The organism is Pseudomonas sp. NY15372 (genome assembly GCF_048068215.1).
Taxonomy (GTDB): domain Bacteria; phylum Pseudomonadota; class Gammaproteobacteria; order Pseudomonadales; family Pseudomonadaceae; genus Aquipseudomonas; species Aquipseudomonas guariconensis_A.
In genome coordinates this window covers 1-44627 of record NZ_JBLUPY010000036.1, presented here as the reverse complement: position 1 = coordinate 44627, position 44627 = coordinate 1, and the positions used below count along the sequence as shown (strand labels likewise).

The following is a 44627-nucleotide window of genomic DNA, read 5'->3' as shown; positions in this document are numbered from 1 at the left end:
GGATCAAGTCACTGTGCTGTTGTGATCAGAATCTTGGCTGCCTTTGCCTTAATGATTGGGGCCGCTACGCGCCCCATCGCGGCACAAGGCCGCTCCTACAGGATCACGCAAGGCTTGCCAATGGCGGGTTGCGTGGGAGCGGGCTTGTCCCGCGATGGGCTTCGCTCGGTCCGTCAGCAATTACACGTGCAAGTGCCTGGTTCGCCGAGATACTCACACATAGCGTTCCCCACAGGCCTCGAACGAAGCCGCCAGATGGTCGATCCACACACGCACAGCCGGCAGCAAGCCACGTCGGTGTGGGTACACCGCCTGCAACCAACCACCAGGCAACGACCAGTCCGGCAGCAGGCGCACCAGCTCACCGCGCTCCAGTTCCTCCTCGCAGTACATGCTCGGCAGTGCGGTGAAGCCCAGCCCCGCACGCACGGCGGCCTTTCGCACCACGAAATCATCAATGGCCAGGCGCGGTTCAAGGGCGACCTCTTGTTGTTCGCCACCCGGCCCGATCAGGCGAAAATGCACCAGTCGATCCGCCTCCGTGGCGCCCAGCACCGGCAGGTCGGTAAGTTGTGATGGGTGGCGCAGATGGTCGGCGAAGCCTGGTGCCGCCACCAGTTGCATCTGCGCCTGGCGCAGGCGGCGGGTGACCAGGGCCGGGTCTTCGTCGCCCAGGTCACGTACGCGCAAGGCCACGTCGATACCTTCGGAAATCAGGTCGACCCGTCGGTTGAGCAGCACCATGTCCAATTGCACCAAGGGATAGTGCTCGAGAAAACGGCTGACCACCCCTGGCAGGAATGCGTGGGCCAAGGCCACGGGACACGACACCCGCAAACGCCCCCGCGGCTCGCTGCTCATGCTCGCCACTGCTTCGTCAGCAGCCTCCGCCTCCAGCAGCATGGCCTGGCAATGGTGCAGGTAGCGCTCGCCTACGGCAGTCAGTTTGAGTTGCCGGGTGGTGCGCTGCAGCAAGCGCGTGCCCAGGCGTTCCTCCAGCTCGGCGATACGCCGGGAAAGCCGCGACTTAGGGATGCCGAGCTGGCGACCGGCGGCGGCGAAACCACCGGCCTCGACCACGCGGGCGAAGTAGAAGAGGTCGTTGAGGTCCTGCATGGGGTTGTTCCATTGTTCTACTGATGGGACAAACTAACGCATTTTTGCCGACTTATCAGCTATTAGCTGGCTCTGTAGGATTCTCCCCAACGTGATCGCCCACCGCCGCGGTCTTCATTCACAGGAGAGTCCCATGAAACTGTTGCATATCGATTCGAGCATCCTGGGCGACAATTCCGCCTCCCGCCAGCTGAGCCGCGAAGTCGTCGAAGCCTGGAAAGCCGCCGATCCGAGCATCGAGGTGGTCTACCGTGACCTGGCGGCCGACGCCATCAGCCACTTCTCCGCCGCCACCCTGGTTGCCGCAGGTACCCCTGAAGAGATGCGCGACGCCGCCCAAGCCCATGAAGCCAAGCTGAGCGCCGAGACCCTGGAAGAATTCCTTGCTGCCGACGCCGTGGTGATCGGTGCGCCGATGTACAACTTCAGCGTGCCGACCCAGCTCAAGGCCTGGATCGATCGCGTCGCCGTCGCCGGCAAGACCTTCCGCTACACCGAAGCCGGCCCGGAAGGCCTGTGCGGTGACAAGAAAGTGATCCTGGTGTCCACCGCCGGTGGCCTGCACCACGGCCAGCCGACTGGCGTCGGCCATGAGGACTTCCTCAAGGTCTTCCTCGGCTTCATCGGTATCACCGACCTCGAGATCGTTCGCGCCCACGGCCTGGCCTACGGCCCGGAACACCGCAGCCAGGCCATCGACTCCGCCCAGGCACAGATCGCCAACGAGCTGTTCGCAGCTGCCTGATCGCGCTGAATGGAAAAACCGCCTGCAGCCTCATGCTTGTCAGTTAAGGACGCCGGGCGCCCCACCCCCAGCGCCGGCACGCCGGCTCCCACCGGGACTGTGCTGCCCACACGGGTGGCGGGTTAGTTGGGGGCGCGGGCTTGCCGGCGATGGGCTGCGTAGCAGCCCCAAGTGCATCAGCTGCGCTGACCGCGACGGGCCAGCAGCATCACCAGGCCCACGCCCGCCAAGGCGAGCAGGGCCGCCACGGCAAAGATCGCGGTATACCCCTGGCGCACGGCCACCGCGCCCATGACCGGGCCGGCTATGGCCAACGCCAGGTCGAAGAACACCGCGTAGGCACCCAGCCCCGCTCCTCGGCTACTGCTGGGGACCTGCTTGATGGCCTCCACGCCAAGTGCTGGATACACCAGCGACAGCCCGAACCCTGTCAACCCCGCGCCCACCAGGGCCAGGGCTGGGGAGGGCGCCAGCCACAGCAGCGTCAGCCCCACGACTTCGGTGGCCATGCAGGCCATGGCCACGTTGTAGCCGCCGAAGCGGTTGACCGCATTGACGAACAGCAGCCGCGAGACGATGAAACACAGGCCGAATGCGCTCAGGCACCAGGCCGCGCCGACCCAGCCGCGCTCCAGGTAGTACAGGGTGACGAAGGTGGTCAGGGTGCCATAGCCGATCGACGCCAAGGTGAGCCCCAGGCCAAAGGGCGCCACCCGGCCGAAGGCCGACCAGAACGGCAGCCGTTCGCCGCGCACCACCACCGCATCCGGGCGCGTGCGCAACACCAGCAGGGTCATCACGGCCAATACCAGCAGGGCGGCGCCGAGCACGCTGAAGCCTAGCGCGTCCACCAGCAGCACACCGGCCGGTGCGCCGATGGCGATGGCGCCGTAGGAAGCGATGCCGTTCCAAGAAATCACCCGAGCCGTGTGTTCGTTGCCCACCTGACCGATCCCCCAGCTCAAGGTGGCGACACCGATCAAGCCCTGGGCGATACCAAGGCATAAGCGCCCGGCCAGCAATAACAGCAGGCTCAGCCAGGGCAGGGCGATCATCCAGGCCGACAGCAAGGTCAGCACGCCGCAACCGGCGATGCCGTACAGGCCGTAGCGAATCGCCCGCTTGCCGCCCAGGCCATCAGCTACCCGCCCGGCAAAGGGGCGGCTGAGCAAGGTGGCGAGGTATTGCAGGCCGATGGTCAGCCCCGCGACCACCGCGCCGAAGCCAAGCTGGTCATGGACATAGCTGGGCAGCACTGCGATCGGCAGGCCGATGCACAGGAAGGCGATGAACGTATAGAAAACGATCGAGAGGATCTGCAGGGTGATGCCGGAAGCAGGTTGTTGCGCGGTCATGGAGGCGTTCGCGGGTCGGCGGTGGGGCGTGGCCCATCATCGCTGGAGCGCGGCGAAAAAGAAAGCAGGCTAACGAAATATCGACTGGGGCTGCGTTGCAGCCCTTTCGCGGCGCAAGGCCGCTCCTACAAAGGTCAATGATTGCGCTGTAGGAGCGGCCGGCCTCGTGCCGCGAAAGGGCCGCATGGCGGTCCCAGGGTCTCAGACCACCACGCCCTGACTGCGCAGGTAATCGTCGTAGGTGCCGCTGAAGTCCACCACACCGTCGGGCGTCAGCTCGATGATGCGGGTGGCCAGCGACGACACGAACTCGCGGTCATGGCTGACGAATACCAGGGTCCCAGGGTAGTTCTCCAGGGCCAGGTTCAGCGCCTCGATCGATTCCATATCCAGGTGGTTGGTCGGCTCGTCCATCACCAGCACGTTGGGCTTTTGCAGGATCAGCTTGCCGAACAGCATGCGGCCCTGCTCACCACCGGAGATCACCTTCACCGACTTTAGGATCTCATCGTTGGAGAACAGCATGCGGCCCAAGGTGCCGCGGATCAGTTGCTCGCCCTGGGTCCATTGGCCCATCCAGTCGAACAGGCTGACATCGTCTTCGAAGTCGTGGGCATGGTCCTGAGCGTAGTAGCCCACCTCCGCGCTGTCGGTCCACTTCACCGCGCCGGCATCGGGTTTCATCTCACCGACCAGGGTACGCAGCAGGGTGGTCTTGCCGATACCGTTGGGGCCGATGATCGCCACGCGCTCGCCGGCCTCGACGGTGAAGCTGAAGTCCTTGAACAGTACCTTACCGTCGAAGCCCTTGGAGACTTTCTCCACGGTCACCGCCTGGCGGTGCAGCTTCTTGGTCTGCTCGAAACGGATGAACGGGCTGACCCGGCTCGACGGCTTGACCTCGGCCAGCTGGATCTTGTCGATCTGCTTGGCGCGCGAGGTGGCCTGCTTGGCCTTGGAGGCGTTGGCCGAGAAGCGGCTGACGAAGGTCTGCAGCTCGGCGATCTGGGCTTTTTTCTTGGCGTTGTCGGCCAGCAACTGCTCGCGCGCTTGGGTGGCGGCGGTCATGTACTCGTCGTAGTTGCCCGGGAACAGGCGCAGCTCGCCATAGTCCAGGTCGGCCATGTGGGTGCAGACGCTGTTGAGGAAGTGCCGGTCGTGGGAAATGATCACCATGGTGCTGTTACGCGCCGTGAGGATGGTTTCCAGCCAACGGATGGTGTTGATGTCCAGGTGGTTGGTCGGTTCGTCCAGCAGCAGCACGTCCGGGTCCGAGAACAACGCCTGGGCCAGCAGCACACGCAGCTTCCAGCCCGGCGCCACTTCGCTCATCGGGCCGAAGTGCTGCTCCAGCGGAATGCCCAGGCCCAGCAGCAGTTCGCCGGCACGGGACTCGGCGGTGTAGCCGTCCATCTCGGCGAACTCGGTCTCCAGCTCGGCGACGGCCATGCCGTCTTCCTCGGTCATTTCCGGCAACGAATAGATGCGGTCACGCTCGGCCTTGACCTTCCACAGCTGCTCGTGGCCCATGATCACCGTGTCGATGACGGTGAATTCTTCATAGGCGAACTGGTCCTGGCGCAGCTTGCCCAGGCGGGTGTTCTGCTCGAGCATCACCTGGCCTGCGGACGGCTCCAGGTCGCCGCCGAGGATCTTCATGAAGGTCGACTTGCCGCAGCCGTTGGCGCCGATCAGGCCGTAGCGGTTGCCGTTGTTGAATTTGACCGAGACGTTTTCGAAGAGCGGCTTGGCGCCGAATTGCATGGTGATATTGGCGGTGGAGATCAAAGCGCTTACCTATCAGTAACTTATGCGGCTGGAGGGTCAGCGATCCTGAGCGTTTCCAGCGCGCTCCAGTCGGAGCTTGAGTTGAGCCAACGGGCGTGCGTCGACAGCAGCACATGCATGCTGTGACCCAGCTGTTGGGCGATAAATGCGGGGGTTGAGGCCGGACATTGCGCGTATTGTCGCATAGGTGCGAGGGCAGTTGTACGGGGACGCGAAATCCGATGCCGAGGCCCCTGATGAGTGGGGCCGGCATTCAGCACCGCGAGCTGCCACGGTGCTGAGTTCGGGCTGGTGAGCGGTTCTAGCCGCGAAGGTGCTCCAGCCGAGCACGTCCAGCCTCTGTGATCGAATGTTCCCCCTGGTCGCTGATCCGATAACGTCCAGACGGCATCTGCGTTATCGAGAACCTTACCAGTCCGCTTTGGGACAGGGCTTGGCCAACTTCGAAGCTCATCGCGCGCTCCAGGTCGAATACCTTGATCTCACCGATCTTGAAGCGGTAGAACGCAATCAAAGCCAGGTCAAGAGCTTCTTGGCTTGTTGCTTGAACACGTTGCATTTGACCTCCCAGGTCTTTAAATGGCCGGGTCCATGGGCTTGCGGGCAAGTCACCAGGTAGTACATTCGAGGCGCACCGTACTATGGCCTTGCGGGAATCGGTACTGGCTTTGCATCCAAGCTGGATGGGTGGACAGGGATAAAGAGCGGTCTGCAGGGCGATGACGTCATGGCCTGTGGTAGATTCCGCCCATCAACAAGGAGAACAGGCATGAAGCGTTTGGCAGTGTTGGCCCTGGCGACAACGATGATCTACGGCTGCTCCGACGAGGGACCGTGGGAAGGTCCCGCAGGCACTAAGATGGGCCTCAAGCGCGAGCAGATCGAGCGGCATGCCATTCTGCAGAAGGTGGGCACCAACAATGTAGGCGCCTTGGTCTACACATCCAAGCAGGCGCCGAAGCTCGACGCCCAGGCTGATGGCTACAACTACGTGTTCAGCAAGGATGACGAGCTTTGCTTGGTACAGATGCGCTTCGATCGGTCGAACCGTTCCAGTGAGGCATTGATGGACGAATTGAAAGCCAGGTACGGCATGCCGGACCAGGATGACCGCGTCGCGCGAGGCGTGGTCTGGTCTTCCCGTGCATTCAAGTTGAGCGACGACCTTGCCGAGATCAGCAGCGAGTTCACCGGAAGAGAGCCGCGTGCCGCCCTGGTCAGTTTCTGGTTTGCCAACTTCGATACCTGCAAGGCCACCGAGTGACCCATCGCCCGTGCCGATGACGTCGGTAATGGGCGCTTTCTGAGAACTCGTTTCAACTTTTACAACGGATCTTTTCAGGCTGCAGATAACCAGGCCAAGGCAGGGAACTTTTCCCATGGCCATCGTCTACAGTGCAGGGGATCCACCCTCACGGAAGGAAGCAGTTATGGCCAAGTCTCGCGCTATCGTGATTGCAGTGACTTCATTTGCTTTGGCTATCGGCCCTTGCCTCGGCTTTGCCGATCCCGGCAACGGGAAGGGGCAAGGCCAAGGCCAAGGGCACAACAAGAATCAGGTCCAGCACTCCCAGGGCAACAGCCACCCTGGCGGTGGCAACAAGGGGAGCGGCAACGCGGGCGGCGGCCACAAAGGTGGTGGCTACGACAACGATTATCGTGGCGATCGTTACCGCGGCCCCTCCATCGACCGTGGCGACGTGTTGGGCATATTGAGCGGCTACCGGAACTACTGGAGCCCTGGGCCAGCCCTGCCGCCGGGCATCCAGAAGAACCTGGCGCGCGGCAAGCCGCTCCCTCCTGGCATCGCCAAGAAGCTCGATGGCAGGTTGCTCGGCCATCTCCCTCACTACGATGGCTACGAATGGATGCAGGCCGGCGCGGACCTGCTCCTGGTCGCGGTGGCGACCGGCATCATCTACGAGGTGCTCGACGGCGCATTCGACTGAGCCAATTGACGCAATCTCCAGAGGCGATGGACCTTTTGCAGCGCTCGCAGGTCCAGAAGCTGGAAGCCCAAAACCATGAACCGAAAAGGCTTCCTGCTGCCCTTGTTGTGCAACATTGGAAGACAAGCCAATGCCTGAAAGAGAAAAGCGTTACCGTGCCTACCGCCTGTTGAGGGAGCTCGACGCCTTGACCTCCTCGACCATGAACCAGATCGCCTATGGCCGCGTTGGCGGCCCCGAATGGAAAGGCATGTGCCAAGCCCATCGCAAGGCATTCGAAGAGTGGATGACCTTCGCCGAATCGCTACTTGAGCCGGGCTGCGAGAAAACGCCCGACTCCTGATTCCCCATAGCCGGGTCAAGCCGGCTGTCCGATTGTGCCCGCCATTGCGCGCAATGCGGTTGCGTGCCCGTGTGCTTCCGCTATGGTGCCTCTACCAACACATATAAGACCAAAGTCGTAGGAGGCGGCATGAGAATTCGTGGAGACGTGTTCTGGTCGTGGGTAGACCCCACCCTTCATCATCGCGGGCACGACGAGACCCTCGATGGTGGTACCTGCATCGACGTGCAGGTCAGGTTGTCCCGTACTGGTGCCACGCAAATGTTCATTGGCATCTACGCGCCCTCGGGCATGGCCTTGCATGAAGAAGCGTTCGACTCCCGCCCTGGCGAGTCGATGACCAGGGCATTGGCCTGGGGCGTCGGGCGGGCCAGGAAGGTGGCCGGCGAACCGGCCCTGCAATCGTGTAGGCGTGCTGCCAAGCCCAGCGTCGTGGCGGCGTGCGCGGGGCGTTGAGCGTCGACAGCTTCGCGGGTGAGAAAGCGGATGCGCGAGACGGCTGCCGGGCGTAGAGTGCCGGCAGCCGTTTTCTCGTTCGGAGTTCATCGATGTCCAGCGCCTTCACCCTCATGCAATCTCCCGTCGGCACCCTGACACTGGTGGCGCGGGGCAACAGCCTGGCGGCGGTGCTGTGGGAGCAGGAGCGGGAAAACCGCGTGCGCCTCGGTGCGCTGCACCGCAACGACACCCACCCCACCTTGAAGGAAACGGCTCGCCAGCTGGGTGAGTATTTCGCCGGACAACGCCAGCGTTTCGAGTTGCCACTGGATTTTCTCGGCACCGATTTCCAGCGTCAGGTCTGGGCAGCACTGCTGACCATTCCCTTCGGTGAAACCCGTAGCTACAGCGAGATCGCCCGGCAGATCGGCAACCCCAGCGCCGTGCGGGCGGTGGGTGCCGCCAATGGGCGCAACCCGATATCGATCATTGCCCCCTGTCACCGGGTCATCGGTGCCTCGGGCAGCCTGACCGGCTTTGCCGGTGGCTTACAGGCCAAGCAGTATCTGCTCGCTCTGGAAGGGCGGCAGAGCCTGGCGCTGAATTTTTGACCCTAGCGTCAACCCAGCCAATACAGCAACAGGCAACCCACCATCGCCAGCACCGAGCCCACCGCCAGGCTGTATTGGCGGTGTGAGCGGCGGGCGTATCGCTCTACCTTGCGCAGGTATTCCCCCGGCCTCGGGGCATCAGGCCGGTGCCGCAGGCCTTCGGCGAGGTCCGCCAGGCGCCCCTGGATCAACAGGCCGGTGAGGTAATAAGTGCAGGCGTAGCTGACCAAGGCGGTGAGCAAGTACTTCATTGCCTCAGGCCTTGCAATTGCAGGATGCAGGGTGTCATGTCGTCCATCCATGGAAAGCGAAAGCCCGAGCATACCCTGCGGGAGTGGCCTTGTGTCGCAAAAGGGCGCGCAACGGCCCCAGGGCTCAGGCAAGCAATCGCGGTTCAGGACGCCGGCCCATGCGCGAACCGCTGGCGGAACCAGTCGCCGAGCATGACCTTCTCGGCATAGAGCCTGTCGCTGCTACTTGCCTGGCGGCCGGGGCGGCTGAGGTACATCTTGTCGCTGACCCGCTCCTGGGCCTGTCGTTCGGGTTGCCCCGGCTGGCTCAGGGTGTAGTTCAGGTCGATGCTCGGCCAGGTGATTTCGCGCATGAAACGCACATCGTAGGCGCCGCCGTGCCAAGGTTCGAAACGGCCTGCCAGGTCAATGTCGCGGATCACGATGCGCAGCTGCTGGCCCGCCTGCAGGTAGCGCTGCCCAAGCGTTTGCAAATGCTGGGTGAGCGTCTTCATGACGTATTCATCGGCGCCGCGCTCGTAGCCGGGGCTGTCGAGGCTGGCATCGCGGAATTTTTCAGGATGGTCGAAGCGTACCTCGACCTGCGTGGCCGGGGCGGCTTGTGCCATGCTGTCGAAAGCCAGCACCATCATGACGGCACAGGCGAGGGCGGTACGCATGATGCACCTCCAGGTGCGCGAGCGGCTTGCCCCTTCATTCTACGCCTGCCGTGGGCGCCGCAGCAGAGGACCGATGCAATGAGCCGTTTTCGGCGGGTAGCCGCCAATACCCGGGGGCGTGACCTGGCCGTGGGCGATATCCACGGGCATTTCGCTCGCCTGCAGCAGTGCCTGGACACCGTGGGGTTCGACCCGTCGGTCGACCGGCTGTTCAGTGTCGGCGACCTTGTCGATCGCGGCCCGGAGAGCGCCCAGGCGCTGGAATGGCTGGCCCAGCCTTGGTTTCACGCCGTGCAGGGCAACCACGAAGCCCTGGCTATTGCGCATCTGCGCGGTGGCCGGGTCGAACTGGACATGTACCGTGCCGCGGGAGGGGCCTGGTTTCTCGACTTGCCCGAGGCTGATCAGCAGCGCTATGTAGAAGGGTTCGCCCAGATGCCGCTGGGCATGGAAGTGCAGACCCCCGGCGGTCTGGTCGGGTTGCTGCATGCCGACAGCCCGTTCCCTGACTGGCCGACCCTGCGGGCCAGGTTGGAAGCCGTGGACGACCCGCACGTACGCGAGGTCTGCCAATGGTCGCGGCGTCGCTTGCGCGAAGGCGACACGGAGCCGGTCGCCGGTCTGCGGGCCTTGCTGGTGGGGCATACACCGGTGGTGCAGGCCAAGCGGTTGGGCAACGTCTGGCACCTGGATACCGGCGGCTGGGCCAGGGGCTTTTTCAGCGTGATGGACCTGCATTCGCTGGCATTGGTCAGCCCCATGCCAGGTGCATGAGCACAACGCTGGCCAGGAGCATCAGCATGGCGCCCGAGGCGCGCTCCAGCCAGGGCAGGGCGCGGGCGAACCGGCGCAGCACGCGGCGGTTGCCGATGGCCATGGCCACCAGCAGGTCCCAGGCTCCCACGACGGTGAACATCCACGCACCATAGGCGATCTTCCAGGCACTGCTGGTGGCGGCGACCATGCTTGCCAAGCTGGCATAGAACAAAGCGTTCTTTGGGTTGAGAATGCCGGAGACGAAGCCTTGGACGAGGCTGTGCAGCCAACCGCGAGCGGGTTGGGCGAGGCCGCTGTCAGTGGGCGCGAGGCTGCTGTGCCCGGCGTGGCGCAAGAACAGTCCGCCGATGTACAGCAGATAGGCACAGCCGGCCAGTTGCAGGGTGACGAACAGCGTGCTGCCTTCGTGCAGGATCGAGACGCCAGCGAAGGCGGCGACGATGAAGAGACCATTGGCCAAGGCGATGCCCAGGCAAGCGCCGCTCGCTACACGCCAACCGGCGTTGGCCGAGGTGCGGGCCACCAGGAAGAAGTCGGGGCCTGGGGAGAGCAGGGCGAGGAAGTGGGCGGCGGCGACGATCAAAAATTGCTCCATGGGGCTAGGCTTCTGCAGTGGGGAAAGCCGCAGTCTGCTCGTCAGGTGTTCGTATGTATTGAAGATAATTGCAGGCTACCCGGCCCAATCGCGGGGCAGCCCGCTCTCATAGGGCAACGCATAACTATTTGATTTTCAGGGCCTTGTGGGAGCGGGCTGGTCCCGCGATTAGGCCGGGCCTGGTATCACCGTCGCGTGGCAAGGGCTTCGCCCTTGATCGCGGGGCCCGCCCGCTCCCACAGAGGGACAGTGTTGCCGGCCCCACCTCGATAGCGTCCCGGTGTCATGCCTGCATGGGCCTTGAACACGCGCTGGAAATGGGCCTGGTCGGCGAACCCCAGTTCATAGGCTACCTCCGCCAACGGCCTGCCTTGGCTGAGCAGGCGCCGGGCGCGATTGACCCGGGCATTGAGCAGGTAGGCATGGGGTGTGAGCCCGGTGGCGGCGCGCAGGGCTCGGATCAACTGGTAACGGCCAAGGCCCACGTGGGCGGCCAGATGGCTCAGGCTCAACTGAGCCGAATCTTGCGCTTCGATCATGTCGAGCGCCTCACGCAAGGCCGGTGCGCTCAAGGTCGGAGCCGGCGCCGCATCGAGGGTGTCATGGGCGGCAAAATCGAGGTCGCCGATGAATGCCACCAGTGCCGCTTCCTTTTCCGCTGCCCCCGCTTTGGAAAACAACAGTGCATTGAGCTGGCAGAACTGGCGGTACACCGATGCTGACCGGCTGATTCGTGCCGGTGCGCCGGGTTCGCCGGCCGCGACCCCGGCCTCCAACCGCAGTTGCTGCAACCATTGCGCATCCAGGTGCAGCATCTGGTAGCTCCAGGCTTGGCCCGGCTGCGGGTTACAGGCATGCACCCGCTGCGCCGGAACCAGCACCAGGGAGCCAGGCGTCAACCGCTCACGGCCTTCGCCGGCACCGGTGAAATGGCTCAGGCCCGCATCTACCGTCCCGATGGAAAACGTTGGGTGGCTGTGCGCCTTGTAGCAGGCCCGACTATGGCAGGCGCGGCGGCTTTCCACGAACGGCAGCGCCGGGTCGCGCCAGATTTCGCTGTGTGAGCGGGTCATGCAAAGCCTGCCTTGCCGAAGTCCAAGGTCCGAAGTGTAAACGCTGGCCACTGTTACGGCCATTTGCCCAGTGACTGTGCTTGACGCCGTACGACGCCAGCGCGACGCTTCTGGCGTCCTGATGGAGAAGAATAATGGACCTGTCGAGCCTGCTGCTGTTCATCCCCGCCTGTTTCGCCCTGAACATGGCGCCGGGCCCCAACAACCTGCTGTCGCTGCACAACGCCAGCCGTTATGGCCTGCGCACCGCCTGCATGGCCGGCGGCGGGCGTATCCTGGCCTTCAGCGGCATGATCGCCCTGGCCGCCATGGGCCTGGCGGTGGTGCTGCACACCAGCGAATACTTGTTCCTGGCAATCAAGGTGCTGGGGGCTGCGTACCTGTTCTATATCGCCTGGCAGCTGTGGCGCGCACCGGTGGGCGAAGCCGTGGTGAGCGGCGATCACCCCCGGGGTACCTGGCGGTTGGCGCGGCAGGAGTTCTGGGTCGCTGCAGGCAACCCCAAGGCGATCCTGATCTTCACCGCCTTCCTGCCGCAGTTCGTCTCGGTGGGCAGCCCTACGCCTGTGGCTGAGCAGTTCCTCTGGCTGGGCGTGTTGTTCCTGCTGTTGGAGTGGGCGGCCATCGCCATCTATGCGGGCCTTGGCGCCTACATGCAGCGCTGGTTCAGCCGCCCGGGGCCGCGCCGCCTGTTCAACCGCGTCAGCGCCTCGCTGCTCGGTTGCGCCGGGCTGGGCCTGCTGGCGGCGCGGCGATAGGCCCTGCCTGAAAAGTCTTGAGACGCCGGTCAGGCAAGGCGAAAACAGCCGAGGAAGCGGAGTTTACGGGTTGTAAATAAGCATTCCGAGGCTGTTTTCAACGCAGCATGACCAAGTATCAAGGCTTTCAGACAGAGCCTAAGGGTCAGTCGCGGTAGAAGGTCTGCACCAAGTGGTAGCCGAATTTGCTCTTGATCGGCCCATGTACCACGCGCAAGGCCTTCTTGAAGATCACTTGGTCGATGGCGCCGACCAACTGGCCTGGGCGGATCTCGCCCAGGTCACCGCCGCGCTTGCCCGAGGGGCAGGTTGAGAATTTCTTTGCCAGCACGTCGAAGGCTTCGCCCTTGGCGAGCCGTTGCTTGAGCTGTTCGGCTTCGGCAGCGGTCTTGACCAGGATGTGACGGGCTTGGGCTTTCATGGGAACACCTGTGCTTGGGGCGAAAAAGGGCGCCATTATGCCTGATCGCGCAGCTCCGCGCGGTCGCGGAATTGCGCCAGTGCTTCAGGGTTGGCCAGGGCGTCGGTGTTCTTCACCGGCAGGCCGTGCACCACGTTGCGGATGGCCAGCTCCACCAGCTTGCCGCTGATGGTGCGTGGAATGTCCGTGACCTGGGCGATGACGGCGGGCACGTGGCGAGGTGTCGTGTATTGGCGAATCACCTGGCGGATGCGTTGGCGCAGCGCGTCGTCCAGCTGCAGGCCCTCGCGCAGGCGCACGAACAGCACCACCCGTACGTCGTTGTGCCAGTCCTGGCCGATGGCGACGCTTTCGAGCACTTCCTCGACCTTTTCCACTTGGCGGTAGATCTCGGCTGTGCCGATGCGTACCCCGCCGGGGTTGAGTACCGCATCGGAGCGGCCGTGAATGACCAGGCCGCCTTCGGCATGCTCCTCGGCGTAGTCACCCTGTGCCCAGACGCCGGGGTACTGGCTGAAATAGGCGTCGTGGTAGCGGCTGCCATCATCGTTCCAGAAGCCCACGGGCATGCAGGGGAAGTTGCGGGTACACACCAGTTCGCCTTTTTCGCCCGTGACCGGTTGGCCGGCCTCGTTCCAGACTTCCACGGCCATGCCCAGGCCCTTGCACTGGATCTGGCCGCGGCGTACCGGCAATACCGGGTTGCCGAGCACGAAGCAGGAGACGATATCGGTGCCGCCTGACATCGAGGCCAGGCACAGGTCCGGCTTGATCTTGCGGTAGACGTAGTCGTAGCTATGGGGCGAGAGCGGTGACCCGGTGGACATGATCAGGCGCAGGCTGCCCAGGTGATGGCTGTCGCTCGGCACGATGCCTTCCTGCTCCAAGGCCGCCAGGTACTTGGCGCTGGTGCCGAAGGCGTGGATGCCTTCGGCGTCGATCAAGTCGAGCAGGCGCTCGGGCCCAGGGTGGAACGGCGAACCATCGTACAGCACCAGGGTGGCGCCGACGGCCAGGCCGCTGGCGAGCCAGTTCCACATCATCCAGCCGCAGGTGGTGTAGTAGAACAGGACGTCGTTGGCCTTCAGGTCGTTGTGCAGGCCGTGTTCCTTCATGTGCTGCAGCAGTACGCCACCTGTGCGGTGGACGATGCACTTAGGCACGCCCGTGGTGCCGCTGGAATAGAGGATGTACAGAGGATGGTCGAAGGGCAGCGGTGCGAAGCGCGGCTCACCGCCCGGTTGGTAGAAGTCATTCCACAGGCTGACCCGTGGTGCGGCGAATTCGTCGGCGCGGGTCTGCGGACGGGTGTAGGGCACGATCAACAGGTGCTCCAGGTCGGTCAGTTGGGCCGTGACCTGGTTGATCTTCTCCACCTGATCGATGGCCTTGCCGGCGTATTGGTAACCTGCGCAGGCGATCAGCAGCTTGGGCGTGATCTGGCCGAAACGATCGATGATGCCATGCAGGCCGAACTCGGGCGACGAACTGGACCAGATCGCGCCGAGGCTGGCGCAGGCCAGCATGGTCACCAGGGTTTCCCAGGTGTTGGGCATGACCGAGGCGACCCGGTCGCCCGCCTGGATGCCGATACCCTGCAGGGCCCTTTGCATGCCGGCGACATGGGCCGCCAGTTGCGCATGGGTCAGGGCCTGACGCTGGCCATCCTCGCGTATGGCGATCACGGCCGGGCGATCATCGCGGCGCTGCAGCAGGTGTTCGGCGTAGTTCAGGGTGGCACCGGGGAACCAGTGCGCGTCGGGCATGAGCGGGCCTTCGTCGAGCACCTGGGAAGGCGGCGTGTGCCACTGGATCTGGAAATATTCGGCAAGGGCCTGCCAGAAGGCAGGGCGTTGTTCGACGCTCCAGCGGTGCAGGGCGGTGTAGTCGTCAAGCTGGAGGTTGAACCGCAGATTGACCCGGCGGCGGAAGGCGTCCATCCGGCTGGCCTGGATCTGCGCCGTGGAAGGGCGCCAGAGCACGTCGTTCATGCCGAAACCTCCCATTGCCGTTCAAGGCCCCCTGTGTGAGCGTGCTTGCCCCGCGATTGTCGTCGTCTGACCGGGCGCAATCGCGGGGCAAGCCCGTTCCCACAGGAGGGCGTCGCTAAACCACTGCGGGGTGGCCTTTACTCCACTTTAGCCTTTTGTACGTCTTCGGAGGCCGACCAGACGCGATAGCGCACTTCGATGCCTTCCGGCACGTACACCACCACCGGCAGCTTGCTGTTGTAGCGCAGCATGAAGCCTTCGCCGACCACCGGCACGAAGGCCTCGGCCTTCTTGCCGTCCGGGCAGGCCATCAGCGTGCTCATGGGCCCGGCGACTTTCTCCAGGCGGTAGTAGCTGTAGCCCCAGCCTTCGAGATTGTGCTCTTCGAGCTTGCCGCTCAGGCGCTGCTTGTTGCAGTCGACCGTGAGGGTCTTGCCGGCAAGGATCTCCAGCTGATGGGCCGACTCGTCGGTTTGCGAGGGCAGGTGGATGACCTGCCGCGTGAAGCCTTTTTCCGCCTCGGGGTAGGGCGCGACATCCTTGAGCCCGGCAGCTATAGCGGGTGCTGCGCAGGCCAGGGTCAGGGAAAGGATCGCGGTCAATGGGAATGGGCGCATGAGGCCTCCTTGCTAATTAAAGACAAACGGGAAGTCGCGCCAGATCCCGGCAGGCCCTCACTGGGCCAGCCAACCGCCATCGACGTTCCAGGCGGCACCGCGGACCTGGCTACCGGCTTCGCTGCACAGGAACAATACCAGCTCTCCGAGGTGCTGGGGTGTTACAAAGGCCACGGAAGGCTGCTTTTCGGCCAACAGATCGTGTTGCGCCTGCTGTGGGTCAACACCAGAGGCGGCGCGGTCGTCGATCTGTTTCTGCACCAGTGGCGTAAGCACCCACCCGGGACAGATGGCGTTGCAGGTGACATTACTGGTGGCGGTTTCCAAGCCTACGACCTTGGTCAGCCCCACCACGCCATGCTTGGCTGCCACATAGGCCGCCTTGCCAGTGGAGCCCACCAGGCCATGCACCGAGGCGATATTGACGATCCGCCCCCAGTTGCGCGTGCGCATGCCGGGCAGCGCCAGGCGGGTGCCATGGAACACGGCGCTAAGGTTAAGGGCGATGATCTTGTCCCAGGTCTCGATGGGAAACTGCTCCACCGGCGCCACGTGCTGAATGCCCGCATTATTGACCAGGATATCAACGCCCCCGAATTCGCGTTCGGCCAGGGCGAACAGCGCCTCGATCTGGGCTACATCGGACAGGTCGGCCGGGTGATGAATGACCCGCACGCCCAACCGGGCGATCTCGGCGAGCGCCGGTGCCGGGTCGCCGAAGCCATTCAACACGATGTTCACACCCGCGCCGGCCAACACCTGGGCTATCCCCAGGCCGATGCCGCTGGTGGAACCTGTGACCAGTGCGGTCTTGCCGTTGAGTGTCATGCCAGTCTCCTTAGACGATGCCCGTGGCGTAGAACGTGGCGATGACCACGAAAACCGCCAGGGTCTTGATCAGGGTAATACCGAAAATGTCCTTGTAGGCTTCGCGATGGGTCAGCCCGGTGACGGCCAGCAAGGTGATCACCGCGCCGTTGTGCGGCAGGGTATCCATGCCGCCGCTGGCCATGGCGGCCACTCGGTGCAGCACGTCGAGGGGAATATTGGCGGCATGGGCGGCTGCGATGAAGCTCTCGCTCATGGCCGCAAGCGCAATGCTCATGCCACCGGATGCCGAGCCGGTGATACCTGCCAGCAGCGTGACGGTGATCGCTTCGTTGACCAGCGGGTTGGGGATGGCACGCAAAGCGTCGGCCAGTACCAGAAAACCGGGCAACGAGGCGATCACCGCGCCGAAGCCATACTCCGAAGCGGTGTTCATGGCCGCCAGCAGGGCGCCGCCGACTGCGCTCTTGGTGCCCTCGGCCAGGCGCTGGCGGATGGCGCCGAAGGCACATACCAGCACCATCAGAATCCCCACCAGCAAGGCCGCCTGCACCGCCCAAATGGCGGTCAGCTTGGCCACATCGCTTTGTACCGGCGCGCCCATGCCCGGCAGTTGCAAGGTATGGCTGGCGCCGTACCACTGGGGGATCCAGTGGGTGAATAGCAGGTTCATCACGCCTACCAGCACCAGCGGCGAGAGGGCCAGCCATGGGTTGGGCAAGGCCAGGTCGTCTGCGGTTTCCGGTTCGTTACGCAAGTCGTTGCCGTAGCCTTCGCCCGCGCGCTGGGCCTTGTTGCGCTGTCGACGCAGGTAGAGCATGCCGGCGCTGAACACGAACAGGGTGCCGATCAGCCCGAGCCAGGGTGCTGCCCAGGCGGTGGTGTTGAAGAACGTGCTGGGGATGATGTTCTGGATCTGCGGCGTACCGGGCAGGGCGTCCATGGTGAAGGAGAACGCGCCCAGGGCGATGGTGGCCGGGATCAGCCGCTTGGGGATGTCGCTCTGGCGGAACATCTCGGCGGCGAACGGGTAGACCGCGAACACCACGACAAACAGCGACACCCCGCCATAGGTGAGCAGGGCGCATACCAGTACGATCACCAGCATGGCCTGGCGCGTGCCGAGCAAGCCGATGGCAGCGGCGACGATCGAGCGCGAGAAGCCTGACAGCTCGATGAGCTTGCCGAATACGGCACCGAGCAGGAACACCGGGAAATACAGCTTGATGAAGCCGACCATTTTCTCCATGAACACGCCTGTGAAGGCGGGCGCCACGGCGGCGGGGTCGGTGAGCAGGACGGCGCCGAGGGCGGCGATGGGGGCGAAGAGGATCACGCTGTAGCCACGGTAGGCGGCGAGCATCAGCAGTGCCAAGGCGGCGAGGGCGATGAGCACGGTCATCGGGGTGTCTCCAGGTCTTTGTTTTTATGATGGACAGGGAGATAGCGGGAATCGTGCCAAAATTGTAAGTGATTGATTTATAAGGATTTTATGCGCGAAGAGGTCAGTTTTGTCTCTACATGGAGACCGAGGTGCCTGCATCCCGGGCCAAGCCCGTTCCCACAAAGGAGGTTCTGAAGTAGCGTAGCTCCCTGTAGGAGCGGCCTTGTGCCGCGATCGGGCGCAGCCCTCGCGCTGTCTACAACTGTAGACTCAAGTCTCAAGTGGTGGACGAAATGCCCAGTGCGATCATCTTCTTGTACAACGTCGACCGCCCCAACCCCAGCGCTTTCGCGGCCTGCGGCACGTTCCCCGCACTGTCGGCCAGCGCATCGACAATCAACGTCCGCTCGAACGCCTCGCAGGCCTCCCGATACCCCTGGCGAGTCGCTCCGGTCGACGCCACCGGGCTCAAAGGCCCGAGTGCTTCGCGCACGTCCTCTACGCCCAAGCGTGAGCGGTCGGCCAACAAGGACGCCCGCTCCAGCACATTGCGCAGTTCGCGGATATTCCCCGGCCAGGCATGCCGTGCCAACAGCGCCTGGGCGTCGGGCTCGAGCTCGTACTGGCTGCCCAGCTCGGCGAGAATCGCCTCGCACAGCGCCGGCAGATCCTCCAGCCGTTCACGCAGCGCCGGCACCTGGATCGGCAATACATTGAGTCGGTAATACAGATCGGCACGGAAGGTGCCGCGCGCCATGGCCGCCTGCAGATCGATCGAGGTGGCCGCGATGATGCGTACATCGCTGCGCAGCATCTGGTTGGAGCCGACCGGCTCATACTCCTTTTCCTGCAATACCCGCAGCAATTTGCTTTGCAGGGCCAGCGGCATGTCGCCGATCTCATCGAGGAACAGGGTGCCTCCTTCAGCCAGTTGCAACTTGCCGCTGCGCCCCTTGCGATCGGCGCCGGTGAACGCGCCCGGCGCGGTACCGAAGAATTCGGCCTCCAGCAGCGTCTCTGGAATGGCGGCGCTGTTGATGCTGACGAAGGCTTTGTGCGCCCGTGGCGAGGCGGCATGGATGGCGTGGGCCAGCAGTTCCTTGCCGGTGCCGGTCTCGCCCAGCAGCAATACCGGCGAGTCGCTGCCCGCGCCACGGCGGGCGCGGCGCTTGGTCTCCAGGCTAGCGGCACTGGTGCCGACGAATTGGGCGAAGCTGTACTTGGCCTGGCGTGCCTTTAGCTGCGAACGTGTCGAAGCCAGCTCCTGCTGCATGTTCGAATAGCGCTTGAGCAAAGGCGAGAGGCTGCGCAATTCATCGAACAGGGCAAAACCGATGGCCCCGATCAGCTCGCCGCGCTCATCGTGGATCGGCAGGCGCATTACCACCAACGGCTCGTTGGGCGTGTCGAGCATGTCCAGCAGGATCGGCCGCCCGTTGGTGACCACATCGCGCATCAGGCTACCTGGGATCACCGCCTCGCAGGGCTGGCCGATGGCACTGGCCGCATCGGCCAGGCCAAAGCGCCGGGCATAGCGCTCGTTCATCCAGACGATGCGCGCCTGGCGATCGACGATCACCGTGCCTTCGCTGGATTGCTCGATGATCTCGAACAGCGAGCGGATCGCCAGTTGGCGAACCTTGGGGTAGTCCTTGAGGCTGTCGCTTTCTTGCATGGGGCCGGGCCTTTGGAATGCGGTGGCAGGGATTATGGCTATAAGCGCTGCCTTTGTGAGAGCAGGCTATGCCCGCGGGTCGAACGCCTCGCGCAACGCATCGCCGATGAACACCAGCAGCGAAAGAATCAGCGCCAGGGCAAAGAACGCCGTGAACCCCAGCCAAGGGGCCTCAAGGTGCTGCTTGCCCTGGGTCACCAACTCGCCCAGGGAGGCACTGCCTGCCGGCATGCCGAAACCGAGGAAGTCCAGGGCTGTCAGGGTGGTGATGGCCCCGGTGAGCATGAAGGGCACATAGGTCAGGGTGGCATTCATGGCGTTGGGCAGGATGTGCCGCAGCATCACCTGCCCATCCGACAACCCCAGGGCCCGCGCAGCTTTCACGTACTCCAGGTTGCGCCCACGGAGAAACTCGGCCCGCACCACATCCACCAGGGTCAACCAGGAAAACAGTGCCATGATCCCCAGCAACCACCAGAAATCCGGCTCGACGAAACCACTGAGGATGATCAGCAGGTAAAGCACCGGTAGCCCCGACCAGACTTCCAGCAAACGCTGGCCGAGCAGGTCCACCCAACCGCCGTGGTAGCCCTGCAGGGCTCCGGCAGTTACGCCGATCAACACGCTGACCACGGTCAAGGCGAAGGCGAACAGCAGCGACACCCGCGTGCCATACAACACCCGCGCCAGTACATCGCGACCCTGGTCGTCGGTGCCCAGCCAATTGTGGGCGCTCGGTGGGCTGGGCGTGGGCACCTGCAGGTCGTAGTTGGGCGTGTCGGCGCTGAACGGAATCGGCGCGAACAGCATCCAGCCACCCTGGCCTTCGATCAACTGGCGGACATAGGCGCTGCGGTAGTCCGGCTGGAAGGGCAGTTGGCCGCCGAACTGCTGCTCGGTGTAGCGCTTGAGTGCCGGGGTATACAGCTCGCCTTTGTACGAGAGCAGCAGCGGCTTGTCGTTGGCCACCAGCTCCGCGCCCAGGCTCAGCAGCACAATGCCGGTGAACAGCCACAGCGAGACCCAACCCAGGCGGTTGCGCCGGAAACACTGCAAGCGACGTCGAGCGACCGGGGAGAGCATCAGTGTGCCCTCGCGTCGAAATCGATGCGTGGGTCGAGCAGGGTGTAGCCGAGGTCGCCGATCAGGCGGATCAACAAGCCGGCCAGGGTAAAGATGAACAGGGTGCCGAACACCACCGGGTAGTCCCGCGACACGGCCGCTTCATAGCTCATGCGCCCCAGGCCGTCGAGGGAGAAGATCACCTCGATCAGCAGCGAGCCTGCGAAGAATACCGTGATCAGTGCCTGGGGCAGCCCGGCCAGGACCAACAGCATGGCATTGCGCAGCACATGACCGTAGAGCACCCGACGTTCGCTCAGGCCCTTGGCACGGGCGGTGACCACATACTGGCGGGATATCTCGTCGAGGAAGGCGTTCTTGGTCAGCAGCGTCAGGGTGGCGAAGCCGCCGATCACCAGGGCGCCGACCGGCAGTACCAGGTGCCAGAAATAGTCGGTCACCTTGCCCAGCACGCTGAGCTGGTCGAAGTCCTCCGAGACCAGGCCGCGCACCGGGAACCAGTTCAGCGAAGTGCCCCCGGCGAACAGCACGATTAACAGCAGGGCGAACAGGAACGACGGCAGGGCGTAGCCGACGACGATCAGGGCGCTGCTCCAGGCATCGAAGCGGCTGCCATGGCGCACGGCCTTGCGGATGCCTAGGGGGATCGACACCAGGTAAGTGATCAGCGTGGCCCAGAAGCCCAGCGACAGGGTCACCGGGAGTTTTTCCAGGATCAGGTCGGTGACCTTCGCGCCACGAAAGAAGCTCTGGCCGAAGTCCAGGCGGGCATATTGGCCGAGCATCAACCACAGGCGCTCAGGGGCAGACTTGTCGAAGCCATACTGGCGCTTGATTTCCTCGATCAACTTGGGGTCCAACCCCCGGCTCGCGCGGGACTCGCCATGCACCGTTTCGGCCCGCGCACCCGGCGCGCCACCACCGAGGCCCTGCAAGCGCGCCACGGCTTGTTCTACCGGCCCGCCCGGGGCCGCCTGGACGATGGCGAAGTTGACCAGCAGGATCGCCAGCAAGGTGGGGATGATCAGCAGCAAGCGGCGCAGGATGTATGCCGTCATGGGGTGGCCTTCAGGCGCTCGGCCATCTGCTCATTGGTCAGCGGTGTCGGGCTGATTTCCCACCAGGTGTCCAGACCCTCGTCGTAGGCAGCTTGCACCTTGGGCAAGCCGAAGCGGTTCCACCAGACCGTGGAGCTGCCCGGTGGGTAGTAATTGGGGATCCAGTAGTAGTTCCACTGCAGCACTCGGTCCAGGGCATGGGCGTGGTGCAGCATGTCGGCCTGGGTTTCGGCGCGTACCAGCCCATCGAGCAAGGTGTCCACGGCCGGGTCGCGCAGCACCATGAGGTTGTTCGAGCCAGGGTCCTTGGCGGCGGCCGAGCCGAAGTAGTTGTACAGCTCGGCGCCAGGCGAGAGGGTCACCGGGTAGCCGGTGACGATCATGTCGTAGTCGCGCGCCATCAGGCGGTTGACGTACTGGGCCGAGTCGACGTTGCGGATGTTCAGGGTAATGCCGATTTGCGCCAGGTTGCGCTTCCACGGCAGCAGCAGGCGCTCCAGGCCCGCCTGGCCATTGAGGAAGGTAAAACTCAGAGGTTCGCCCGCGGCATTCACCAGGCGGTCGTCCTGTGGATGCCAGCCGGCCGCTTGCAGCAGGGCCAGGGCCTGCAACTGCTGGGGACGGATGATGCCCGAACCATCGGTCACCGGCGCCTGGTAGACCTGGGTGAAGACTTCGTCCGGCACCTGGCCGCGCAGCGGCTCGAGCAGCTTAAGCTCGGCGGCATCAGGCAACTGGCGCGCTGCCAGCGGGGTATTGGAAAACACGCTCTGCTGGCGGATGTACAGGTTGCGCATCATCTGCCGGTTGCTCCATTCGAAGTCCCAAAGCATGGCCAGGGCCTGGCGCACGCGGCGGTCGTGGAACACTGGCCGCTCCAGGTTGAATACGAAGCCCTGGGCGGTCTGGGGCTTGGCCGGGCCCAGGTGCGCCCGTTGCAGGCGGCCGTCATCCAGGGCGTCGCCGTTGTAGCCGAGCGTGAATGCAGTGGCGGAGAATTCACGGTTGTAGTCATAGCCACCGCCACGCAGCACCTGACGGGCCACCTCGGTGTCGCCGAAGTATTCGATGCGGATGCGCGCGAAATTGTAGCGGCCGCGGCTGGCAGGCAGGTCCCGGGCCCACCAGGTCGGGTCGCGCTCGAAGGTGATGCTGCGACCGTTGTCGATCCGCGCGATGCGATAGGGGCCACTGCCCACCGGTGTGTCGAAGCCTGCGCCATTGGCGAAGTCGCGCCGCTGCCAGTCATGTTCGGGTAGTACCGGCAGGCTGGCCAGGTCCAGGGGCAGGGTGCGGCCGTGGGGTTGCCTGAAGTCGAAGCGCACCGTGCGTGGGCCTTCAACCACCACGGCGGCGACGTCGGCGAACTGGGTGCGATAGCGCAGGCTGCCCTTGCTCATCAACAGCTCGAAGGTAAAGCGCACGTCTTCGGCGCGTACCGGCTTGCCATCGGCGAAGGTGGCCTTGGGGGCGATCTCGACGCGCAACCAGGCATCGTCGGGGCCGCGCTCCATGCGTCGGGCGACCAGGCCATAGACGGTATAGGGCTCGTCGAACGAGCGCACCGCCAGCGGGGCGTAGAGCCAGCCATCGACTTCGCTGACGCCGATGCCCTTGTCGATATACGGCAGGATATGGTCGAACTGGCCAATCTCCAGGGCCGAGCGCCGCAGGGTACCGCCCTTGGGGGCGTCGGGGTTGACGTAGTCGAAATGGCGGAAGGAGGCGGGGTAGCGCGGGGCTTCACCATAGACGGTGAGGGCGTGGGTGGGCGCGGCGTGGCTGGTCGAGGGCAGGCCGAGGAACCAGACGATGCACCAGGCTATCGAGCGACGCATGCCCCGGTGGGAACGGGCTTGCCCCGCGATAGCGGCAGAGGCGGCAACAGTGTCGCCCCTGCTGGCGCAATCGCGGGGCAAGCCCGCTCCCACAGGGGGGAGGCGGGCGGACAGGGCCAAGTCAGGCTCAGTCCTGGCGGCTGGTCACTTCCAACAGGTGGTAGCCGAACTGGGTCTTGACCGGGCCTTGCACGGTGTTGACCGGGGCGCTGAACACGACGGTGTCGAACTCCTTGACCATCTGGCCCGGGCCGAACGAGCCCAGGTCGCCGCCCTGACGGCTGGATGGGCAGGTGGAGTTGGCCTTGGCGACTTCGGCGAAGTCGGCACCGGCTTCGATCTGTGCTTTGAGCTCGTTGCACTTCTCTTCGGTGCTGACCAGGATGTGGCGGGCAGTGGCACGTGCCATGGGAAGGGTACTCCTTGGGTGAAAAAGGCAAGCCTAGCGCACTTCGGTGGTGGCGCGCACCACTCGCGCACCACTCGTGCACCAGGCGTTGTCAGAGCCAGGATCAGTGGTCGGTTTCCACGACCTTGAAGGCGCGGTTGGCTGACCACGATGAGACTTTGCTCATGGCTGTCTGGCGGGTGGAGATCGAGAAGTTACCGATGGGCAATGGGCCCTTCAGTCGGATTGACCAATTGCCATGGCCATCAGCTTGGGTGAAGCCCAAGGAGGTGCCTGGATTATGGGAGCGATGCACCGCGATCCTGGCTCCAGGCAGCGCCGTGCCAGAAATCAGGGGGCTTGTGGTGACCAGGGCGCCGACAGCGGGCTCCTCGATCACCGGTGGGGCCACTTCGGTGGTGACCTGGAAGGCGCGATCCAAGGACCAGGACGACCATTGACCATTGAACCACTGGCGTGCCGCTACCGAATACGCGCCCTCAGGAAGCGGTTTGGACAATAACAGCGACCAATGTCCATGCCCGTCGGCTCGTACCTCGCCCAGCACGTGACCAGGCGCGTGGCTGCGCACGATCCGTACGGTAGCGCCAGGGATGGCATTGCCGGAAACGATCGGGTGTTGCCCGGTGAGCAGGTTGGCAACCGGCGTTTCGATGACCGGCTGGGTCAGCTTGGCCTGTTCGACGACGAAGCGGATATTGGCGCCCCAGCTGGAGCGCTTGCCATCGACGAACTGCATCGTCGACACCGAGTAGCGGCCTACCGGCAGCTCTTTTTCGGCTAGGACGCGCCACTCGCCACGCGCATCGACGTGAGTCGTCGCCAGGATGTTTTGCGGGTTGGAGCTTTGCGCTACCCTAACCTGCGCGCCTGGGATACCCGTGCCGGTAAACATCGGGTATTGCGTCGCGGTGCCATTGTGGGTCGGAGTTTTCAGGTTGGCTACTGCCACGCCATCGCAGGCGGGTAGAGGGTCATCACCCAGGGCTACGGCGAGGGTCGCATTCTGGTTGGCCGAACAGACCTTCACTTTCAGGCCCGCCTGGGTGTCGGTGAACACCTGGCCTGCCTTCAACTGAGGCTGCTTCAGGTCGTTGCCGGTCGGGCTGGCGTTGACCAGCACCGATTTGACGCTGCCTCCGATATGTGAATAGCGGATCCAGATGCCGCCGTTGGCAGGTACGTCGGCATCCCTGCGGTATTCGAACGACAGGTAACGATTGTCTTGTGGGCTCTGGAACAGGTACAGCTGGGGGCCGGGCGCGCCCAGATCAGTGAGGCTGTAGAGGCCAGTGGTTGTGAACAACCCGTGTTCGGTGTGATCGAGCCAGCCTGCGAATGCACGGGTAATGCCGGGATAGTGCGTGCTGCCGCCACCTGTCGGGTCGCCTGGGTCGTTGGTGGCTCGGGTCGCGCAACCTTCGGGGGCTTGGAGGCTACCGTCCGCCACTGGGCAGTTGATGTACATGCCAGGGTGGCTGGTACCAAGGTTATGCCCGTATTCGTGTCGCCATACGTGCGCATTGGCACCTTGGCCGAACAACGTGATCGTGTGTCCCGGCACGGCGGCTAGCGCGCCGCCCTGGCACTTCACCGCCACGAACAGGTAATCATAGTCTTCCCGGTTGATGTTGACCTTTGCGGCGGCTTCACGGGCGCGTGCGTGCATGTCCGAAGAGCCACAGTTGCCTGTCGGACGTTCGCCGAAGTCGGCGATGAGCATCTGGTTGCCGTCGGGTGTCTGCACAGGATCGAGCGTTGCCCTGCCCATGGAACTGGCAAGCGTCCAGCTGCGCAGGGACTGCGAATCGGCACCGAACACCTGGTTCCATTGCACCTTCGGGTCGGTGGTGGAGCCATCGGCCCATCGGCCGACGACCAACAGCACCCGTTGCTGGCCCAGCACGGGCCTGGATGGGATCGGTGGTAGGGAATCACTGGCGATGGTTCCGCTGACGCCGCTGGTGCTCGGCGATGCCAGCGCCAGTGGGGTGGACAGGATCGAAAGCATGGCAAGCATGCGAATGGGTACTGCTGGTAGCTTCATGGCTGACCCTCCGTTGGTTTGCGCCAACGGTAGGGTCAGTCATTGGATACGTCGCCTGGTGGATCTGCCAGCTGGCAGACGTCCCAGTGGGTGCCGAAGCGTTCACAAACGCTCGGCCGCGCGTCGCAACAGAGCCTCGGTCGAGTCCCAGCCCAGGCAGCCATCGGTGATCGATACCCCGTATTTCAACGGGCCCTTGCCCAGTGCCTGGCAGCCGTCGAACAGGTGGCCTTCGAGCATCATGCCGATGATCGAGCGGTCGCCTTGCAGGCGCTGCTCCAGCACATCCTCGAACACCGCAGGTTGACGGGCCGGGTCCTTGCCGCTGTTGGCGTGGCTGCAGTCGACCATGATGCGCGCGGTCAAGCCGGCCTTGCCTAGCCCCTGGCGGGCTTGGGCGATGCTGGCGGCGTCGTAGTTGGGGCCTTGGTGACCGCCGCGCAGAACCAGGTGGGTATCGGCGTTGCCGAGGGTCTCGATGATCGCCGGGTAGCCTTGGGTGTCCATGCCGAAGTGACGATGCGGGTGGGCGGCGCTGCGCATGGCATCGCAGGCGATGCCGACGCCACCGTCGGTGCCGTTCTTGAAGCCCACTGGGAGCTCCAGGCCACTGACCATCTCGCGATGGATCTGCGATTCGGTGGTGCGTGCGCCGATGGCGGCCCAGCCCAGCAGGTCGTCGAAGTAGCCGGCGGCCATCGGTTGCAGCAGCTCGGTGGCGACCGGCAGGCCACGCTCGATCATGCCCAGCATCAGCCCGCGGGACAGGGCGATACCACCGTGCATGTCGTCGCTGCCGTCCAGATGCGGGTCGTAGGCCAGGCCTTTCCAGCCCACCGTGGTGCGCGGTTTTTCGACATAGGCGCGCATCACCAGCAGCAGCTTGTCATCCACTTCGCGGCTTAGGGCGGCCAGGCGGTCTGCGTATTCGAGCGCCGAGCGCGGGTCGTGGAGCGAGCATGGGCCGACCACCACCAGCAGGCGTGGGTCGAGGCCTTCGAGGATGGCGCGTATGGCCTGGCGATGGTGCTGGACTTGCTGGGCGAGGGCACTGCTCGGTGGCATTTGCTGCTTGAGCAGATGCGGGCTTGGCAAGCGTTGGCTGACGGCGGTGTTGGCAGCCTGGGGCTGGGTCAGGGGCAGGGCGAGGTTCGACGATTGCATGGCGTATTTCCCTGGGCGGACGGCGGGTTCAAGCCCGCGCGGTCGGCCCTATCGAGGTGTTCGACAGATATTCGGTGAGGTACTGCGTACGGCGTTGCCACCCAAGGTCGACCGAACGGAGGCGGCAGGCTGGCCCGAACGGGATTGGCTAAATCGCCAGGTGTAGGTGTCTGCGTAGTGATAAGTGATGTAGTTCATGAATCTGTCCTCAAGGTGAATCGGTGTTTTTCAAAAGCCTGGAAACGCAAAACCCCCGGGGCGGGGAGCCGACCGGGGGTTTGAGTATTCTCGTATTCGGCGGCCCCTCGAAGGTGGGCGCCGTGTGGGTATCAGCGGCGCCTAGTGGCTAAACCAATACCCAAAATAAAAGCTGGCAACGGACTGGCAGCGGGCAACGGCCGACACAGGGCGCGCGGTGCGACCGGTGTGGTTGGCGTGGTTGCGGATGCTGTGGGTCATGTTGCTCTCCAGTGAATGAGCCCGAGCTTACTGCACCTTTGCCGTGGCATTCAATGGATAAATGCTATGGCGTCGATCATTTTTGAGCGGTCTTCGGGGCTGCTCTGCGGCCTGTTCGCGGCGCAAGGCCGCGCCTACAGCAATCGCGGCGACCTTGTAGGAGCGGCCTTGCGCCGCGAAAGGGCCGCGTAGGCCCCAATGGACCTCACAACGGATAGTGCTTGAGTTCCCGCGCGATCAGCATGCGCTGGATCTCGCTCGACCCCTCGTAGATCTGCGTGATACGCGCATCGCGGTAATAGCGCTCCACTGGGTAGTCCTCGAGGTAGCCGTAGCCGCCATGCACCTGGATCGCCATCGAGCACACCCGTTCGGCCATCTCCGAGGCGAACAGCTTGGCCTGGGAGGCTTCGGAGAGGCACGGTTTGCCGGCGCTGCGCAGGCGCGCGGCGTGGAGGATCAACAGGCGTGCGGCATTGACCTGCACCTGCATGTCGGCGAGCAGGTTGGCGATGCTCTGGTGTTCATTGATCGGCTTACCGAACTGCACGCGATCGCGGGAGTACGCCAGCGCCGCCTCGAATGCGGCGCGGGCGATGCCCAGGGCCTGGGCGGCGATGCCGATGCGGCCACCCTCGAGGTTGGACAAGGCGATGGCCAGGCCCTTGCCACGCTCGCCCAGCAGGTTGGCGGCCGGGATGCGGCAGTCGTCCAGGGTCACTGCGCAGGTATCGGAGGCGCGGATCCCCATCTTGTGCTCGCTGCGGTCGACCTTGAAACCGGGGTTGTCGGTGGGTACCAAGAACGCCGAGAGGCCTTTTTTGCCAAGCTCCGGGTCGGTCACCGCGAAGACGATGGCCAGCCCCGCGCGGCGGGCATTGCTGACGAATTGCTTGGCGCCGTTGATCACCCAATGGCCATCTATCAGCTCGGCGCGGGTGCGCAGGTTGTGGGCCTCGGAGCCGGCCTGGGGTTCGGTCAGGCAGAAACAACCGATCACCTCGCCGCTGGCCAGGCGCGGCAGCCAGGCCTGTTGCTGCTCGGGCGTGCCATAGGCCAGCAGCGGGCCGCAGCCGACCGAGTTGTGAATGCTCATCAAGGCACCGGTTGCGCCGTCGCCGGCGGCGATTTCCTCGACCGCGAGGGCATAGGCCACGTAGTCGGTGTAGCTGCCGCCGAAGGCTTCCGGCACCACCATGCCGAGCAGGCCCAACTCGCCCATCTTGCGCACCACTGCATCGTCGATCCAGGCCGCCTTTTCCCACGCCTGGGCGTTGGGCGCGATCTCGCCACGGGCGAAGTCCCGGGCCATGTCGCGGATCATGATCTGTTCTTCGCTCAGTTCCAGGTCTTGCATCTGTGTACTCCCCGGCTCACAGGCCTTCGAAGAATTGCTCCACGCGTTGGCGGTCGAGCCCGGCGAGGGTCGGCGGGTTCCAGCGTGGCTGCTTGTCCTTGTCGATGATCAGGGCGCGCACGCCCTCGATGATGTCGCCGTACTCGAACCATTGGCGGTCCAGGTGCAGCTCCATGGCGAAGCACGCCTCCAAGCTCAGGTGGCGCCCGCGACGCAGCATCTCCAATGTAACCGCCATGGCCAGGGGCGAGCGGCTTTCCAGCTGGTCGGCGGTGGTCAGGGCCCATTGGTGGCTGTCGCCGATGCTTACGGCGCGCAATTGCTCGATGATGCTGGGCAGGTCGGGCAGGGCGAAGAAGTGATCGATCACCGGGCGCAGCTTGGCCAGGGGCGCGTCGTCCAGCACCTGGGTGCCGAGCTTGGCCAGCAGGCCTTGCAGGTCCTTGAGCGGGTGCTCGCCGAAGGCCAGGCGGTCGAGGCCGGCGTCCAGGGCGGCGAGTTTGTCGCTCTCCAGGTACCAATCGGCCAGGCCGCAGTAGAGCGCGTCGGCGGCCTGGATCTGCGTGCCGCTGACGCCCAGGTAGGTGCCCAGCTCGCCGGGAATGCGTGACAGGAAATAGCTGCCGCCGACATCCGGGAAATAGCCGATGGCCACTTCCGGCATGCCCAGGCGGCTGCGCTCGGTGACCACGCGCAGGTCTGCGCCTTGTGCCAGGCCCATGCCGCCACCGAGGGTGAAGCCGTCCATGAGCACCATCACCGGCTTGCGGTAGTGATGGATGCACAGGTCCAGGGCGTACTCTTCGACGAAGAAATCCGTGTGCAGGCGGGTGCCGGCCTTGAAGCTGTCGTGCAGCGAACGGATATCGCCGCCGGCGCAGAAGCCCTTGGGGCCTTCGCCACGCAGCACCACGGCGTGCACCTGCGGGTCTTCGGCCCATTGGTCCAGGTGACGTTGCAGACTACGCACCATGTCGAGGGTCAGGGCATTGAGGCCGGCGGGACGATTGAGGGTCAGGTGGCCGATATGGTTACGGATTTCGGCCAGTACCTGGGCCTCGGAATGAGCATGCGCGTTCATCGCGGTCTCCCTGCTTTGTTATTGATTTTCCAAGTGAAGTTTGGAGTGCGCTGGAGGATCGCAGGATCCTGGCATGCGAATATGCCATGCACAATCGACAAATCTGCAGCACCTTTCTGCATTTTTGCGTGGTACGGTCCTCCAGGCCCGTCCTGTCACTGTAGCGCGTGGGGGCGTGCCATACCCGGTTCAATCGCCCGCGGCGGGGCGCTGGGCCTGGGATACGCCCTGCGCCTGGCCGCGGCTGACCCACCAGCCGAACGCCGCGGCGGTGAAGAACATGATCAGGCTGTAGAGCGCCGCGGGCACTGCCATGGTCGCGTTGTTCAGCAGCGAAGGGCTCAGGGCCAGGGCGATCGCCAGGGTGCCGTTGTGGATGCCGATCTCCATGCCGATGGCAATCGCTTGCCGGCGCGGGATGTTCAGCATTCTTGGCACCCAGTAGCCCACCCCCAGGCTGAGTAGGTTGAACAGCAGCGCGGCGCCGCCCACCACCGGCGCATACTCGACCACGGTTTGCCAGTCCTTGGCCAGGGCCAGGATGATGGTAAAGGCCAGGAACAATGCCGCCAGCAGCTTCATGGGTTTCTCCATGCGGTTGGCGAAGGCGGGTGCCCAGCGGCGGACCAGCATGCCCAGGGCCACCGGCAGCAGGACGATGGCGAACACCTGCATGACCTTGGCAAATTGCAGAGGGATGGCCTGGTCCGAGGCCATGAACCACATCAGCGACAGGTTCACCAGCAGCGGCATGGTCAGTATGGCGATCAGCGAATTGACCGCTGTCAGGGTGATGTTCAGCGCCACATCACCATGGGCCAGGTGGCTGAACAGGTTGGCCGTGGTGCCGCCGGGCGAGGCAGCCAGCAGCATCAGGCCCACCGCCAGGGCCGACTCCAGGCCCAGGCCGTTGGCGATCAAGAAGCACACCAGCGGCAGCAGCAGGATTTGGCATGCCAGGCCCACCACGACCGGCTTGGGATATTTCACCACCCGGGCGAAGTCGGCCAGGGTGAGCGAGAGCCCCAACCCAAGCATGATGATGCCCAGGGCGAGAGGCAGGACAGCGGTGAGCAGCGGCGACGCGGTCATGGTGGCATTCCTTTAGCAAGTTGAAGGCAGTCTAGCCGCAACTTGGTACCCGGCACGTTGCAGTTGTGCGAACGCTAAAGCGGGTCGTTGCGCCTGCCCCGAGTCGATTTGCCGCTTGAAGGCAGCGCCGCACGGCTCTAGCATTCCGGGTTTCTGAGACTGCTGCGTGGCCCATCGCGAGACAAGCCTGCTTCTACGACCTCCTGTAGGAGCGGGCTTGCCCCGCGATGGCCTGCACAGCAGGCCCAACCAAGCACTACGCTCTTACCCGAGGATTAGCCACACATGCCGTTCCAGCAAGGTCTGCTTGCCACACCCGTTCCCGCACACGCCCGCCACCTGTTCTTCGCCGTACAGTCGGCCGAAGCGCTGCCGGCGGCACTCGACGCCTTGTTGCCGCAGGTCGATGGGCAGAGCCTGATCCTCTGCGTGGGTGCCCCCCTGGTCAAGGCGCTGGGCCGTGAGGTTCCTGGCCTGCGCGCCTTCCCTCAGTTGGATGCGATAGTGGAAAACCCCAGCACCCAGCACGCCCTGTGGCTGTGGTTGCGCGGCGAGCAACGTGGCGACCTGTTCCTGCGCGCCCAGTCCCTGGAGCAAATGTTGGCCCCGGCATTGCGCCTGGTGGACAGCGTCGATGGCTTCCTGCATCGCGGCGGCCATGACCTGACCGGCTACGAGGACGGCACCGAGAACCCGCTGGACGAAGCGGCCGTGGAGGCTGCCATCGTCGCCGGCGACCAGGCCGGCCTGGCCGGCTCCAGCTTCGCCGCCTTCCAGCTGTGGAAGCACGATCTGAACTACTTCAAGTCGTTGCCCCAGCAGGAGCAGGACAACATCATCGGCCGTCGTCTGAGCGACAACGAAGAGCTGGACGACGCCCCCGCATCGGCCCACGTCAAGCGGACCGCCCAGGAAAGCTTCGCCCCGGAGGCGTTCGTCGTGCGGCGCTCCGTGGCCTGGGCCGACGAGCGTGGCGCGGGCCTGGCCTTCGTGGCCCTGGGCCATTCGCTGGATGCCTTCGAGGTGCAGCTGCGGCGCATGAGCGGCCTGGAAGACGGCATCATCGATGGCCTGTACCGCTTCAGCCGCCCGCTGACCGGCGGCTACTACTGGTGCCCGCCCATGGGCCCGGCCGGTGTCGACCTGAGCTTGTTGTTGCAGGCCTGACCTTCGAATGCCGCCGGCCACGCGCCGGCGGTTGCCTACCCCACCATCCATCGGCTAACCCACGCCACCCTTCAAACCCGCGCTCGACCCTGTCCTCTACCGTTGTGCAACCGACGGAACTTTTCCCAGAACAGAGGAGGACACCCCATGAAAATTTCCGAGATCATGAGCCGTGACGTCCAGGTCGTGAACCCCGACACCAGCCTGCGCGAGGCCGCCCAGCTGATGCGCGAGCAGGATATCGGCTCGCTGGTGGTCGGCGACAACGACAAGATGATCGGCGTCATCACCGACCGCGACATCGTTATCCGTGGCGTGGCCGACGGGCGCTCGCTGGACAGCGCCGTGCAATCGCTGATGAGCGACAAGGTCTGCTACTGCTTCGACAGCGACGACGTCGAAACCGTGGCGGCGAACATGGCCGATATCGAGAAGCGCCGCCTGCCGGTAGTCGACAGCGAGAAACGCCTGGTCGGCATCGTGTCGCTGGGCAACCTGGCCAGCGCGCGGCAAAACCACGTATGCGGCGAAGTGCTCCAGGGCGTGGCCAAGGCCCATTGAGGCAAACCTTGCGCGCCAAATAAACAATGGCCGCTTATTTAATGCCACCGGTCCGGTGGGTGCCGGAATAAAGCGAATCCCGTTTTATCGCCGTACTCCCAAGCTATGTACGGCAGCGGCCGTGCATTCCGAAGCCACACGAGGTAACAGACCATGGCCAATAAAGAAAACAGCAGGACCGGCAGCCAGGGTGGATCGAAAAACCCAGGCAATTTCGCCAACGACCGCGAGAAAGCTTCCGAAGCCGGCCGTAAAGGCGGGCAGCACTCCGGTGGCGGCCGTTCCAGCGAGTCGAGCCGCAAGGGCGGCCGCTCGTAAGTGAGGCAACGCAGTGCCAGGCGTCCTGGCACTGCGATCACTTTCTGCCAGGAGGATTTCCTATGCGCATGGCCCCATTGATCTGCCTGCTCGGCAGCTTGACGCTCGTGGGCGGATGTTTCGATCGCGACGACGATCACCCGGCCAAGGACGCCGACCCCAGCAAACCGTCACTGCAAATGCAAAAGCCTGACGCGCCGGCCACCGAGCCTGCCCCTGACTCGCAGCCGGTACCGTCCCAAGACAACTGATCGCGCAAGGAGTGAGGCATGACGGTCATGACCCGCAAGGCCGCCCCCGTGGCGCCGGCCTTGGCCGCGAACGACAGCCTGGAGCGACGCTACCAGGCCCTGCTGCAAGGCCGTTGCGAAGACAGCGCCCTGTGGCTTGCCGAACAACTGGACCGGGCTGACACGCTGCCCGATGACCTGCCCACTTCAGCCGCGCAACTGGACGATTGGTCCGCGCGACATGCCGCCAAGGTCGCCCGTGACCATGCGGCCTACCTGCAGGCGCGGCGCCAAGGGGCGCCACGCCGCTACTTCGCCAACCGCGCCCAGGCCCTGTGGTTCCTCCAGCAGGTGGCGCCGACCAAGGCGGTGGATGGCGCATGGCTGCAAGGCCTGCTGCACCAATGGCCCGACCCACGCTACCACGGGTTGATCCGCACCTACCTGGAAGAACTGGGCGACGGCGACCCACGCTGCAACCATGTGTTGATCTACCAGCGCCTGCTCAGCCGCCTGGGCTGCCTCGAACCGCTGCCTCTGGCGCCGGAGCGCTACCTGCAAGGGGCCGTGCAGTTGGCCCTGGGGCAGAACACCGAGGCGTTCCTGCCCGAGGTGATCGGCTATAACCTCGGCTATGAACAACCGCCGTTGCATCTGTTGATCACCACTCATGAATTGGCCGAGCTGGGCATCGATGGTCATTATTTCCAGCTGCACGTGACCATCGACAATGCCGCCAGCGGTCATGCCCACAAGGCCATCCAGGCGCTGCGCCAACTTTGGCCGGCAGAGGACGGCGAGGGGTTCTATCAACGGGTACGGCGCGGCTATCGGCTCAACGACCTGGGCACCGACACACCCAGCCTGATCGCCAGCTTCGACCTCGAGGACGAATTGCTCGCGGCCCTGGAGCGCAAGCGCGCCTTCGGCCAAATGATGCATTCGGACCACTGCCGCCTGCAGGGGCGCAGCATCAACGAGTGGTTGTCCGAAGCCGACGCCATGCCGGGCTTTCTCAAGGCCCTGCAGGGCCAGGGCTGGGTGCGTCGGGGTGAAGATCCGGCGCGCAGTCGCCTGTGGAAGTTGATCGAAGGCCCGGCCGCCGCCATGTTCGGCGTGTTCAGTGCCTACGAGAAGCAGCTTTGGCACGACTGGATCGCCAATGGCTGGGAAGCGCCCCGGCAACCCCGGGTGGCGCCTGGTAGCTGGCAGTTGGATGTCGAGCCGGACGACACCGGCATCGAGCGCACGCCGGTGTCGGTGCTGATCGAACGCATGGCTGGCAACGGCCACGCCCTGCCGGAAGGCCTGCGCGCAACCCGCGCGTATATCCAGGCCACCGGGCTTGCCCAGGAGGAGTCCCGCTGATGCTGCTCGCCGAAGAACAGATCCAGGCCGACGAGGCCCTGCTACAACTGGGCCGGCGTTTGCGCGCCGATGGCTATCGCTTCACCTGCGTGACGCCGGCGACCCATGCCCGCAACAACGCCCGCGAAGGGGCCGGACGGGCGCGTACGCTGCGCGATGTGTTCGGCTGGAGTCGGCCGTTCGCCGCTTCGTTGATTTCGGCCGACGAGCTTGCACAACTGACCGCGGCGCAGGTGGTGGTCGAGGAGGGCGAACTGCTGCGCAGCACGGTGCGCTGGTCCAGCCTGGACGACCTATTGCTGGTGCATTCGGCGTTTCCCACCGATGCCAGCGACGCTGTGTTCTTCGGCCCGGACAGCTACCGTTTCGCCCAGGTGATCCATGACCATCTCCAGCGCTGCCCCAACCCTGTCCAGCATGCGGTGGATATCGGTTGCGGCAGCGGTGTCGGCGCACTGCTGATCGCGCGTGCTGCCCAGCACGCCCAGGTCAGCGCGGTGGACATCAACCCGCTGGCCCTGCGCTACACCGCCATCAACGCAGCCCTGGCGGGCGTGGGCAACCTCTCGGTGGAGCCGAGCGACCTGCTTGACGGCATCACCGGCACCTTTGACCTGATCGTCGCCAATCCACCGTACATGCTGGATACGAGCGAGCGGGTCTATCGCCATGGCGGTGGGGCGCTGGGCGCTGGACTGTCCTTGCGTATCGTCGAGCAGGCGCGCGAACGCCTGAGCCCTGGCGGCTCGCTGTTGCTTTACACGGGCGTGGCCATCGTCGAGGGCCGGGACGCGCTGCTCGAGGCCGTCCGCCTGTGCCTGGCCGGGCCCCAATGGAGCTGGGTGTACCGCGAAGTGGACCCAGATGTGTTCGGCGAACAGTTGCTCGAGCCGGGCTACGAGCAGGTCGAGCGCATCGCAGCGGTGGCGTTGACCGTCACCCGTAACACCTGATGGCCATGTACCGACCCTGCACGTTTGGTATCGAGGAAGAATACTTGCTCGTGGACCTGGGCAGCGGCCGGGTACTGGCCACGCCATCGCTGGGGGTGGCTCGGCGTTGCCGGGAGATCATGGGCCCGTATTTCGCCGAGGAGATGTTCCGCAGCCAGATCGAGGTTGCCTCGCCGGTGTTCGGTAACCTGCATGAGGCGCACCAGTTTCTGGCGAGCAGCCGCCAGCGCCTGGCTGAGGCCCTGGCCCAGGAAGGCGTGGGTCTGTACTGCGCCGCCAGCCACCCCAGCGCCCAATGGCTGCGCCAACGGGCCAGGACCACGCCGCATTACCGGCAAGTGTTCGACGACTACCAGCACGTGGCCCGGCGCAGCCTGCTGTCCGGCTTGCATGTCCATGTCGGCGTGCCGCCGGGGTGCGACCGCATCCAGTTGATCAACCGGGTGTTGTACTGGCTGCCGTTGTTCTTGCTGCTGAGCACTTCGTCGCCGTTCTGGGGTGGGCACTGCACAGGCTACATGAGCTACCGGCGGGTGATCTGTGCCGAGTGGCCGCACATGGAACTGCCCGAACCCCTGGTCGACTGGGGGGCCTACGAGCGCTACCGGGCATTGCTCGAACGTACGGGAGCGTTGGCCAAGGACGGAGACTTCTGGTGGGCGATCCGCCCGTCCCGACGCTTCCCCACGGTTGAGCTGCGCATTTGCGACGCCTGCCCGCGCCTGGAGGATGCGCTGTGCATCGCCGGGCTGTTCCGTCACCTGGTGGAAAGCTGCCTGGCCAACCACCATGCCCTGGACCCACTCACCCGAGAGACGCGCTGGATCACCCAGGAGAACTACTGGCGCGCCAAACGCCATGGCCGGCATGGGCAATACATCGGCGTGCACGAGCAGGCGCCGGTCACCGCCGAAGACTGGCTCGCGCAGTTGCAGGCCCGTTACCCGGCCGCCACGGTGGATGCCGAGCGCGCTTTCATCCAGGCCCAGCGCATCCTGCGCGAGGGCACCAGCGCTGACCACCAGCTCGACTGCCTGGAGCAGGCCCGCGGCGCGGGCCTGGATGCACGCCAAGCCTTGCACGCGGTGGTCGACCAGGTGTTGGCCCAGGGGCGGGGCTGCGAGCCGGTGCTCGCCCTGGCCCAGGGGCACGTCTGAACCCATTCGTATTCGAGGAGGTACTCGCCATGGGCGATCTGATGATCTACTTCTGGATAGCGGTTGCGGCAATCATCCTGTTGGTGGACCTATGGGCCATCGTCAGTGTGTTCCGCAGTGAAGAACGTGACAGCACCAAGATCCTCTGGGCCTTGCTGCTGGTGATCTTCCCCGTGGTCGGGCTGGTCATCTGGGGCCTGTTCGGGCCCCGGGGTATCAAGCCCGGCACCGGGCCTACATCGCCGGAGCACAGCAAGGGTTGAAATCCCATCGCGGGGCAAGCCCGCTCTCATAGAACAACGCATAACTATTTGAGTTTGCAGGTCCTTTGTGGGAGCGGGCTTGTCCCGCGATGAAGCTACGCCGATCATGCCTCCTTGATGATCGAGATCTTGCCGTTACGCTCCACAATCGCATAGCGGATCTGCTCCACCGTCTCCACCCCTTGGCTGTCGCGCGCCGACTCGAGGATATCGTCCTCGGTCAGGCGCGCCTTGCGCATGCGTCCATGCAGGAATCGCCCATGTTCCACCACCAAGGTGGCATGGCCGTCCAGCACTCGGGCCAGGCGCCGGGATTTCAACTTGGCCAGCGACAATCCCACGTCCAGCATGATCAGGGTGGCGATCACCAGCATGGCGTTGATGAACGAGAAGTCCTCGCCCAGCAACGCTTGCTGGGTCGCTTCGCCGATGATCATCAGCAGCACGAAGTCGAAGGTGGTCAAATCGCCCAGCGAGCGCCGGCCAGCGATGCGGAACAACAGCATCAGGGCGACGTACATGGCAGCGGCGCGAAGGATCGAATCCATGACGGCTCCTAGGGATAGACGAAGCTGGAAAAGCGTACGGCGCTGTTCGGCCCGGCGCGCACCACGCCTTCGAGCGGGCCGGGTGCATCGGCTCGCAGTGTCAGGTAGAGGGTGGCCTTGCCATCGCCGCCGGTGCCCAACTGCAGCTGCAAGGCCTGGCCCTGGGACAGCGACGCCAGCGGTTGAGGCTGCATCGTCTCGATGCTGGCCTCGCGAAACAGCGAACCGCTGAGCACCACCGTCACCGGCCCGTCGCCGCTGCCATGCACGCTGATGCGCATGCTGTCCATGGCCCCGGCACGGTTGAAGCGCTGGTATTCGACCTTCACCCGACCGTCGGCGCTGGAAACCTCGGCCCGGCTGAGCGGGCCATTGCCGAACAGCCCCGCCAAGGCCAGCAGTACCAGCAGCACCAGCATGTACCAGCCGACCCGCTCGAAACGCCAGACCCGGCGCTGCATGGGCATGTCTTCCTGTACTGGCTGGTTTCGCGAGCGCTGTTCATCGTCGCTCATCGGTGGCTCCTTCGGTCAGGCCCGCTCACCCCGCAGCCAGCGCTCGTGGTAGTGACGCAGGCGGGTCAGCCCATACAGCGCGGCCTGGCGCAACACCTCGGCGCGGTCGCCGAAAAAGCGCTGGCTGCGGGTGAAGACGGCGATCGGCTCGCCATCGAAGGCCCAGGCGAAGCACAAGGTGCCCGGGGCGATACCGTCGGTGCCCTCGGGGCCGGCCACGCCGGTGGTGGCGATGGCGACATTGGCGGTGCTGTCCTTGAGTGCACCGAGGGCCATTTCCCAGGCGACTGCCTCGCTGGTCAGCCCATAGCGCTCGATGGTCGCCGTGCTGACTCCCAGCAGGCGCTGCTTGGCCTTGGGCGAGTACACCACGTAGCCGCTCTCCAGCGACTCGCCAAGCCCTGGGTGCTCGGCCAGCAGGGCGACCATGCGCCCGGCGGTACACGACTCGGCTGTGGTCAGGACCAGCTCATGGGCTTTGAGGTAGTCCAGGACATCCTGGACGGGATCGTCATGCATTGGCTGCGCCTCGTTCGGGCCTTTTGCGATGGACGCCAGGCCTAGGCCAATGGTTCATCCGGCCTGCATCTACCACCCGTCGGCACACCCGGCGGGCCGGACAAACCTTCGTTTGCCGGGCGGCCTCGAACGCTTAGGTGCCCTCGCGGGCCAAGCCGTTCGTTGAAATGCCGAATAAGGAGGCACGCCATGCCCAACAAACCCCGTGACCAGTTCAGCATGCAGAACCCGCTGACCCAGTACCCGCACCCGCCATTTCCCGACCAGACCCAGGCTCCACCAGGCCTCGATGCCAACATGCAGCCCAAGCCCGACCATGGCGAAGACACCTACAAGGGCTTCGGCCGCCTGGCCGGGCGCAAGGCGCTGATCACCGGAGCCGACTCGGGGATCGGCCGCGCCGTGGCGATTGCCTTCGCCCGCGAGGGGGCCGACATCGCGCTCAACTACATGCCCATGGAGCAGGCCGACGCCCGCGAGGTGATCAAACTGATCGAGGCCGAAGGACGCCAGGCGATCGCCATTCCCGGTGACCTGAAAGACGAAGTGTTCTGCAAGGAATTGGTCGACCAGGCCCATGAACAACTTGGTGGCCTGGATATCCTGGTCAACGTGGCCGGCAAGCAGGAGGCACGCAAGGACATCGGCCAGATCAGCCATGAACAGTTCGACCATACCCTCAAGACCAACGTCTACGCGCTGTTCTGGCTGTGCCAGGCGGCCGTGCCGCTGATGCCGGCCGGGGCGACGATCATCAACACCGCCTCCATCCAGTCCTACCAGCCTTCGGCGACGCTGCTCGACTACGCCACCACCAAGGCGGCCATCGTTGCCTTCACCAAGGCCTTGGCCAAACAGGTGGTCGAGCGTGGCATCCGGGTCAACGCCGTGGCGCCGGGGCCGATCTGGACGGTGCTGCAGCCCAGCGGTGGCCAGCCGCCGGAGAAAATCCCGGAGTTCGGTTCGCAGTCGCCGATGAAGCGCCCGGGGCAGCCGGCCGAATGTGCTCCGGTGTACGTGCTGCTGGCGTCCCAAGAGTCCAGCTACATCACCGGCGAGGTGTTCGGCGTCACGGGTGGCAACCCGCTGCCGTAGGGCAGGGCGAGCAAACCTTCAGGGCGGCATGCGGTCCTTGGTAGTAGTTGCCCCGGTGAAGGGGCAGGGAGGTGGCCGATGACATTCATCTGCCTACTGCGTGGTTGCCAGTGGTGCGCCACGCCCATTTCTGAAATTGCCGGGCTGCAATGCCAGTGCTGCGAACGGTGTGGCGCGCAGCGCTACTGCCGGCCCGGCCAACCGTTCGAACCCTAGGAGCAAGCCATGGCCCGGGCAATCTGGAAAGGCGCGATCAGTTTCGGTCTGGTGCACATCCCCGTCAGCCTCAACACGGCCGTGCGTACCGAGCGTGTGGATTTCGACTGGCTCGACAAGCGCAGCATGGAGCCGGTGGGCTACAAACGGGTGAACAAGGTCACGGGCAAGGAGATCGACAAGGAAAACATCGTCAAGGGCGTGGAGTACGAGAAAGGGCACTATGTGATCATCAGCGAGGAGGAGATCCGCAACGCCCGTCCGGAAGCCACCCAGACCATCGATATCTTCTCCTTCGTCGAAGCCACCGATATCCCCCTGCAGCATTTTGACACGCCCTACTACCTGAGCCCTGACCGGCGCGGTGGCAAGGTCTATGCGTTGCTGCGCGAGACGCTGGAGAGCACCGGCAAGGTGGCCCTGGCGACCGTCGTGCTGCATACCCGCCAGCACCTGGCATTGTTGCGCCCGCTGGACGACGCCCTGGTGATGATCACACTGCGTTGGCCCGAGGAAGTGCGTGGGCTCGAGACCCTGGAACTGGACAAGAGCGTGACCGACGCCAAGGTGGACAAGCGCGAGCTGGACATGGCCAAGCGTCTGGTCGAAGACATGAGCGGGCCCTGGACGCCGGAGGATTACCACGACGCTTTCCGCCAGACGATTCTCGACCTGGTCGAGGAAAAGGCCAGCAAGGGCAAGATCAGTGTGGTCGAGAAGGGCGAGGGCACCGCGGAAAAAGGGGCCGATATCATCGACCTCACCGAGCTGCTCAAGCGCAGCCTCGGCGGCAAGAAAGCGGCACCGGAAAAGAAACCGACCAAGCGTTCGCGCAAGGCATCGAGCGGTTAGCGCGGGCTCTGCAGGAGCGGCCTTGTGCCGCTTCTACGGGGCCATCACGGGCTCGGTTGCGTCGAGGTGTTCTTCCTGAACCCCCGTAGGTTCATCGCGCACAGGCAGAACTGCAGGATGATCAAGGCCCAGGCCTGCACCTGCCAACCCCAGATCACCCACAGCACGTTACTGCTGATGAAGCAGCAGAAGCCCACGCGGCGTCTTCGCGGCTGCCGCGAGCCGATGCACCAGGCCGCCAGCACCGTCAGCAGCATGGCCGGCCATTGCAACAGGTCGATCACCAGCCCCATCAGCCCATCCCCATCTGCTTGCGCATGCGCGCCGTGATCGACTGGCGGGTCTTGGTCAAGTCGGCCCAAGGGTCTTGCACATCGGCCAGCCGCTCGGCCAGGTTGCCGATATGCCACTGGTTGGCGCCCTTGAGCTGGGCCAGCTCCTCGCGCCAGATCGGCACCGACACCGGCAACCCTTCACGGGCACGCAACGAATAGGCGCTGACCGTGGTGGCGCCCTTGCCGTTGCGCAGGTAGTCGATGAAGATCCGCCCGACCCGGTTCTTCGGGCCGGATACCGCGCTCAGGCGGTCGGGGAACAATCGGGCCAGGTAGTTGACGATGGCATGGCTGAAGTCCTTGACCTCGTCCCAGCCGGCGCGCCGGGTCAGCGGCACCACGAGGTGGATGCCTTTGCCGCCGCTGGTCTTGAGGAACACCTTCAGGCCCAGCTCGTCAAGCAGGGTAAGGGTCAGCTGGGTGGCCTCGAGCATCGCCTTCCACGGCAGCGCCGGGTCAGGGTCCAGGTCCAGAACGAAGCGGTCGGGCTTGTCGAAGTCCTTGTCGGTGCCGTTCCAGGTGTGCAGCTCGAGCATGTTCATCTGCACCGCGCCCAGCAGGCTTTCGGCATGGTTGAGGACCATCGCCGCCTGGCCGGCCTCGGCCTTGCTGTAGCTGATCACCTTGGGGATGTGCAGTTGCCCGGCGTTCTTCTGGAAGAACAGCTCGCCGCCCAGGCCGTCCGGGGCGCGCACCAAGGCGACCGGGCGGTCCTTGAGCTGCGGCAGGATCCAGCGGGCGACTTCGGCGTAGTACTCGGCCACCTGGCGCTTGGTCACGCCGGTGGTGGCATCGATCACCCGGTCGGGGTGGGTCAGGCGCAACTCGCCGAGCTCGGCCGCTTGGGCCTTGGCGCCGGAGGTAGGCAGGCGGGTTTTGGGCATGGCGCGCTCCAGGTCGATGGCAGTGGCCGGCTTGTCGTCGCGCAGGCCATGGAACACCGAATGGCGTACTACACCGTCGCGGGTCATCTGGGCATAGGCGACCTCGGCCAGTAGTTGTGGTTTGAGCCAGTGCACGGCACGGGCCTCGGCCCCGGTGGGCGGTTTGGCCAGGGCCGGCTTGGGCACCTCCAGCGGTTTTAACCGCGCATGGATGCTATCGAGCGTGGTGGCGCTGAAGCCCGTACCGACCTTGCCGGCATAGCGCAGCTGGCCGCTGTCGTTGTCATGCAGGGCCAACAGCAGGGCGCCGAAGCCGTTGCGGCTGCCCTTGGGGTCGGTGTAACCGACAATCACGAATTCCTGGCGTTGCTTGCATTTGAGCTTGACCCAGTCGCTGCTGCGCCGGCCAACGTAGAAGCTGTCAGCGCGCTTGCCGATCAGGCCTTCGAGTTCCAGCTGGCAAGCGCTGTCGAGCAGTGAGTCGACGGGCTGGTCGAAGTCGGCGGAAAACCGCACGTGCTCCGACTCGCGCCCCTCCAGCAGTTGGCGCAGGGTCTCGCGACGTTCCTGCAGCGGCACTTGACGCAGGTCCTGCCCACCGAGGAACGGCAAATCGAACAGGTAGTAGACGATGTGCTCGTCATGGGCGGTGTCGAAGGCGTTCTGCAGGGCCTGGAAGTCGGCCATGCCGTTTTCGCCAGCGACCACCACCTCGCCGTCGAGCCACGCGGATTCGAGCTTGAGCTTGCGCAGGGCCCGGACCTGATGGGGCATCTTTTCGCTCCAGTCATGGCCATTGCGGGTGAACAGGCGCACGTTGTCACCGTCGATACGGGCGAGGATACGGTAGCCGTCGAACTTGACCTCGTAGCGCCAATCCCCGGCCGGGGGCGAATCGACCAGCGTGGCCAGCTGCGGCTGCAGGCGCTCGGGCAGCTCGGCTTTCTTCTCCGTGCTGGCGCGTGCGCGTGCCGAGATGGGGCGTCTGGCCGGCTTGGCGTTGTTCTTGGCCCGGCGCGGCACCAGGGTTCGTTCGCTGAGCACGCTGTCGGGCTGGGCCTCGACGATGCTGTACTCGGCCTCGCTGCGCGCCTCGCCGTCGTGGGACTTGACCAGCATCCACTGCTCCTTCTTGCCGGCCAGGTGGGTACGGAACAGGTTCCAGGTACCGGACAGCTTTTCACCTTGCAGGCGAAAACGCAGCTTGCCCTTGGCGTAACCGGCATGGGGGTCGCCTTCGGGCTCCCAGACCCCGCGGTCCCAGACGATCACATCGCCTGCGCCGTAATGCCCCTCGGGGATATGGCCTTCGAAGTCGGCGTAGTCCAGCGGGTGGTCCTCGACATGCACGGCCAGGCGCCGCACCTTGGGGTCCAGGGAAGGGCCCTTGGGGATCGCCCAGCTCTTGAGGGTGCCATCGAGCTCCAGGCGGAAATCGTAGTGCAGGTGGCTGGCGTCGTGTTTCTGGATGCAGTACTGCAGCGCATGGGCGGCCTGGCCACGTCGGCGCGTGCCGGATGGTTCGGGCGTGGCATTGAAGTCGCGCTTGCGCTGGTACTCCTGCAGAGGCTTGGCCATGTCGGGCTCCGGGACGGTACGCGGGTCTCTAGAAGTGGGAGGGAGCCGCGCCAGGCAGAGTTCAAACTTTCCGCTTGCAAGCGCCACCGGGCAGAAACTCTGAATCATTGCCCGGCCTTGGCAGTCGACCGCATGAACCCACCTGACGGAGAGCCGTGATGCCCAAGCCAGATGATCCGAAAACCAGGCCCCAGGTCGAAATCGACGATACCGAGGACCGCATGGGCAGCGTGCGTGAATTGGACTTCAGCGACCGTCAAGACGAGCGCGAAGGCCGGGCCGGCGATGAACGCCCAGCCCAGGAAGTGGCCCAGGAATACCCTCCGCGGCGCGTGGCCGAAAGCGGCATGAGTGGCGGCGAAGCCTTGAGCGACAGCTTGCACGAGGACAACGTCACCCTCGACGACCTGAGCCCGGACACCCTCTATGACCAGACCGGTGCCCGCGATCCCCATGAACCCGGTGGTGCGGGCGGGCCGGCGGACAAGACCCTGCGCCGTGTCGAGGAACACGAGATCGGCGGTGGCATCGGTTTGGATGAAGCCGAGCTGGCCCGTTCCGCGCCGCTCGATGGCGAGCCCTGGACCGACGAGGTATCGCCGGTCGAACCCGATGACGATGAACAAAGGAGCTGACCATGACCGAGCAACGCTGTGCCTGCAACCACTGTGCCTGCACTGTCGAGGCCAACGCCGTGCTGCAAGATGACAAGGCCTACTGCTGCGAAGCCTGTGCTACCGGCCACCGCAACGGCGAGCCGTGCCGCATGGCCGGCTGCAATTGCGCCGAGATGGTGCAGCCCAAGGAGAGCAATGTGGACAATGCGCTGGACGAAACCTTCCCAGCGAGCGATCCGATTTCGCCTTGAGCCGATGACGAAATGAGCAAGCGGTTAGCGCTGAATCCGAGGATCACGCAAATTTCAATGCAGTCGATTTTTTGAAACTGCTGGTTTTGACATAAGCGCAAAGTCCGTTTGCGATGGCGACGCTGAGTCACCTTTGCGCCCTTACGGCGGGTCACTTTTTGTCAGACGCGACAAAAAGTAACCAAAAAACGCTGGCTCCTGCATCCGGCCCCTACGCTGCGCTCCGGGGTTCCCTCGC

General features: G+C 64.6%; 48 protein-coding genes and 2 pseudogenes. 21 read left to right on the top strand and 29 right to left on the bottom strand.

Going from position 1 to position 44627, the window contains the following annotated elements:
* Nucleotides 1-213: 213 nt before the first annotated feature.
* Nucleotides 214-1116: a LysR substrate-binding domain-containing protein gene (locus tag ACNFG0_RS19195; protein ID WP_416766031.1), complete on the bottom strand. Its 903-nt coding sequence runs from the start codon at nt 1114-1116 to the stop codon at nt 214-216.
* Nucleotides 1117-1249: 133 nt separating this feature from the next.
* Between ACNFG0_RS19195 and ACNFG0_RS19190 the strand changes: the two genes are divergently transcribed.
* Nucleotides 1250-1861, top strand: coding sequence for an FMN-dependent NADH-azoreductase (locus ACNFG0_RS19190; protein ID WP_196167158.1), 612 nt, complete (start codon nt 1250-1252; stop codon nt 1859-1861).
* Nucleotides 1862-2037: 176 nt separating this feature from the next.
* Here the strand turns inward: ACNFG0_RS19190 and ACNFG0_RS19185 are convergent, their stop codons facing one another.
* The 4 genes and pseudogenes from ACNFG0_RS19185 to ACNFG0_RS19170 all read right to left on the bottom strand — a co-directional run bounded on the left by ACNFG0_RS19185 (nt 2038) and on the right by ACNFG0_RS19170 (nt 5563).
* Entirely contained in the window at nt 2038-3216 is a 1179-nt protein-coding gene (locus ACNFG0_RS19185) for an MFS transporter (RefSeq protein ID WP_416766030.1), read from the bottom strand.
* A 201-nt stretch (nt 3217-3417) separates the two neighbouring features.
* On the bottom strand, nt 3418-5004 hold the full coding sequence (locus ACNFG0_RS19180; protein WP_196146599.1) for an ABC-F family ATPase: 1587 nt from the start codon (nt 5002-5004) through the stop codon (nt 3418-3420).
* A 20-nt stretch (nt 5005-5024) separates the two neighbouring features.
* Nucleotides 5025-5211 (bottom strand): annotated as a pseudogene (locus tag ACNFG0_RS19175) (site-specific integrase); the annotation flags it as partial.
* A 94-nt stretch (nt 5212-5305) separates the two neighbouring features.
* Nucleotides 5306-5563 (bottom strand): hypothetical protein, encoded by a 258-nt coding sequence (locus ACNFG0_RS19170; RefSeq protein ID WP_196146600.1) that lies wholly within the window; start codon nt 5561-5563, stop codon nt 5306-5308.
* Nucleotides 5564-5773: 210 nt separating this feature from the next.
* Between ACNFG0_RS19170 and ACNFG0_RS19165 the strand changes: the two genes are divergently transcribed.
* The 5 genes from ACNFG0_RS19165 (at nt 5774) to ACNFG0_RS19145 (ending at nt 8345) form a co-directional block, all read left to right on the top strand.
* Entirely contained in the window at nt 5774-6268 is a 495-nt protein-coding gene (locus ACNFG0_RS19165) for a hypothetical protein (RefSeq protein ID WP_196146601.1), read from the top strand.
* A gap of 166 nt (nt 6269-6434) precedes the next feature.
* Nucleotides 6435-6953 (top strand): anti-virulence regulator CigR family protein, encoded by a 519-nt coding sequence (locus ACNFG0_RS19160; protein WP_416766032.1) that lies wholly within the window; start codon nt 6435-6437, stop codon nt 6951-6953.
* Between the two features lie 130 nt (nt 6954-7083).
* Nucleotides 7084-7296 (top strand): hypothetical protein, encoded by a 213-nt coding sequence (locus ACNFG0_RS19155; RefSeq protein ID WP_196146602.1) that lies wholly within the window; start codon nt 7084-7086, stop codon nt 7294-7296.
* Between the two features lie 129 nt (nt 7297-7425).
* On the top strand, nt 7426-7752 hold the full coding sequence (locus tag ACNFG0_RS19150; RefSeq protein ID WP_416766028.1) for a hypothetical protein: 327 nt from the start codon (nt 7426-7428) through the stop codon (nt 7750-7752).
* Between the two features lie 92 nt (nt 7753-7844).
* Complete coding sequence (locus tag ACNFG0_RS19145) at nt 7845-8345, top strand: methylated-DNA--[protein]-cysteine S-methyltransferase (RefSeq protein ID WP_196146603.1); 501 nt, start codon at nt 7845-7847, stop codon at nt 8343-8345.
* An 8-nt stretch (nt 8346-8353) separates the two neighbouring features.
* Here the strand turns inward: ACNFG0_RS19145 and ACNFG0_RS19140 are convergent, their stop codons facing one another.
* Nucleotides 8354-8596 (bottom strand): hypothetical protein, encoded by a 243-nt coding sequence (locus ACNFG0_RS19140; RefSeq protein ID WP_196146604.1) that lies wholly within the window; start codon nt 8594-8596, stop codon nt 8354-8356.
* A 143-nt stretch (nt 8597-8739) separates the two neighbouring features.
* Entirely contained in the window at nt 8740-9255 is a 516-nt protein-coding gene (locus ACNFG0_RS19135; protein ID WP_416766025.1) for a DUF3016 domain-containing protein, read from the bottom strand.
* A gap of 78 nt (nt 9256-9333) precedes the next feature.
* Between ACNFG0_RS19135 and ACNFG0_RS19130 the strand changes: the two genes are divergently transcribed.
* Nucleotides 9334-10029, top strand: a complete 696-nt coding sequence (locus tag ACNFG0_RS19130; protein WP_416766024.1) for a metallophosphoesterase — start codon at nt 9334-9336, stop codon at nt 10027-10029.
* On the opposite strand, the gene ACNFG0_RS19125 is transcribed toward ACNFG0_RS19130, so the two are convergent.
* Nucleotides 10007-10627, bottom strand: a complete 621-nt coding sequence (locus ACNFG0_RS19125; protein ID WP_196146607.1) for a LysE family translocator — start codon at nt 10625-10627, stop codon at nt 10007-10009. The two genes, ACNFG0_RS19130 and ACNFG0_RS19125, sit on opposite strands and share 23 nt — an antisense overlap.
* Nucleotides 10628-10812: 185 nt before the next feature.
* Nucleotides 10813-11700, bottom strand: coding sequence for a helix-turn-helix domain-containing protein (locus tag ACNFG0_RS19120; RefSeq protein ID WP_416766022.1), 888 nt, complete (start codon nt 11698-11700; stop codon nt 10813-10815).
* 134 nt (nt 11701-11834) lie between these two features.
* Here ACNFG0_RS19120 and ACNFG0_RS19115 point away from each other — a divergent pair, with 134 nt between their 5' ends.
* Entirely contained in the window at nt 11835-12458 is a 624-nt protein-coding gene (locus tag ACNFG0_RS19115) for a LysE family translocator (protein WP_196146608.1), read from the top strand.
* A 145-nt stretch (nt 12459-12603) separates the two neighbouring features.
* Here ACNFG0_RS19115 and ACNFG0_RS19110 read toward each other — a convergent pair whose 3' ends face one another.
* The 15 genes from ACNFG0_RS19110 to ACNFG0_RS19040 all read right to left on the bottom strand — a co-directional run bounded on the left by ACNFG0_RS19110 (nt 12604) and on the right by ACNFG0_RS19040 (nt 30962).
* Entirely contained in the window at nt 12604-12879 is a 276-nt protein-coding gene (locus ACNFG0_RS19110) for a peptidylprolyl isomerase (protein WP_196146609.1), read from the bottom strand.
* A gap of 35 nt (nt 12880-12914) precedes the next feature.
* Complete coding sequence (locus ACNFG0_RS19105) at nt 12915-14870, bottom strand: acetoacetate--CoA ligase (protein ID WP_416766020.1); 1956 nt, start codon at nt 14868-14870, stop codon at nt 12915-12917.
* Nucleotides 14871-15007: 137 nt separating this feature from the next.
* The gene (gene eco / locus ACNFG0_RS19100) at nt 15008-15487 is read right to left on the bottom strand and encodes a serine protease inhibitor ecotin (RefSeq protein WP_196146611.1); all 480 of its coding nucleotides are present in this window, start codon (nt 15485-15487) and stop codon (nt 15008-15010) included.
* A gap of 57 nt (nt 15488-15544) precedes the next feature.
* On the bottom strand, nt 15545-16315 hold the full coding sequence (gene hbdH / locus ACNFG0_RS19095) for a 3-hydroxybutyrate dehydrogenase (protein WP_196156231.1): 771 nt from the start codon (nt 16313-16315) through the stop codon (nt 15545-15547).
* 10 nt (nt 16316-16325) lie between these two features.
* On the bottom strand, nt 16326-17717 hold the full coding sequence (locus tag ACNFG0_RS19090; RefSeq protein WP_196146613.1) for a GntP family permease: 1392 nt from the start codon (nt 17715-17717) through the stop codon (nt 16326-16328).
* Nucleotides 17718-17976: 259 nt separating this feature from the next.
* Nucleotides 17977-19374 (bottom strand): sigma-54 interaction domain-containing protein, encoded by a 1398-nt coding sequence (locus ACNFG0_RS19085; protein WP_416766017.1) that lies wholly within the window; start codon nt 19372-19374, stop codon nt 17977-17979.
* 66 nt (nt 19375-19440) lie between these two features.
* Nucleotides 19441-20457 (bottom strand): ABC transporter permease, encoded by a 1017-nt coding sequence (locus ACNFG0_RS19080; protein WP_196146615.1) that lies wholly within the window; start codon nt 20455-20457, stop codon nt 19441-19443.
* Nucleotides 20457-21515: a microcin C ABC transporter permease YejB gene (locus tag ACNFG0_RS19075; RefSeq protein WP_416766015.1), complete on the bottom strand. Its 1059-nt coding sequence runs from the start codon at nt 21513-21515 to the stop codon at nt 20457-20459. The genes ACNFG0_RS19080 and ACNFG0_RS19075 overlap by 1 nt, the downstream gene beginning before the upstream one ends.
* Nucleotides 21512-23353 carry an extracellular solute-binding protein gene (locus tag ACNFG0_RS19070; RefSeq protein WP_196146617.1) on the bottom strand — a complete coding sequence of 614 codons (1842 nt, stop codon included), beginning with the start codon at nt 23351-23353 and terminating at the stop codon, nt 21512-21514. The genes ACNFG0_RS19075 and ACNFG0_RS19070 overlap by 4 nt, the downstream gene beginning before the upstream one ends.
* Before the next feature lie 127 nt (nt 23354-23480).
* Entirely contained in the window at nt 23481-23762 is a 282-nt protein-coding gene (locus ACNFG0_RS19065; protein WP_084857752.1) for a peptidylprolyl isomerase, read from the bottom strand.
* Nucleotides 23763-23865: 103 nt separating this feature from the next.
* On the bottom strand, nt 23866-25809 hold the full coding sequence (locus ACNFG0_RS19060) for a hypothetical protein (protein WP_416766013.1): 1944 nt from the start codon (nt 25807-25809) through the stop codon (nt 23866-23868).
* 102 nt (nt 25810-25911) lie between these two features.
* Nucleotides 25912-26973: a 3-deoxy-7-phosphoheptulonate synthase gene (locus ACNFG0_RS19055; protein WP_416766012.1), complete on the bottom strand. Its 1062-nt coding sequence runs from the start codon at nt 26971-26973 to the stop codon at nt 25912-25914.
* Nucleotides 26974-27637: 664 nt separating this feature from the next.
* Nucleotides 27638-28789: an acyl-CoA dehydrogenase family protein gene (locus ACNFG0_RS19050; RefSeq protein ID WP_196146619.1), complete on the bottom strand. Its 1152-nt coding sequence runs from the start codon at nt 28787-28789 to the stop codon at nt 27638-27640.
* A 16-nt stretch (nt 28790-28805) separates the two neighbouring features.
* Nucleotides 28806-29870, bottom strand: coding sequence for an enoyl-CoA hydratase/isomerase family protein (locus ACNFG0_RS19045; RefSeq protein ID WP_416766010.1), 1065 nt, complete (start codon nt 29868-29870; stop codon nt 28806-28808).
* 189 nt (nt 29871-30059) lie between these two features.
* On the bottom strand, nt 30060-30962 hold the full coding sequence (locus ACNFG0_RS19040) for a bile acid:sodium symporter family protein (RefSeq protein ID WP_416766009.1): 903 nt from the start codon (nt 30960-30962) through the stop codon (nt 30060-30062).
* Between the two features lie 285 nt (nt 30963-31247).
* Here ACNFG0_RS19040 and ACNFG0_RS19035 point away from each other — a divergent pair, with 285 nt between their 5' ends.
* The 8 genes and pseudogenes from ACNFG0_RS19035 (at nt 31248) to ACNFG0_RS19000 (ending at nt 36979) form a co-directional block, all read left to right on the top strand.
* Nucleotides 31248-32129, top strand: coding sequence for a Dyp-type peroxidase (locus tag ACNFG0_RS19035; RefSeq protein ID WP_196156237.1), 882 nt, complete (start codon nt 31248-31250; stop codon nt 32127-32129).
* A 147-nt stretch (nt 32130-32276) separates the two neighbouring features.
* Nucleotides 32277-32690 (top strand): CBS domain-containing protein, encoded by a 414-nt coding sequence (locus ACNFG0_RS19030; protein WP_416766008.1) that lies wholly within the window; start codon nt 32277-32279, stop codon nt 32688-32690.
* 198 nt (nt 32691-32888) lie between these two features.
* Nucleotides 32889-33008: pseudogene (locus tag ACNFG0_RS19025) on the top strand (KGG domain-containing protein); the annotation flags it as partial.
* Nucleotides 33009-33070: 62 nt separating this feature from the next.
* Nucleotides 33071-33259, top strand: a complete 189-nt coding sequence (locus ACNFG0_RS19020) for a hypothetical protein (protein ID WP_196146623.1) — start codon at nt 33071-33073, stop codon at nt 33257-33259.
* Between the two features lie 18 nt (nt 33260-33277).
* Complete coding sequence (locus ACNFG0_RS19015) at nt 33278-34606, top strand: iron-containing redox enzyme family protein (protein WP_416766007.1); 1329 nt, start codon at nt 33278-33280, stop codon at nt 34604-34606.
* On the top strand, nt 34606-35559 hold the full coding sequence (locus ACNFG0_RS19010) for a methyltransferase (protein WP_416766006.1): 954 nt from the start codon (nt 34606-34608) through the stop codon (nt 35557-35559). The genes ACNFG0_RS19015 and ACNFG0_RS19010 overlap by 1 nt, the downstream gene beginning before the upstream one ends.
* 5 nt (nt 35560-35564) lie before the next feature.
* Nucleotides 35565-36716: a carboxylate-amine ligase gene (locus ACNFG0_RS19005; protein ID WP_416766005.1), complete on the top strand. Its 1152-nt coding sequence runs from the start codon at nt 35565-35567 to the stop codon at nt 36714-36716.
* Nucleotides 36717-36745: 29 nt separating this feature from the next.
* Nucleotides 36746-36979: a PLD nuclease N-terminal domain-containing protein gene (locus ACNFG0_RS19000; protein ID WP_416766004.1), complete on the top strand. Its 234-nt coding sequence runs from the start codon at nt 36746-36748 to the stop codon at nt 36977-36979.
* Nucleotides 36980-37083: 104 nt separating this feature from the next.
* Here the strand turns inward: ACNFG0_RS19000 and ACNFG0_RS18995 are convergent, their stop codons facing one another.
* Genes ACNFG0_RS18995 through ACNFG0_RS18985 form a run of 3 tightly spaced genes read right to left on the bottom strand, consistent with a single transcriptional unit; the run spans nt 37084 to nt 38561 of the window.
* Nucleotides 37084-37527, bottom strand: a complete 444-nt coding sequence (locus tag ACNFG0_RS18995) for a DUF421 domain-containing protein (RefSeq protein ID WP_196146628.1) — start codon at nt 37525-37527, stop codon at nt 37084-37086.
* A gap of 8 nt (nt 37528-37535) precedes the next feature.
* The gene (locus ACNFG0_RS18990) at nt 37536-38042 is read right to left on the bottom strand and encodes a hypothetical protein (protein ID WP_416766003.1); all 507 of its coding nucleotides are present in this window, start codon (nt 38040-38042) and stop codon (nt 37536-37538) included.
* A 15-nt stretch (nt 38043-38057) separates the two neighbouring features.
* The gene (locus ACNFG0_RS18985; protein ID WP_196156245.1) at nt 38058-38561 is read right to left on the bottom strand and encodes a CinA family protein; all 504 of its coding nucleotides are present in this window, start codon (nt 38559-38561) and stop codon (nt 38058-38060) included.
* A 189-nt stretch (nt 38562-38750) separates the two neighbouring features.
* Between ACNFG0_RS18985 and ACNFG0_RS18980 the strand changes: the two genes are divergently transcribed.
* The 3 genes from ACNFG0_RS18980 to ACNFG0_RS18970 all read left to right on the top strand — a co-directional run bounded on the left by ACNFG0_RS18980 (nt 38751) and on the right by ACNFG0_RS18970 (nt 40724).
* Nucleotides 38751-39656 (top strand): SDR family oxidoreductase, encoded by a 906-nt coding sequence (locus ACNFG0_RS18980; protein WP_196146631.1) that lies wholly within the window; start codon nt 38751-38753, stop codon nt 39654-39656.
* A 78-nt stretch (nt 39657-39734) separates the two neighbouring features.
* On the top strand, nt 39735-39872 hold the full coding sequence (locus tag ACNFG0_RS18975) for a PSPA7_2676 family Cys-rich small protein (RefSeq protein ID WP_196146632.1): 138 nt from the start codon (nt 39735-39737) through the stop codon (nt 39870-39872).
* A 9-nt stretch (nt 39873-39881) separates the two neighbouring features.
* Nucleotides 39882-40724, top strand: a complete 843-nt coding sequence (locus tag ACNFG0_RS18970) for a Ku protein (protein ID WP_196146633.1) — start codon at nt 39882-39884, stop codon at nt 40722-40724.
* A 44-nt stretch (nt 40725-40768) separates the two neighbouring features.
* Here ACNFG0_RS18970 and ACNFG0_RS18965 read toward each other — a convergent pair whose 3' ends face one another.
* The gene (locus tag ACNFG0_RS18965) at nt 40769-41017 is read right to left on the bottom strand and encodes a hypothetical protein (protein WP_196146634.1); all 249 of its coding nucleotides are present in this window, start codon (nt 41015-41017) and stop codon (nt 40769-40771) included.
* The gene (gene ligD, locus ACNFG0_RS18960) at nt 41017-43521 is read right to left on the bottom strand and encodes a DNA ligase D (RefSeq protein ID WP_416766001.1); all 2505 of its coding nucleotides are present in this window, start codon (nt 43519-43521) and stop codon (nt 41017-41019) included. The genes ACNFG0_RS18965 and ligD overlap by 1 nt, the downstream gene beginning before the upstream one ends.
* A gap of 158 nt (nt 43522-43679) precedes the next feature.
* On the opposite strand from ligD, the gene ACNFG0_RS18955 reads away from it, so the two are divergent.
* Together ACNFG0_RS18955 and ACNFG0_RS18950 are read left to right on the top strand one after the other, a co-directional pair.
* Nucleotides 43680-44156: a phosphotransferase system, HPr-related protein gene (locus tag ACNFG0_RS18955; RefSeq protein WP_416766000.1), complete on the top strand. Its 477-nt coding sequence runs from the start codon at nt 43680-43682 to the stop codon at nt 44154-44156.
* A gap of 2 nt (nt 44157-44158) precedes the next feature.
* Nucleotides 44159-44389 carry a metallothionein gene (locus tag ACNFG0_RS18950; RefSeq protein WP_416765998.1) on the top strand — a complete coding sequence of 77 codons (231 nt, stop codon included), beginning with the start codon at nt 44159-44161 and terminating at the stop codon, nt 44387-44389.
* Nucleotides 44390-44627 lie beyond the last annotated feature (238 nt).

Bases quoted from the DNA above. Each gene is read 5' to 3' on its own strand.
- ACNFG0_RS19195 (WP_416766031.1), bottom strand. From the start codon at position 1,116: ATGCAGGACCTCAACGACCTCTTCTACTTCGCCCGCGTGGTCGAGGCC.
- ACNFG0_RS19190 (WP_196167158.1), top strand. From the start codon at position 1,250: ATGAAACTGTTGCATATCGATTCGAGCATCCTGGGCGACAATTCCGCC.
- ACNFG0_RS19185 (WP_416766030.1), bottom strand. From the start codon at position 3,216: ATGACCGCGCAACAACCTGCTTCCGGCATCACCCTGCAGATCCTCTCG.
- ACNFG0_RS19170 (WP_196146600.1), bottom strand. From the start codon at position 5,563: ATGCAACGTGTTCAAGCAACAAGCCAAGAAGCTCTTGACCTGGCTTTG.
- ACNFG0_RS19165 (WP_196146601.1), top strand. From the start codon at position 5,774: ATGAAGCGTTTGGCAGTGTTGGCCCTGGCGACAACGATGATCTACGGC.
- ACNFG0_RS19160 (WP_416766032.1), top strand. From the start codon at position 6,435: ATGGCCAAGTCTCGCGCTATCGTGATTGCAGTGACTTCATTTGCTTTG.
- ACNFG0_RS19155 (WP_196146602.1), top strand. From the start codon at position 7,084: ATGCCTGAAAGAGAAAAGCGTTACCGTGCCTACCGCCTGTTGAGGGAG.
- ACNFG0_RS19150 (WP_416766028.1), top strand. From the start codon at position 7,426: ATGAGAATTCGTGGAGACGTGTTCTGGTCGTGGGTAGACCCCACCCTT.
- ACNFG0_RS19145 (WP_196146603.1), top strand. From the start codon at position 7,845: ATGTCCAGCGCCTTCACCCTCATGCAATCTCCCGTCGGCACCCTGACA.
- ACNFG0_RS19140 (WP_196146604.1), bottom strand. From the start codon at position 8,596: ATGAAGTACTTGCTCACCGCCTTGGTCAGCTACGCCTGCACTTATTAC.
- ACNFG0_RS19135 (WP_416766025.1), bottom strand. From the start codon at position 9,255: ATGCGTACCGCCCTCGCCTGTGCCGTCATGATGGTGCTGGCTTTCGAC.
- ACNFG0_RS19130 (WP_416766024.1), top strand. From the start codon at position 9,334: ATGAGCCGTTTTCGGCGGGTAGCCGCCAATACCCGGGGGCGTGACCTG.
- ACNFG0_RS19125 (WP_196146607.1), bottom strand. From the start codon at position 10,627: ATGGAGCAATTTTTGATCGTCGCCGCCGCCCACTTCCTCGCCCTGCTC.
- ACNFG0_RS19120 (WP_416766022.1), bottom strand. From the start codon at position 11,700: ATGACCCGCTCACACAGCGAAATCTGGCGCGACCCGGCGCTGCCGTTC.
- ACNFG0_RS19115 (WP_196146608.1), top strand. From the start codon at position 11,835: ATGGACCTGTCGAGCCTGCTGCTGTTCATCCCCGCCTGTTTCGCCCTG.
- ACNFG0_RS19110 (WP_196146609.1), bottom strand. From the start codon at position 12,879: ATGAAAGCCCAAGCCCGTCACATCCTGGTCAAGACCGCTGCCGAAGCC.
- ACNFG0_RS19105 (WP_416766020.1), bottom strand. From the start codon at position 14,870: ATGAACGACGTGCTCTGGCGCCCTTCCACGGCGCAGATCCAGGCCAGC.
- eco (WP_196146611.1), bottom strand. From the start codon at position 15,487: ATGCGCCCATTCCCATTGACCGCGATCCTTTCCCTGACCCTGGCCTGC.
- hbdH (WP_196156231.1), bottom strand. From the start codon at position 16,315: ATGACACTCAACGGCAAGACCGCACTGGTCACAGGTTCCACCAGCGGC.
- ACNFG0_RS19090 (WP_196146613.1), bottom strand. From the start codon at position 17,717: ATGACCGTGCTCATCGCCCTCGCCGCCTTGGCACTGCTGATGCTCGCC.
- ACNFG0_RS19085 (WP_416766017.1), bottom strand. From the start codon at position 19,374: ATGCAAGAAAGCGACAGCCTCAAGGACTACCCCAAGGTTCGCCAACTG.
- ACNFG0_RS19080 (WP_196146615.1), bottom strand. From the start codon at position 20,457: ATGCTCTCCCCGGTCGCTCGACGTCGCTTGCAGTGTTTCCGGCGCAAC.
- ACNFG0_RS19075 (WP_416766015.1), bottom strand. From the start codon at position 21,515: ATGACGGCATACATCCTGCGCCGCTTGCTGCTGATCATCCCCACCTTG.
- ACNFG0_RS19070 (WP_196146617.1), bottom strand. From the start codon at position 23,353: ATGCGTCGCTCGATAGCCTGGTGCATCGTCTGGTTCCTCGGCCTGCCC.
- ACNFG0_RS19065 (WP_084857752.1), bottom strand. From the start codon at position 23,762: ATGGCACGTGCCACTGCCCGCCACATCCTGGTCAGCACCGAAGAGAAG.
- ACNFG0_RS19060 (WP_416766013.1), bottom strand. From the start codon at position 25,809: ATGAAGCTACCAGCAGTACCCATTCGCATGCTTGCCATGCTTTCGATC.
- ACNFG0_RS19055 (WP_416766012.1), bottom strand. From the start codon at position 26,973: ATGCAATCGTCGAACCTCGCCCTGCCCCTGACCCAGCCCCAGGCTGCC.
- ACNFG0_RS19050 (WP_196146619.1), bottom strand. From the start codon at position 28,789: ATGCAAGACCTGGAACTGAGCGAAGAACAGATCATGATCCGCGACATG.
- ACNFG0_RS19045 (WP_416766010.1), bottom strand. From the start codon at position 29,870: ATGAACGCGCATGCTCATTCCGAGGCCCAGGTACTGGCCGAAATCCGT.
- ACNFG0_RS19040 (WP_416766009.1), bottom strand. From the start codon at position 30,962: ATGACCGCGTCGCCGCTGCTCACCGCTGTCCTGCCTCTCGCCCTGGGC.
- ACNFG0_RS19035 (WP_196156237.1), top strand. From the start codon at position 31,248: ATGCCGTTCCAGCAAGGTCTGCTTGCCACACCCGTTCCCGCACACGCC.
- ACNFG0_RS19030 (WP_416766008.1), top strand. From the start codon at position 32,277: ATGAAAATTTCCGAGATCATGAGCCGTGACGTCCAGGTCGTGAACCCC.
- ACNFG0_RS19020 (WP_196146623.1), top strand. From the start codon at position 33,071: ATGCGCATGGCCCCATTGATCTGCCTGCTCGGCAGCTTGACGCTCGTG.
- ACNFG0_RS19015 (WP_416766007.1), top strand. From the start codon at position 33,278: ATGACGGTCATGACCCGCAAGGCCGCCCCCGTGGCGCCGGCCTTGGCC.
- ACNFG0_RS19010 (WP_416766006.1), top strand. From the start codon at position 34,606: ATGCTGCTCGCCGAAGAACAGATCCAGGCCGACGAGGCCCTGCTACAA.
- ACNFG0_RS19005 (WP_416766005.1), top strand. From the start codon at position 35,565: ATGTACCGACCCTGCACGTTTGGTATCGAGGAAGAATACTTGCTCGTG.
- ACNFG0_RS19000 (WP_416766004.1), top strand. From the start codon at position 36,746: ATGGGCGATCTGATGATCTACTTCTGGATAGCGGTTGCGGCAATCATC.
- ACNFG0_RS18995 (WP_196146628.1), bottom strand. From the start codon at position 37,527: ATGGATTCGATCCTTCGCGCCGCTGCCATGTACGTCGCCCTGATGCTG.
- ACNFG0_RS18990 (WP_416766003.1), bottom strand. From the start codon at position 38,042: ATGAGCGACGATGAACAGCGCTCGCGAAACCAGCCAGTACAGGAAGAC.
- ACNFG0_RS18985 (WP_196156245.1), bottom strand. From the start codon at position 38,561: ATGCATGACGATCCCGTCCAGGATGTCCTGGACTACCTCAAAGCCCAT.
- ACNFG0_RS18980 (WP_196146631.1), top strand. From the start codon at position 38,751: ATGCCCAACAAACCCCGTGACCAGTTCAGCATGCAGAACCCGCTGACC.
- ACNFG0_RS18975 (WP_196146632.1), top strand. From the start codon at position 39,735: ATGACATTCATCTGCCTACTGCGTGGTTGCCAGTGGTGCGCCACGCCC.
- ACNFG0_RS18970 (WP_196146633.1), top strand. From the start codon at position 39,882: ATGGCCCGGGCAATCTGGAAAGGCGCGATCAGTTTCGGTCTGGTGCAC.
- ACNFG0_RS18965 (WP_196146634.1), bottom strand. From the start codon at position 41,017: ATGGGGCTGGTGATCGACCTGTTGCAATGGCCGGCCATGCTGCTGACG.
- ligD (WP_416766001.1), bottom strand. From the start codon at position 43,521: ATGGCCAAGCCTCTGCAGGAGTACCAGCGCAAGCGCGACTTCAATGCC.
- ACNFG0_RS18955 (WP_416766000.1), top strand. From the start codon at position 43,680: ATGCCCAAGCCAGATGATCCGAAAACCAGGCCCCAGGTCGAAATCGAC.
- ACNFG0_RS18950 (WP_416765998.1), top strand. From the start codon at position 44,159: ATGACCGAGCAACGCTGTGCCTGCAACCACTGTGCCTGCACTGTCGAG.